This is a genomic window from Laspinema olomoucense D3b, assembly GCF_025370785.1.
Classification (GTDB): Bacteria; Cyanobacteriota; Cyanobacteriia; order Cyanobacteriales; family Laspinemataceae; genus Laspinema; species Laspinema olomoucense.
The window spans coordinates 1-57,671 of the sequence record NZ_JAMXFA010000016.1 but is presented as its reverse complement, the minus strand read 5'-3'; the positions used below and the strand labels follow the sequence as shown (position 1 = coordinate 57,671).

Genomic DNA, 57,671 nt, shown 5'->3' with positions numbered 1-57,671 from the left:
AGCAAAGATATCGAGAATGACTTCGGTGCGATCGACCACCCGAACGCCGATTTGGACTTCCAGATTGCGGACTTGTGCCGGAGACAGTTCGCGATCGAAGACAATTAGATTGCTGCCGAGGGTTTGTGCAGTGAGGGCGATTTCTTCTACCTTCCCCTTTCCCACGACGGTTTGGGGATGGAGACGGGGACGTTTCTGGCGCATGGTTTGCAGGACGGTTCCTCCGGCAGTATCGACTAGACGGGCGAGTTCGGTGAGTCCATCTTCAAATTGCTCATCTTTAAGATTATTGGTCATCACCCCGACTAATAGGGCGCGATCGTGGTCCGCATCCACATCCCGGGCGATAAATTCGCGCTGGAACTCGGCTTCTAGTCCTTCGACAAGTTCTAGGAAGTCCTGTAGGGAGAGAGCATCCAGACTCATCGGGGGGGAAACAGTCCAGGAGGCGATCGCTTCATTATTGCTCTGGCCCTCTTCCATTCCCGTTTGGGGAATCAAATGCGCTAAATAGGTCTGACTCACATAACCCGTGGCCCCACCTCCGCGCCGTTCAAACCCCTCCCCGGTTAAATTCAACACCACCAAAGCATCTAAGCGTTGGATCGCCATTGCCGTCAGAGAAGACTCACTGGGACCCTCCCCCTTCAACTGAGTAGTAATACAGCGAATCCCACTCAGACGGCCCTCACCGTACCGGGGTAATTCCATTGCTGGGATTTGGGTTTGACGCGGTGAACCCACTCCCACCCGGATCACCTGACCCCGACGATTGATGTAAACACAAACCGAATCCTTGATTTCGGTACTAATTGCCGCCAAACGCTGGGCAAATTCCGATGTAGTAATCGCATCCACCGGGAGTTTTTGGTGGTAGAGGCGGTCAAGTTGCTTAAGCTGACTGGATTTAAGTCCTTGTAGCTGTCCGTATATCGTTTCGATAGGCGTATTGACCAGGAAACTGGCCCTCCGAACTCTTTATCTCTTTATTTTATCGTGAGTCAAAGGGTTGTTAGGGACTCAGGGGGTTTGGCTGTTTTAAAGGAGACTGGATAATTCCAGGGGGGAATGGAGAGAAGGAGATGGGAGTACCACAGGTGAGGCGATGGTCAAATATCCTGGGGGGGTTACGCCCCATCCCAGAAAAGCCTATCTTTTAAAATTGATGATTCAGGATAAGTTGAGCTTTTTTAACCGTTCACTTCAATAATTAAACTGCTATAGCAGTCCTAAATCAGTTTGCTATAAAGATAGGGAGCAAGTTGCTCGCACTCCTAAACATTGGATTGATGTCTTTTCACAATTTATATGGGTAAGCAGCTTATCAACCCTCTTCGATCATTGGAATATGAGGGGGGCGATCGCCTTTCTAGTTTAACTCCCACTTTCAGCGATCGCCTCTTCAAATTCTGCCAATGCCTGAGAGGTTCCCACTTGCCAAGCGCGTTCGACTACCCTGGGAATAATTTCTGCGATCGCCTGTTCCGGAAAAATCGGACTCTTCTGAGCCGTGACATACTCTCCTTCTTGTAACAAATAGATGGTTAGTTTGGACTGATTATACACCCAAACTTCTGGGCATTCAACCGCTTTATAGGCTTCGATGGTGGTTTTAGAGGTGACATCGGTTTCTATTGCCAAATCCGGCGGTGGGTCATTCGGTTCCAGGCGGCGACGTCCAATCATCCGTTGACAGTTCTGGATATAAAAACTAGCATCCGGTTCAATTCCTGCCATTCCTTCTCGTTTAAAGGTGGTCGATCCAAAGGGTTCGTATCTAATGCCTTTTGCTTTTAGTAAATTTTTGACAATATCTGAAATGATGTCATTGGGCTTTTCATGTTCAGGTAAGGGAACCATAATTTGTAAAGTGTTATGACTGTAGGCAAGGCGGGAAGCTCTTTTCTCCCCCATTTCTTGTAATAGGGTTTCAAATTCCTGCCAACTGATGTTGGAAATGCTAACGGTACTGCCGGGTTCTAGCTTTATTTCACTAACGGGTTTAACAATGCCGGTGATCAGGGTCATAATAAAAAACATTAAATTGTTATCGGTTTCCAATCTATTCTAACAGCCAGCCAAATATATCAGCCACCGTTAGCCGTAACTCGCTGGCAAATGGAGGAACGGGAATTTGCTGTTCAGCTTCATCAAAAGCTTCGATTTGTTGCTGAGGATGATATACAAAAATAGTTTTATCTTGGGGGTCAATTAGCCAACCCATTTGACTTCGGTGTTTGAGGGAGTGCAGAATTTTTTTTGTAACTTTGGTTTGACTGGGCTCAGGTGATAAAATCTCTACCAGCCAGTCTGGTGCTGAGGGGAAAATATTAGCAATTTCGCCGTTCTCCTCCCGGGGAATTCTTTCCCAAACAAAGACTGATACATCAGGAACAATGGATTGTCCAGCAAAGCTGCATCTGAGTTCAGAAAAGGCTCGGGCAATTTTAGGACCTCTGAGAGTGGCATTAACTGTAGCTGCAAATTCAGTTTGAATTGAACTATGTTTTCCTTTCGGCATTGGCTTTTGAATGATTTCGCCTTCAATATATTCACTGGCAGGTTTGGTTTCGGGAAGTTTGAGGAATTCTTCCAAGCTTAACGATTTGGATGGGGTTTGGACCATGTTAGGGGACCTCCAAAATGAGTGGGTTAGGGTGGGCGATCGCCTCTCAACTTACCCCTATTATAGCGCCCAAGCCTATAAAACATTCCATTTTCCCATAAAAAAACGGGGTTTCTGCATCAAGTTAAGGGTTTCTCCCTCATCCTTATTCAGAAACCCTGTTTTAGATTGTTTAGAGGGCCGGGATAAGATTATTACCCAAGGAGAAAAAACCGGGTTTTTAGCAAAAACTTCTAGCTAATTTGCAGAAATTTTATTAACAAACCCAGTTTCTACCCTTGTAGTAAATCCGGACTAAAGTTTTAAATTTTCAGTAATCCGTTGCATCGCTTCTTCAACATTTTTCCGGCTATTAAAGGCAGAAATGCGGAAGTATCCTTCCCCAGCAGCGCCAAACCCTGAACCGGGAGTTCCGACTACATTCACCACTTGCAGCAATTTATCGAAGAAATCCCAACTGGATAATCCATTGGGGGTTTTCACCCAGACGTAAGGTGCATTCACACCACCGTAAACCGACAATCCGGCAGCAGTTAGTTTCTCGCGGATAATTTTGGCATTTTCTAAATAGAAACTGACCAATTCTTTGACTTGTGCTTGTCCTTCTTCGGAGTACACCGCTTCTGCACCGCGTTGGACGATGTAAGAAACACCATTAAATTTGGTGGATTGGCGGCGATTCCAGAGTTTCCAAACTTCGACATCAGACCCATCGGAGGCTTTTGCCATTAAGTTTTTGGGAAGCACTGTAAAGGCGCAGCGAGTGCCGGTAAATCCCGCATTTTTGGAGAAAGAACGAAACTCGATCGCACAATCTTTGGCGCCTTCTATTTCATAGATAGAGTGAGGCAAATTCGGGTCCGTGATGAAGGCTTCGTATGCTGCATCAAAGAAAATAATCGAACCATTCGCTTTGGCATAGTCTACCCACTTTTTCAGGTAGTCTTTAGTGGCAGTTGCACCCGTGGGATTATTGGGGAAACAGAGGTAAATTAAATCGACTTTCTCCGTAGGAAGTTCAGCGGTGAAATTATTTTCCGCACTAATGGGGAGATAGACTAATCCCTCATATTCTCCTTTATCATTGGCGGGTCCGGTATGTCCTGCCATGACGTTTGTATCAACATATACGGGATAAACCGGGTCGGTAACGGCGATTTTGTTGTTGTTACCGAAGATGTCGAGAATGTTGCCGTTATCGCACTTAGAACCATCGGAAATGAAGATTTCTGAGGCATCGATCGCGCATCCTCGGGACTGGAAGTCGTGGGTGGCAATTTTTTCCCGCAACCAGGCATACCCTTGTTCGGGTCCGTACCCTTTGAAGTTGCTGCGATCGCCCATGTCTTCCACCGCTTTTACCATTGCTTTGCGGCAAGCTTCGGGTAGGGGTTCTGTCACGTCGCCGATCCCCAGTTTGATGATTTGGGCGTCCGGATTCGCCTCAGCAAAGGCATTCACGCGACGAGCAATTTCGGGAAACAGGTAACCCGCTTTGAGTTTGAGGTAGTTGTCGTTAATCGTTGCCATCGTCAATCGTTAAAAACATCGTATTACAGTTTACTGCTAATTGTGGCATCGGGATAGAGGTTGGAGTTGCTATTCTGATTATTAACAATTTCCACTCTGCGGATACGCCGGTAAACCTAATTAAAAATGATGGGTTTGTGAAACTATTTTTTATCGGTCGATGGGTTTGTGGCCAACCATATAATATAAGGTTAAATCGTTCCAAATGCCTTGTTTCGTGACTAAGGTTTCTAAGTGGGAAAAATATTGTGCTTGGGCTGCGTTTAATTGTTCACAATTGAAATGTTGGACAAAATTTATATGAGTGAGAGGATTGTTTATAAACATCTCCCATAAGTTTTGAGCCGACTCTAAGCTCAAATAGTGCCCAAATTGCTCATCGGTGATTTGGATTTGTTCAAAACCGGCGGTTTGCAGGAGGTTTTTGCATTTTTTTTGTGTTCCCGTGACTTCGGACCAACTGGGCAATTCCAACCCGTAGTTTGTGGCAATTTTTATTAAGAGGTTACTAAAAATAGAAGCGGTTTCAGCGAGTCCAGTCAGGGCGATGATCCCACCGGGTTTTAGAAACCCATACCACCGGCGCAGGTTATGGGGAATATTGGAAATATAAGGAATGCCACAACAGCAGAAAATGCGGTCAAAGCTGTTGTCGGGAAGCTGGATGGTTTCTATATCGGCTTGCTTGAGTTCGATATTAGTTAAACCAGCAGCAGCGATTTTGGAATGCGATCGCCTTAACATTCCCTCGGACAAATCAACTCCCACCACTGACCCGCTATTTCCCACAATTTGGGCGGCTTCAATGGCGACTAAACCCGTTCCCGTTGCGATATCTAAGATGTGCTGTCCGGGTTGAATGTCAGCGCATTGGATGAGATGATGGGCAACAAGGGGATGAAAATCGCCTTCTTGGTCATAATTGGTGCGGCGATTAAAGTAATCGGCAATTTGTTGTTTATAGTCATTATGAATCTGAGAATTATTCATGATTTTTATTGTTTTATTACTAGGGTTTTTAGGGGAATCAACAAAAAATATTCTAGGAGAGATCCCCCCAACCCCCCTTAAAAAGGGGGGCTTTTGGGAGAATTAAATCTGATTTTTTTTAGGCAACGCCGTACTTTTCAAACCAAGTGAGAAGGCGATTCCAGGCATCTGCTGCGGCATCTGGGCGGTAGGTGGGGCGGTAGTCGGCATAGAATCCGTGGGGAGTGTCGGGATAGAGGATGATTTCAGAGTTGCTGTTGCCGGAGGTGAGGCGATCGCGCATTTGTTCCACAGTATCGTTAGGGATTAAATCATCCTCGCCCCCGTATAATCCGAGGATGGGGACGGTTAATTCCTCGGCGATATCGATGGGATGTTGGGGAGTCAGGGGGGTAGATTCACCGACTAATCGCCCATACCAGGCAACTCCTGCGGTGACTTGGGGGTTATGGGCGCTATACAACCACACAATTCGTCCTCCCCAGCAAAATCCCGTGATGCCTAGTTTTTCGGTATTGCCGTTACTACTGGTTTGCGCCCAAGCAACGGTAGCATCGAGGTCCGACATCACTTGTTCATCGGGTACTTTAGATACCACTTCGGAGATAATTTCCTGGATGTCTTCCATCTGGGATACATCTCCCTGTCTGGCAAACATTTCTGGGGCGATCGCCAGATAACCTTGTTTGGCAAATCTCCGGCAGACATCCTGGATATGTTCATGAACCCCGAAAATTTCCTGGATAACTAGGATTACGGGAAAGTTTTTCCCGGTGGCAGGCATGGCGCGATAGGCGGGGATTTCTCCATCGGCAACGGGGATGACAACTTCACCGGCGACTAATCCTTCGCTGTCGGTGGTGATGACTTGTTGGGCGAAAATTGGATGGGCAGCAAGGGCAAATCCAGCGGCGATCGCACTCACTTTTATGAATTGTCGGCGCGTTAAAGGTTTCATTGGCAATTGTTCCTCTTCTTCAAGCAAATGATTCGGTCTATTTTTAAGTTAAACCGATAATTTTTGTATTATAACTATCCGGTATTTTTTGAGCAATCTAAAACCAGAAAAACCCTAACACCAACATCCCGATCGCCACAATCCCTGCCACTAAAGTGGCGGTTTCATTGAACTTTTTTTCCGGTTGAAACGGTTCTCTAGAAGAACTGGGGGTGTCTTGTCTTTCCCGAACTGGCGTCCAATCTTCCTCGTCTAAACTTTTGGATAAACCTCGCCAAACTCCCGCCTGAATTAAAGCATCTTTGCTTTTAATTCCGGTAACGACAACCAGAGTACCTTCTCTTTGGGGTAACCCATATTGTTCCAGTTGGGTGGCGAGGGTTTGTTTAGTGCGATCGCAATTTTTGGCGAGTTTATCCGTGGAATGTTCTTCTCGTTCTCGGTCAGATGTTTCCGGGGAACTGCTGAGGGTGGCACTCGCCGATAATCCTTTTAATAGTTCCCAGTTGACGGTAAATCCGTCCGTTCCTCCCACGGGAATTGCTTGGTCAATTTCCGCATCTAATCCGTCTTGTTTTTCCTCTAAAAAGGTGCGTAAAGCGCGGACAGCGATGGCCCGGAACTGTTGTTCATGGGCGGCAGAATCTTCCGCAACCCAGGCGATGGAATTGCGAATGGTGCGATCGCGAAAATCGGTCCTTCCCCTCGCCTCTAACCCAGTAATCAGCAATAGCAACCGTCCGCTATATCGCCCTAAGACAACCGAGGGGGATTCGGTTTGAATGCAGTCAGCAACCCGATTTAAAGTGAGAATCGAAGGAGTTTCTGGTAACCAGCAGTAGCCCTCCTCCTGAGTAAATCCCCGACTTTTGACATAAATTTCCATGACATCCTCCTATCCAATATTTAACCAGTTTTGACCCTGCAATACCGCAAAGGCCCCCGTATTTTTACAGCCCTTGGCAAATTCCCGGACTGCATCTTTGAGGTGATTATCCAATCCTAACCAATCTCGGATAAAATTAAACACTCCTAAGTTGCGGCGGTCCAAATGTAGTCTCAGCAAAAACCGCAACAAATAGCGTAAAGGCTGTTCGCTATCCTGGGGATTATATTGGGCATCATGGCTAGTTTTTCGGAAGATAAATAACGGTTTGTCCTCCAGAATTTCAATGCGGGAAAATACCACAGTTCCTACGGTTTGAACCGGCGTCACAATCACCACCACTTTTGAAAGTAAGGATTCTGATCGCAATAAATCTAATAAACGCGCATATCCCGCTTGCACCTGCCTCACCAATTCCGCACTGCTTTTCTCATCTTGTAAGTATTTCTCGCAGCGTACCGGGGCAAAAATCACCAATCGAGGAGACTCTAATTCGCGATAGACTCTTTGAAATAAATTAGCAATTTGTTGGGGTTTATTTACCGCATCATGCCATTGGCCATTTTTTTCCATTAAGGCAGGGGTATCAATGGCGATCGCCACTGCTGCCGATTCCCGCACAAATGTCTCCACTCGTTCCTTTTCTTCCCGGGAACTTTTAGCGGCGAGATATTCTCCCGGATAATCTTGAAAGTGCAGGGTTAATGACGGAATTGCCCCTTTTCTACCCAAATCAAAGATAAAAGATTTATGATCTTCCGTACTCTGCATCCATCCTTTCGTTTCAAAACTGTCCGGCAGGGTTTTTAGTTCCGCTAATCGTTCTTGTAGCAATGCTGCACTTTCTAAATCGGGGGTCAGTTGCAAATTGGTTTGTCCAATACTGCGTTCAAATTGCTCATACATGGCAGTCAAAAGGCTGGTTTTACCCACGCCACTGGGTCCCAGCATGGTGACTTTTAATTCCTGCATTACTTTCTCGGTTTTAGGGTGGATTTGCTTGTTTTTTTTAGTTACTTCTATTCCAGCAGAATTAAAGGTTATTGTCCTTTAAATTCTCCCGACTCTCTCATAGTCCGGCGATAAACTCGCTATCAGCTTCCTTCATCGGCAATGCTTCATCAATTTTAATTCGCTATCCGGTGGCAACCACTTCTTGCCCTCTAATCGGATTATACCCGATTTGGGAGTAATTTTCCCAATATAACCCCGTCCCGTGACGCTGTTATAAGGATAATTCATTAAAGTTTATCCCATAACCAGTGGCATCTGCTTGTCGCCACCGAAAGCAATCTACCACCTGGGATGGATTCTGGAAATATTTCAATTGCCGCATTTTACGGTCAAATTGATTCGGATCCAAGGTTTTCCTCCCGGGTCCAAGGATGAACTTCAAAGGTTCCTGGATTCGGGGCTATTTTGACCTGAAATAACTGATGAAATCCTTCGGAGTAGTTCGGGGGGACTAATTTATGGCGAGTCATATAGAGGGCGTAATCCGGGACTCGGGCTTTTCCCTCTCGTTGTCGATTGCGGGTGAGGCAATCGGCAATTTTGGATTCAAAATAATAGCCGATAATCTTTGCTTGATAGTCTTGGGCAATTTCAATGATAGCGTGGCGATCGCCTAGAGTGGGATTGGTATTATCTACCACTAAGGACGTTCCGGATTTTAAGTGTTCTGCGATTAAAAAAGCTTGTCTGCGGGCGGGTTTTTTATTATTTCGCATCAAATCTTTACTCACCAAAGCATGAGTTTCGGCGAAATGGGTTCGGTAAAAGGTGCTTTTCCCCGACCCTGGTAATCCAATAAATATCACTATTTCTATCATAAATTCTTGATTAATAGGCAAAATTTTTTGAATAAAATTAGAAAAATAGAGGTTAAGCCACAATTTTTAACAAAATTTTTGACAAGAGTTAATGATACCAAATCAGGGTATTAAAAGTGGTCTTTATAGATTAGCCTGCGTAGGCAGGCTTCGTCCGTATAGCCCCACCCTTTAGGGTGCGGGCTAAAGCGTTTTCAACCGCTATTTCCAGGCAAAAATTGCATCAATTCCAATTGATTGCCCGCTTCTACCGTATCCACAGCAGCAACCCATTCTCGACGTAGGCGATCGCGACTGCCTAAACGGTCAAATTCATCTTGCCATACCTCGGACCGAACTTCTTCTAAAAAGATTTGCCATTCGGTTTTTACCCCTTCCACGCGCAACACGCGATCCACAAATTCCTCCACGATCGCAAATGCCGCCTGATTCGGTTCAATTAACAAATCTTCCAAGACAGTTTCACAATTATAAACTGCTTCGGCATGAAGGGTTTTCAGATTGCTTAAAACTTCCGAAGCCGAAATCCCTTGACTCGATAATTTCAAGCCTGTTTTATCCGGATTTAATCCATCTAACTGCTGGCGAATGCGATGTTGAATCAGTCCGCGATAGGATAAATTAAATTCCGATAAAATTCTAAACCCCAGTTTGAGTTTCTGTAAATCTTCCGGTAACTGTTCCGCCATTACCCCTAAAAATTCACTGCCCCGAACTGGGGTGAGGTTTCCTAACCGTCCCTGTTCTATCAGCACATCGGCCACTCGGGACTTGACTCGTTCGATCGCCTGCTTCAATCCATCATCTAAAGTCAAAAAATGTTGGGATAAATGGGCGCGAATTTCGTTTAAATATTGATAGTACGCATTAGGATATCCTCCCACGCGATCGCGCCTGGATTCTATCTCCTCCAGGGTCGGAATACCCGGATCCTGCCGACAATTGGCAATCGCCATCTGGACTTGCTTCTTAAACTCCAAATCTTCCGCCTCTCGCTGCTGAGACAGCCCCCGCAAAAATCCCTCTAACCCACTGGTTAAGTTATTCCAGAGGGCATCGAATAACCGCAAAAATAGGGGAAATTCGCTCTCGCGTTGGGCGGCTTGGCCCAGGGCTTGCCTTGCCTTGACCAATTCCGCAGCTTGGCGATCGCGCAGGTGCAATAATCGGTCTTGACAGGCTGCTGCATACTGGCGATCCAGGTCAGTGATTTTAGCCATTAAATACTCCAAAACCCCCTCTAAAATCTGCTGATTCACCGCAACAGAATCAGCACAATTCACCGTTAGAGTTTTGACCACTTCCAAATGTTTTTCTGCCATTGTTTCCGCTAAATCTTGGCAGTTTTTGGCATTATCCCCATTCCCAGAACCGTTGTGGGTTTGGTTAAGAATCATCATCGACCACAGGGCGATCGGCAGTTCAGTTAACGCCGCCGCCGCAGTGTCGTACAGCTTCACATCCACATCAGCCCAATAATCCCCCGAGGATTTAGGCATTCTGACAAACAACACAAAATCCACCTCCTGACCCAAGGTTTCAATCAGTCTCACTTCATCCCCAATTCCTGTATCCCCCAATCCCGGCATATCCACTAAAGCAATAGTTCCCACATCCCCATTAGGAAACGTGCAGACAATTTTAACTTGGCGCACGGCGAGATAGTTGAAAAAGACCCGCTGACCATCGGCGGTATCTTGTGCCACATATTCGCGAATTTCCCCTTGAGTAATCCGGCGTGGGGAGGGCTGTTGCAGGAGAGTCCGATACTCGTCTAGGTGCTTGTGATATCGGCGCAGATGTTCGTATTTCGCCCCGGTTTGTGCGCCGTAGAGGTCGCGAGGTAGAGGCGGCAGAGACTGTTTGGCAAAGTCATCGAGGGACTGGGGGGCGAGGCCTAGCTGGAGTTGGTCGTAATACGGGGCGATCGCCTCCTCTAAAAACGATCGCTCACTATGAAAAAACACTTCCCCGTGAGTTTCCAGGGTAGGATTGTGGTAGATGGTACTGAGGACGCCGGTACAATGTTGGCGATCGCCGTCGGGAATTTCCGAAGCCGTCAGTCCGGTTAAACTTTGTAATAGGCGACTTTTCCCTTGTCTGGCACGTCCGACAACGCCGATATTCAGGGTATCCCGGGAAAACCGTGCCTTCAGTTTCGCCGTCGCCTCTAATTCCGTGGCAATCTGCACCTGAATTTTCCAAAAATCCACATCCTGAAGATGTCCGACGATTGCCTGATCCTCCACGGAATCCACGAGGCGATCGCGGTGGTCCTGTAAAGTCCGAAGTGCCGCCGCAAGGGACCTCAAATTGTCCTCAACCCGACTAATTTTTTCGGCTAAGGGCCGACGTTTTTCGACAATCTGAGCAATTTGTGCGGTTCGCTGGTTATTCATAATGAGCAATATAATTCTCGGTTTCGGTCCCCTCTCTTGATGCTGTCGGCGAAGGATTCAACGAGGCTGAATCCACCTTTGGCCCTCTCCCCTGTGTCTTGGGGAGGCGATCGCCCGTCAAGAACTGAAAAGACTGCTTGGAGGGGTCCCAGAAAAAAATAAGACCCTTTCATCTTACTAGATGGGGGTCTTATCTAACCATTCTAAATCGTCTTAATTTCAGGGAAACAGGTAAAAACAATCAAAGTGTTGAAACTTCTAACCCTTACAAATTCACCGATTTTAGTTAATTGGCGGGGATACGTTTAGCCCGGGCAGTAGCAATTTCTTCCCGGAGGACTTCCATCGCTTTCGTGTATTGAGGGTCTTGGGCGGAACCAATTAAGGTGCGATCGCCCCGTAAGAGTTTTTGTTGGTCCTCAGTGAGTTCGATCGCCACATCGGGAGTAATCCCTTCATGGTTGATATCCGTACCATTGGGGGTGAGATACTTGGCAATCGTCACCGCCAGTCCGGATCCATCACCCAACCCACGGACCGATTGCACTAACCCCTTGCCAAAAGTTTTAGTTCCCACAAGCACCGCCCGTTCATTGTCTCGCAAAGCCCCAGAGAGAATTTCACTGGCACTGGCGGAACCCCCATCCACTAACACCACTAACGGTTTATTCGTCAGGGCGCGTCCATTGGCAGACTGAAGGTCCATCTCTCCGACGCGGTTCACAGTGGAGACAATGCTGCCAGAATTGAGCCACATCCGAGCAATTTCAATACTAGAATGGAGTAAACCCCCGGGGTTAGACCGCAGATCCAGAATATAGCCCGAGACATTTTGGCCTTCCAGGTCCTGGATGGCGTCGCGCATTTCTTCAGCAGCGATCGCGTTAAAATTCGTCAGACGGATGTAACCGACCCCACCCATCGGGCTTTCCTGATAGCTGTAGCGGACCGGATGGAGCTCGATGAGTACGCGCTGAATCGTATAATCTTTCGTCTCTTTCGTCCCGCGTTCTTCGTCAATCACCCGTTCAATCGTCAGGGTCACCTCCGTACCCACGGGACCCCGAATCAGCGACACCGCCTCATTGATATCCATCCCTTCGGTACTTTGTCCGTCAATCTTGAGGATGGCATCTCTAGCTTGAATTCCCATCGAGAAAGCCGGGGTATCCTCAATCGGCGAAATCACGATCAGTTGCTTCGTTTCTTCATCCTGGGAGAGTTGAATCCCCACCCCTGTCAGTTCTCCAGAAGTATCAATCTGCATACTCTTGAACTCCTCTGGATTCATAAACCGGGTGTAGGGGTCCCCCAGTTGTTCCAGCATTTCTTGAATCGCGGTGTAAGCTTCCTCCTTATTGCTATAAGGTCTGTTCAGATACTCTTGACGAACCGTCTCCCAATCAACTTGATTAAACGTGGCATCCACATAATTGCGGTTAATAATTTGCCAAACTTCGTCTACCAGTTCTTTGGGGCTTTCTTGAAAAAATGCTTGACTTTGGGACAGATGAAGTCCCGCCCCCGTGACCGTAACAGCAGTTAAGGCGACTGCTGTTGCACCTACTATAAGTCCGCGTTTTGTAATCACCATAAATATTCAATCAGGAAGGAAAAACTACGATTAAGGACGACCCCCTTGACTCTTTTATCTTTCGACAAAAAAGGTAGTACGATGAAAGCAATCCAGAGGGAAGGGATGGGGCTGATGAAGGGAAAGCACAGGGTGGATATTTAGCTATAGATGACGAACCCGAGGAGAAAGCGCCTGCCCTGATTCTATCTCCTTTAATAAGCCGGAAACAGCTCGAATAAGGAATGGACGATTCTCAGGAGTTTATAGGTTTTGTCCCTAGTCTTACGATAACACAGGGTTTGCACAGGTACGAGACCGCCCAGATTCTCCTTCAGCCCGGGTCGAGGGGCGATCGCGGGCCGGATTTGTCCTCGGGTATCGCTACTGCCGTGGAGAAACCCGGTTTTTTGTTTAATGCCGATCCCCCAGGTCCTAAATCTAAACTAGAAACCCAGTTTCTGGTCTCGTTCAATTCCCGCCTTTCCACCCCTAGGGATCAACCCATCGCCCATCAGCTTGAATCAACTTAATTAACTCATCAACCCCTTGAGATTCCGGGACCTTTTTAATCTCATCCCGACCCCGATAGAGGGAAATATATCCCGGTTGCTTACCCACATAACCATAATCGGCATCGGCCATTTCTCCGGGTCCATTGACAATGCAACCCATTACAGCAATATCCAGTCCCGTCAGGTGTTTAGTTGCTTCTCGGACCTGATGGAGGACCTCTTCTAAATTAAAGAGGGTGCGACCACAAGAGGGACAGGCGACATATTCCACCATCGTCTTTCGCAGACCCAAGGCTTGTAGAATGCTGTAACAGACGGGAATTTCTTTTTCTGGGGCTTCGGTGAGGGAAACGCGAATGGTATCGCCAATCCCTTCCGCGAGTAAGGTGGCGATCCCTGCGGTGGATTTAATGCGTCCATATTCTCCATCCCCTGCTTCCGTGACCCCGAGGTGCAGGGGATAGTCCATGCCTAAGTGATCCATCCGTTGTGCCATCAGGCGATAGGCTGCCAGCATCACCGGGACGCGGGATGCTTTCATGGAAATGACCAGGTTGCGGAAGTCTAACGATTCACAAATTCTGATAAATTCGAGGGCGGATTCCACCATCCCTTCGGGCGTATCCCCATAACTAAACAGCATCCGTTCAGCTAGGGACCCGTGATTGACCCCAATTCGCATAGATTTACCTTGGTCTCGTAGAGAAATGACCAAAGGTTCTAGGGTTTCCCGGATTTTTTCCCCAATTTCTGCAAATTCGGTCGGGGTGTATTCGGTGCGGTTGGGGTTGGGTTTTTCAAAGACGTACAGCCCGGGATTGATTCTGACCTTATCCACGTGCTTGGCGACTTCTAGGGCAATTTTCATGCCGTTGTGATGGACATCGGCCACCAAGGGGACGAGTTGATAGGTCCGCGCCAGCCGTTGCTTAATTTCCGCCAAGGCTTTGGCATGGGCCATACTGGGGACGGTGACTCGGACAATTTCGCAGCCGATTTCATGGAGGCGACGAATTCCGGCGACGGACCCGTCGATATCTAAGGTGTCTTCGTTAATCATGGACTGGACCACCACGGGATTACCGCCCCCGATGGTGATGTTGCCCACAGGAACGGGGCGGGTTTTGCGACGGTGGATGGTGGTGTCCGTCAGGGCGGTATTGGCAGTGGGTTGGGCGGTGGTTAGGTTCGGGAGTGTTTGCATACTGGCGATCGCAATCCGATAGTTGCTGTGCAGGGTGGTTGATTGGGTCCTGGGGCGATCGCATTGAGGCTTCTAAGTTTGGGGCTCGTTCCCCTTCTTGAGCAGCCAATGGACGCGCCAGGGTGTTCTAGTCTGGGTTCTGTTTTTCAGGTTGCCATAAATTGAGTCAATTTGGCGGAAAATCCTCACAGAAAACTTCCTTTTGTTCCCTCAATCTCCCCTCACCCAGAGACTGAGGCATTCTCGCCTAGGGTCACGCGCCCGGGTTTTACCTAACCTCCGAGAGATTTTTGGATTTCATCGATGACAGGGGACGAGAAACCGATAAGATAAGAAGATATTTTCGCCGATGGCAAGTCCGATCGCTTGCGATCTCGCCATGCTAATTCCCAAAGGGTGCGATTCTTGCTGTAAAAACCTTTGTTGTTCAACGGATTGCTTGCATGGAAATCAATCGATGTGTTGTTAGAGCCAGAGCTGTTTATCCTGAATGCAAGTGCTTCAAAATGCCAGGAGCGCTCGAACGAAGGCCCCTATTCAACCCATTGCAGGGGTCGTAACCCCCCTTGGCGATCGCATCGGTGATTTGATTTTACCTGGACCTTATCCAATTTTCTCAACCCGCGAATGGGTGCCACCCATCTAAATCATCATCTCCACCTCGCGATCTCACCCCCACGACTCCCGAACGAAGTGGCCCTCTGGCCCCCGAAAACCATTCACTCAACCGCCGCCGCAGATCTAAGCTATGCAACTGATGAACGCCATGACCGGACAGCTCATCCAAGGGCGCTATCAACTCATTAAAGACCTCAAGCGAGGTGCTTTTGGTAAACTCTATCTGGCTGAAGACCGACAACAGCCGGACCAACCGCGCCCCTGTGTGATTAAACAACTCCAGCCGAATCTCTCCAATCCCACCCTGCTGGCCGAAGCCCGTAGGCGCTGGCAACGGGAAATCGAAGTGATGCAAAAATTAAGCACTCATCCCCTGATTGCGGGAATTTTGGATGGGTTTGAGGAGGAGCAAAAATTTTATATTGTTGAAGAATTTATCCCCGGTCAAGACCTCAGTCAAGAAATCATCCGAGGCAACCGCTGGAGTGAAGGCTTGGTGATGGCGCTGTTGCATCAAGTTCTGGAAGTGTTAGCGTTCATTCATCAGCACTCAGTAATTCATCGCAATATTAAACCCTCTAATTTAATCCGGCGGTCCGGCGATCGCAAAATTATTCCCGTTGATTTTGGGTCTTTTAAAGAAATCGAAACTCTAGCCATCAATCCCCAAGGTCAAGTGGGTACAGCGGCGATCGGCACTCCAGGTTATGTCCCCATCGAACAACTCGGGGGCAAACCTCGCTTTAATAGCGATATCTATGCCCTCGGCATGACCGCGATTCAAGCCTTAACGGGCGTCCCCCCCCGCGAGTTAGAACGGGATCCCAAAACAGGTCAAACGATCTGGCATCATTTGGCCCCAGTCAACCCCAAGTTGGCCCAGATTCTGGATAAAATGGTGCGCTCAGACTATCAAGACCGCTACCAACAGGCGACGGAAGTGATCGCTGATTTACGGTCTTTACATGAAATTGGCAATCTTCTCGATGGTCGCTATCAACTGGTAAGTTTGTTAGCCGAACGCCGATTTAGTAAAACCTTTTTAGGGGAGGATTTACAACGCCAGGAAATGCCCTGGTGTACGGTGGAGCAAATTAAACCCGTTCAACAACAGACCTTTCCCTGGTGGGAAGCTAAAAGCTTTTTTGATGCGGAAGCCCAACTTTTACACCGTTTAGGCACTCATGACCGCATTCCCACGTTGCTGGCAGATTTTGAGCAAAATGGGGCATTTTATTTGGTCCAGGAGCAGATTGAGGGACAGTCCCTTTCTCATGAATTAATCCAGGGCAAAAAGTACGAGGAAAAGGAGGCAATTGCCTTATTACAAGAGGTCCTAGAAACTCTCGCCTTTGTTCATGACCATCATGCCCTTCATTTGGATTTAACCCCCTGGAGCATCTTCCGGCGTCAGTCTGACGGCAAGCTGATGTTGACCAATTTTGGGGCGGTGAAGCAAATTGGCACCTTGACGATTGACCAGGGCCAGTTAACCACTTCGACGGCGATCGGGACTCCGGGATATATGCCAAAGGAGCAAATGGTGGGCAATCCCCGCCCGAATAGCGATATCTACGCCCTCGGTGCAGTGGCCCTACAAGCGTTAACCGGGGTGCGTCCGGATTATCTGGGGACGGAACCCCATACGGGCGAACTCAGTTGGCGCAAGCACGTTCAGGTGAGCGAGCGCTTTGGGGCGATTCTGGATAAAATGGTGCGCTCTTATTTCCGCGAGCGCTATGAATCAGCTCAGGAGGTGTTGGCCGATCTGCGTGCCCTCCAAGAACCCGTTCTTGTCCCCTTTCCGGAGTCGGCGCCGATGCCGATTGGGGGGGATGGTCCGGTGTCTCCCCAGGTCCCCCCAGAGCAGCCCCAGGCGGACCTGGGGACGAGTCCCCCAGGTCAAGCCAAGACTTCTATTGGGGCCTCGGTGGTAGCGGGGGTGACCCAACTTTCCCAAAAGTTACCTTTTGGCAAACCCTGGCCGATTCTGGCGGTGGTGGCCCTGATGGGAACGGCAGGGGTGGCGATCGCTCTGAACAATTCACAGCAAGCTCGTCAAGAGCGTAAGGACTCGGAGAGATTTATCGAAAATGCCAGCTTGCTTTTGGAGTCCCAGGATGCCCTGAAAGCCCTGGATGAGTGTGATCAGGCGATCGGGATTAAGGCCGATTATGCCTTAGCTTGGAAATGTCGCGGGGATGCGCTCTATCTGCTCGATCGCTATGAATCGGCTCTCGTGGCTTATGACAATGCCAGCCGTTTAGAACCGAAAAATGCCCGCTATTGGAACAATCGCGGGGAAACTTTGTATCAATTACAGCGCTACGAGGAGGCGATCGCAGCTCACGATCGCGCTTTAGAACTTCGCGGGAATGATGTGAATGCCCTCAAGGGTCGGGGCCTTGCTTTACTCAGTTTGCAGCGCTACGATGAGGCACTGGCCAACCTGGAGCAAGCGCTAGAAGAGGAGCCGAATGACCCTCAAGGCTGGGAACGCAAGGCGTTGGTTTTAGAGTATTTGCAACGTCCCCAAGAGGCGGATCAGGCTTTTGAACGCGCTCTGGCTGCTTACGATCGCCAGCTTGAAAGTAAGCCGGATGATTTGAATGCCTGGTTAGAACGGGGTCGATTACTCACTGAGTTACAACGGCTGGATGAAGCGATCGCTTCGTATGATCGCGCGTTGGAAATTAATCCAGAATATTATCTAGCCTGGAATGCTAAGGGAACGACGCTGTATAGTGCTTCTCAATTTGCTGCTGGCTTAGCGGCTTACGATCAGGCTCTGGCGATTGAACCGGATTTTTATAAAGGCTGGCATAATCGCGGGGTCTTGCTGAGTCTGGGGTTGGGTCGCCATTTTGAGGCGATTGAGTCTTTTGATCGCGCCTTGGCAATTGAGGAGAGTTTTCATCTGGCTTGGCGCGATCGCGGTTTGGCACAAATGGAACTGCGCCGTTATGAAGAGGCAGTTACCTCGTTTGATCAAGCGGTGAAATTTGAGCCCAAGGATGGCAGATCTTGGGCGAATCGGGGGATCGCACTTAATGAAATGCGGCGTTATACCGATGCGATCGAATCGTTTGATCAGGCGATCGCCGCTCAAACTCAAGATCCCTTAGTCTGGACTCAACGGGGAATCGCCCTGGAGTCCCTGGAACGGTACGAGGAGGCTCTGGCTTCCTACGAAAAAGCCCTGGAAATTCAACCCAATTTCTATCTGGCGTCGGAGTCCCGGGACTGGGTTTTACTCAAGATGGGCCGCTAGTCACCTCTGCAGGGGAATCAATCGGTGCATCGTTACTGTATGACACCGATGGGTTCTTCTCCAGTCAGGGTTATAAGGGTTGGCACTTTCCGGCGCGAATCAGGCCCACACGACGGGCGATCGCCTCCTCCCGAGATTCAAAAGGTCCCCAGTTCTCCCCGAGTTCCGGCTGTTCCGGCCCTTCCAGGTGACTGCTGGGGAGGATTTCACAAGTTCCGTTTTTGCCCTTGACAATATAGTATTTGGAGGGTTCAGCCATCGGTTTAGATTAAGAAAAAGGGGGTTACAGCAGGTGGGGCGATCGCCTAGGGTTGCAGAATCACCGGAGTCGTGGCATTATTGCCGGACCCGCCCATAATTACTACTTTACTGTTATTAGAATTGGCAAGGCGATCGGTTGCTTCAATATTGCGCCATTGCAAGAATTGCGACGTTAAACCCGGGGAAATAATTTGTTGATACTCCGCAATTCCCAAGGCTTCAATCCGCTTGCGTTCGGCTTCTTGCCGCTCTTTCTGTAGCACCAATTCCATGCGCTGATTATCCTGTTCTACCTCCATTTTTTGCTCAATGGCAGCTTGTAATTTCTCCGGTAGCGCCACATCCTTGAGAAAGGCTTCTTCAACGACAAAACCCAGAGGTGTTAAAGACTCCCGCATGGATAACCGCAGTCGCCGGGTGACTTCCTCCCGTTTAGCGGTATAAATGTCTCTAGCCGGATAACTGGATGTAATTTCTCGCATAATCGCTTGAAACCGCGATCGCACGATTTCTCCATCATTAACACCCACATTTTGATACACATCCGCCGCACTATTCGCGTCTAAGCGATACTGGATCGTCCCCTCTACAACCAGGTTTAACCCTTCTTGGGAGGTGGCTGAAATTTTCTCCGGCATATCCCGCAGGCCTGTGGAAAACTTCAAAACATTTCCAAATGGGTTCACCCAATGCACCCCGGGATTCAAGGGTTGGGGGTCTACCTTCCCAAACACCTCAATCACTCCAACTTTGCCCGATGGGATAATTGTAAAGGTTTTCAACAGGGAAGCTGTCGCTGCTAAAATACCGATTAAAAGGGCAACAGCGCGCACGGTATTACGATGTTTCTCATCGGAAAACTTGGGTCCGACGAGAACCACCAAAATTGAGAGGAGACTGGTGAGGATTGTGGCAATGAAGGTCATGGGATTACCTCAAACTGCTGTAAGTAACAAGGCATTGATCTGGAAATACAATTCAGTTTAAATCACGCAACGCCAAGAGAATTTTTCAAGTTTTCCCTGGGGAAATCCGACTGCGGCCCCGCCAATTTTGCTAGGATACCACACCGGATACCCCAGCGATCGCTGGACGACAATTTGGCATAAATTTTTTCGATTGATTGCGGACTTGATCGAGCCAATCAATCGATTTATGAGCACAGCAAAACACCTAAACACAGCCTTGGTGGGCTTGTTTCAGCCACAAACCACCAAAGTCCGGAAACTGCCGGGAAGTTTCTGTGAGGGATGGGGAGGATGGGGGAGATGGGGAGGATGGGGAGGATGGGGGAGATGGGGGAGATGGGGAGGATGGGGGAGATGGGGGAGATGGGGGAGATGGGGAGGATGGGGGAGATGGGGGAGATTCAACGTCCTGACTTGCTGTCGTTTCTTCCATTTAATCCTATTGGGAATACAAAGTGACTTCCAACGGGACTATATTATTCTTATAACTTTGTTTTTCGTACTTTATAACTCTCACAAATAGTATTTACCCCATTCCCTAACACCGATCGCTTTGCTACTCAAAGCAGATTTAGGGCCTAATTTCTGTTAATTTTCCTAAAGGTATATTAAGGATGCGCTCAAATCTGCGTTACAATTAAATGCGTCTTTTCGATTAGATCTGACTCCCCTCCCAAATTCATGCTAGAAATCAACGCTCCTAACTTATATTTATTTAGTTACCATATCAAAGAAGGGTTAGGCATCAGCCTAGAAAGCAGTCAACGGAATTATCACTCAGTTTTAGAAAAAATAGTGGGTGATATTTCCCGATTAATCCCCGGTGCGATCGCTCGGGATTGTCAGGAAACTTTCCTCGATCTTCAGTCCGAACCCACCGCCGATTTAAAATTTAAAGGAACCCTCCATAACCACGCTATCCTCGGACGCTATCTGCGCCGAAGTCTCCATCAGACTTATGCCTTAATTTTTGATGGTTCAGTTCAAGAAAGATATAATGCTCATGAGGTTCAGAGTCTGCTGAGTACGCTGAAAGCGCTCACGCCGGACCCGCATTCCCCGGATAATTTAGGACAAACTTGGATGATTTCGGGAGTCTGGGAACATGGCAATTCCACTCAAATTGAAAAGCTGGCAGAAGAGAGCTATAAAACCTTAATCTCTTCGGAAGGATGGCATCATCGAGCAACGGGGGACTATGTAGGGGTGAAACTGTATGAGTTTTGGCGAACATCGGGGGGAAAGACTGGGGAGACGATTGAAGCTAATAGTTATTTACTCCTGGTTCTGTATCCCGATCGCGAAACGTTTCAAGCGGGATGGGGATTTTATGAACAATGGCAACAAGTTTTATTATGTCGGCATCAAATAGTCTGGGCAAAGGCCCATAGCCAACGGCTCAACGAACAGCTAATCACCCACTATCAACAGATTGAGGCGATCGCTGATTATTCTACTCTGAGTCTCTATCACCTCAAAACCACGAAGGATGCTCTATCAGGATTGCTCACTGGATTTACCACTTTAGAGAAGCATCTCAATTTGATGGAACTCCAGATAGACCAGTATGATAAATATTGCCATCAGTTAGAACAAGATGCCGATGGATTAGGATTAACGGAACTCACTTTTTTAAACATATTCAGCACCTCAGTCAAACAAACTTACCTCCCCAGGCTTCAAGGGGATATCACTGCATTCCGCCTAAATTTGGAAGGGATACAAAATCTAACTCACAGGATTCAGGGGCTGGTGGAAATTCGTCAGGCCCAGCGCGATCGCACGGTTAAAACCGCAGTGGGCATCGTGGGGGTCGGAGTAGGGACAGCTTGTATAGTAGCCGTCGCTTCCTCGACTCCTCCTGCCGTTCCCTCGGTGAATACGGGCCCAAATTCAGGTTTGCCCGAGGTCTTATTGGTAAGTGTGATCTGCGGGGGTGTTGCGAGTTTAGTCACCTTTGTGTCTGTCGTCCTGTGGCAAAAACTTCGCAAGTGATGCGGTGAAGCATCGGGCGATCGCACGTTTCTCCTGCTAAAATTAAGTCTACCCAGTCGGTTCAGGATTCAATCCAATTTAATCAATCGGACAAGAAACCCGGTTTCTGACCAGAGCAAAAGTTGCCAAACCCACAAAACTTTTGTGAAGAAACCCGGTTGTCTTCCCTTAACTGTACCGGCGTCCTAGCACAACCCTATGGAGAAATGGCTATGGTTACAGAAGTGCGATCGCCTGAACCCCAGGCAACCCTGATCTACCCCGATAGTGATGGTCAACCAATGGCAGACAATACCCAACAATTTGCGCTCATCGTCTGGATTAAAGAAAATTTAGAACGGGTCTATGCTCAGGATCCGAATGTCTTCGTCGCCGGAGATTTACTCTGGTATCCCGTGGAAGGCAATAACAAGCTCAGGCAAGCGCCGGATGTGATGGTAGCATTTGGACGACCCAAAGGCTATCGGGGGTCTTACCAACAGTGGAAGGAAGACAATATTCCCCCACAAGTGGTTTTTGAAATTTGGTCTCCCGGGAACCGTCCCTCGGAAATGGCGAAGAAATTGGCGTTTTATCAGAACTACGGTGTTGAAGAATACTATCTCTATCATCCCGATTTGCTCGATTTAGCTGGATGGTGCAAGTCTGAGGGGAGTTTACAACCGATCGAACAAATGGACGGATGGGTGAGTCCCCGCCTCGCAGTCCGCTTTCAAATGGCGGAGAGTGGATTGCAACTGTACCGTCCCGATGGCGAACCGTTTCTCACCACGTTGGAATTAGAGGAACGGGCACTACAGGCCGAAGAACGGGCGCGACAAGCTGAATCAGAACTGCAACGAGAACGCCAGAAATCCCAGATACTCGCCGATCGCCTGCGGGAAATGGGAATTGATCCCGATGCGTTGTAGGGATATCTAATCAGTCATCGGGACGCTGATGCGATCGCGTTTATTCCCGGGGCGATCGCACCACTTCTGGCAAAATTTCTCGCGATAAACCCTTCCAATCCATCTTGGATTCCTCCAAAATGTCCTGAAAGATTTCTACCCGGATTACCCTCTCAAACGAGTCCATATCATGCCAATCAATTTAGAATCATCAACTTTTGCGATCGCTCCTGGCAGTTTGCGACAAGTTCACCATATCGCATTTAACGTCAGGGATTTGGCAGCATCCCGCCATTTTTATGGTCGGATCCTGGGTTTACGGGAACTGACTGGGGAGTCCGTTCCCACCACGTTGCGGGAATTAGTCGCAACGGGGAAAGTTGCCAATTTTGTTACCCCAGATGGGACGGTTATCGATTTATTTTACGAACCGGATTTATTACCTCCGGACCCAGACCCGAAACGTGCCTTTACCCGTGCCAATCATCTCGCCTTCGATATTGATCCGCAATTATTTGACGGCGCAGTTGAGGCACTTAAAGCGCATCAGGTTGCGATCGATAGCGGTCCCGTCACCCGTCCCACTGGACGCGGCATCTACTTTTACGATCCGGATGGGTTTATTATCGAGATCCGTTGCAATCCTCTCGACAGTTGACTGATAAAAGTCTGCTCCAAGTCCGGGTAAAGTGGGGTTAGAGACTGTGGAAACCCCAGAATATCTCTTGCCTCCTCGGTAGGGATTAACTCTAGCTGCCATTGAGATAAAAATCCCTGAAGATTTATCTGTAAAACGGGATACAAAATCCTGATTTTACGCAGTCGCCTTTGACCTGTTTTCCTTAGAAGGGTAAGGTTTGATGTTGCCACCAAGGGTCAATCCTTCCGGGAATCATCCACCCGATTCCGGGTTTAGGATACCTGGGCGATCGCCTCGGATATCCCCCCATCAACTGCCTCTTTAAATAAAGAAGCCTTTCGCGATCGCGAAAGGCTTTTCCATTACATCCACCGCCACGATGGCATCCCATCGGTTAGGGTCTTTCCTCGCAAACCCATTTCAGAATATTTAAGCGAAAATTCATCACTTTCGCCACTTCCTGGCGTATTTGCCGCCGGAAAAATTTATCCCTAATCCATGCTAAAAACAAGTTTTTCCCGGGATTTTACTGAAGAGCACAGCGGGCCAGAAGCTCCTGTCCTGGCGCTGTTACAAGGTTTATTCTCTCTCTACAGGTTATCTTGAGAGAGAGAAACCCTGTTGATTTTCTTAAGTAGAAACTCCCAAAAAGGACTCTATATTAATGATCGCTCCCCCCGATGCTCTGAATTAAGCCGCTTCGGTTTCCCCGTCTTTTTCTGACTCGTCCACTTGAATTAAATGGATATGCTTGTAACCCAGCTTAATTTCAAACTCGTCACCGGGCTTCAACCCCATTGCTTGGGTGTAAGTTGAACCAATCACGAGTTGCCCATTTTGGTGGACGGAAACCCGATAGCTTGCTTCTCTGCCACGAGTGCTTTTTTTGGCTTCCGGATCCAAAGCGATGCCTCTGGCATCGAGGAGTGCATCATAAAAGTCAGTCAGATTGACCCGAGTTTCCCCGCCTTTTGTGGTGGTAGAGTAACCACAAGCCTTTGCTAACTCTCGCCGAGGTAAGTTGGCGAGTTCTTTTGCCTTCTTGAGCAGTGCTTTTCCTCTTAGGGCAGTTGCAGTTTCAGCCATTATTAATTCCTTACTAACTCTTCTTACAAGAATTATTATAAACGAACTCCTAAAAAATACAACACCTATTTTTAAAATTTAATTACTCAGACACTACGTTGCCGATCCGGCGATCGAAGGAATTTATCAAGTCGTGGCCCTTGGCATTGAACCGCTATTTTTTCAGTGACAGTCCGCTGACTCCTCTATATAGCAGAGGCTTCCTCCTTGTCACTCCATCTCATAAAGATTTTTCACTACCTCCTCTCCCTTAAAAGCTTTGTCTTTCAGAAAAAAGAAAACTTGATAAAATTGCCCGGATTTATGATAAGGCCGGAAATAGGCGAGGACTCAGAAGGTTATGCTCAATCTATCCAGTCGCCACTTCCCTCATTCTCGTCAATTCCACCCAACTCTCCCCTCACCAGAATCCCTAACCCATTTTGGTGTTAATAGCCTTGATTCGTTTTCCACAGAGGAAATCCACTGAAAAATTCCCCCCAATGGGACGGAAGGGATATTTCTCTAATTAATCATCTGAACACAGGACAATCTTCTATTTTTAGGTTTATCTAAAATTCTGTCCCGGGAAAGTTGCCAGAGGTAGGGTGGGTGGGTATCTCACATCAGGGGGAGGGGTTATTGGTCATTTGTCCTTTGTCATTTGTCACTGGTCCTTTGTCCTTGGTCCTTTGTTGATGGGGGGATGGGGGATGCTGACGACCAATGACCAATGACCAGTGACCAGTGACCAGTGACCAGTGACCAATGACCAATGACCAATGACCAATGACCAATGACCAATGACCAATGACAAACTCATTTATTGTAATTTTTAGTCTAGGTTAGACGATGAAACCCATCAAAACTTTGTGGGGAAAGAGTTTTCACCTCAAGAATGACCAAATTTCGCCCGGGGTCTGAGGGGAAACTGGAAACTGATTACTCAGGGGGATAGCCAGACGATCCCAAATCGATGTACCATGATCCCGGTGTTGATATCCAAACCGATTCAATCAAGAGGTCTCATGGTGTTGTCTCTTAATGAAAGGTCCTTTAAACAAGAAGTTTTAGAAGCTACCACTCCTGTTCTCGTGAATTTTTGGGCACCGTGGTGCGGTATTTGTTTGCTGATTAACCCGATTTTGAAGGGATTCGAGGCTGAATGGGGCGAAACGGTTAAGATTGCCGGAATTAATGCCGATCAAACCTTAAAGCTTGCGAGTACCTATCGGATCGCGACTTTGCCTACCCTGATTTTGTTTGATGGAGGATCCATTATCCATCGGATTGAAGGGTTCCAAGGACGGGATGACTTAACCCGGGAATTAAGGTCCCTGCTCCTGAGCACTCAAAAAGCGCATTCTTATTCCAAGTTACAACCGGCCATCAATTCCTGATGAGAGTCTCTCGTCAGGAATTTTTTACAGCCAGCCGCTTTTTTCTGGGTTAATCAGGTGACCTGTACTGCGGGTGAACCCGTGGCGGGTTCTGGAAAATTGGAACAGCTAAACCCCATCTAGTCTAATCTGGGTGGGGTTTTTCCTTTGGGGTTGAGGGGTGGGAAAAATGGCTGGTGCAAGGCTGTTTGTTCAAGCGATCGCAGATTATATCAGAAAACCAAAAAAATTCAAATGAGTGAATATCGCTATGATATCCCTAGTCTCCCGTTTCTATGACGGGTCTATGTCAAAATGTTAACCAATGAGTTAACTCAGTAAAGAAGTATTTAAGTGGGCCTCAGCGATGGAACCAATTTATCAGTATGCTTGGCTGATTCCAGTTCTGCCTTTATTAGGGGCAATGCTGGTCGGCTTGGGCCTGATTTCTTATAACAAGACGACCAATAATCTGCGGCAAGCGACTGCCGTATTCTTGGTCTCTTCCGTAGGTGCAGCAATGGTCTTGTCCTTTGCCTTACTCTGGAGTCAAATCCAAGGACATGAACCCTACACGTACAGCCTGGAATGGGCGGCGGCGGGGAATTTTCACCTAACAATGGGTTACACCATTGACCACCTCTCGGCGCTGATGCTGGCGATCGTGACGACTGTGGCCCTGTTGGTGATGATTTACACCGATGGCTACATGGCTCATGATCCCGGATATGTGCGCTTTTACACCTATCTGAGCCTGTTTAGCTCCTCAATGTTGGGTCTGGTGATCAGTCCGAACCTGGTTCAGGTTTATATCTTCTGGGAACTGGTGGGGATGTGTTCCTATTTGCTGATCGGATTTTGGTTCGATCGCAAACCGGCAGCAGATGCTTGTCAAAAAGCCTTTGTCACCAACCGCGTGGGCGACTTTGGTCTGCTGTTGGGGATGTTGGGCTTATATTGGGCAACGGATAGTTTTGATTTTCAAATCATGGGCGATCGCCTGCAAGATCTCGTCCAATCTGGGGCGATCGGTGCAGGGGTCGCGGCCCTCTTAGCCGTGTTAGTCTTTCTCGGACCCGTTGCCAAATCCGCTCAATTCCCCTTGCACGTCTGGCTACCGGACGCGATGGAAGGCCCCACCCCCATCTCGGCTTTAATCCACGCCGCCACGATGGTGGCTGCCGGAGTCTTCTTAATCGCCCGGATGTATCCCGTCTTTGAACATATCCCCAGCGCAATGACCGTCATTGCCTGGACCGGATGTTTCACCGCCTTCCTGGGGGCAACCATCGCCCTCACCCAAACCGACATCAAAAAAGGGTTAGCCTACTCCACCATGTCCCAACTCGGTTACATGGTCATGGCAATGGGCATCGGGGCCTACAGCGCCGGACTCTTTCACCTGATGACCCATGCTTACTTCAAAGCTATGCTCTTTCTCGGGTCTGGATCCGTGATTCATGGCATGGAAGAAGTGGTCGGTCATGACCCCACCCTGGCCCAAGATATGCGGCTAATGGGTGGACTGCGGAAATTTATGCCGATTACCGCTGCTACTTTCGCGATCGGCACCCTCGCCATTTGTGGAATCCCGCCCTTTGCTGGATTCTGGTCCAAAGACGAAATCCTCGGGGCCGCCTTTGAAGCCAATCCCGCCCTCTGGGGGGTCGGCTGGCTGACTGCCGGGATGACCGCCTTCTATATGTTCCGGATGTACTTCCTGACCTTTGAAGGACCCTTCCGAGGCAATGACACCGAAATTCGTCACCAACTCAAAAGCGAAGCCGAAGCTGGGGAACCCATTCTCGCCTTTGGTCCCGGTGCAATGGACCCTCGGGAACTAGAAGCCAGCCACGATGACCACTCTCATGATCATCACAGCGAATATCCCCATGAGTCCCCCTTAGCCATGACCTTCCCCTTGATGGCCCTGGCCGTGCCTTCGGTCCTGATTGGGTTGGTAGGGACTCCCTTTGCCAATTACTTTGAAGCATTTATTCATCCTCCCAGTGAATCCATGCTGGAAATTGCCGAACACGCCGAAGAATTCAACCTCACGGAATTCTTAGTCATGGGCGGTAGTTCCGTGGGAATTGCGTTGCTGGGGATTACCTTGGCATCCCTGATGTACTTGAGTCGGAAAATCGACCCAGGGGCGATCGCCTCCCAAATCAAACCCCTCTACTTGCTCTCCCGCAAGAAATGGTACTTTGACGAAATCTACAACTCCCTGTTTGTCGTCGGTTCACGCCGGTTAGCCAGACAGGTGATGGAAGTCGATTATCGCGTCGTTGATGGGGCCGTCAACCTCACCGGGTTGATTACCGTCATCAGTGGCGAAGGACTCAAATACTTTGAAAACGGTCGCGCCCAATTCTATGCCTTGATCGTCTTTGTGGCGGTTCTCGGCTTAGTCATTCTCTCTGGTGTGACTTAATCCAATTCCTCTGTCGCCCAAGCAGAAGCCAGAATTCCAGCATCATTGCCTTGGAGTTAATTCTGGCTTCTGTAGTGTGACGGGTGAGTTTTCTATACTCAATCCGGTTGAATAAAAACCCGCACCCTGAAGGGTGGGGCTATACGGACGAAGCCCGCCTGCGCGGGCTAATACGGAATCCCGTTGAAAAAGACCCGCACCCTGAAGGGTGGGGCTATACGGACGAAGCCCGCCTGCGCGGGCTAAGAGCAAAAGCCTTTTAAGTAACGACCGGATTTAGTATCTTGATGAATTTTGGTAGCGATCTATGAACATGGCTGAATTTCCTTGGCTGACTACAATTATCCTGTTTCCGATCGCGGCATCCCTACTCATCCCTGTTATCCCCGATAAAGATGGGCGCACGGTGCGTTGGTATGCCCTAATCGTCGGACTCATTGACTTTGCCCTCATTGTCTATACCTTCTGTAATCATTACGACCTCAGTAACCCCAACATCCAGCTTTTTGAAAGCTATTCTTGGGTTCCTGCCTTAGACCTCAACTGGTCAGTCGGGGCCGATGGCTTATCCATGCCCCTGATTATCCTCACCGGATTTATCACCACCCTGGCAATTTTGGCCTCCTGGCCCGTCACTTTAAAGCCAAAACTCTTTTTCTTCTTGATTTTGGCCATGTATGGCGGACAGATTGCCGTCTTTGCCGTCCAGGATATGCTGTTGTTCTTCCTGGTGTGGGAATTGGAACTCATTCCGGTGTACCTGTTGCTGTCCATCTGGGGCGGTAAAAAACGCCTCTATGCGGCCACCAAGTTTATCCTCTACACCGCAGGCGGTTCCCTGTTTATTCTGCTGGCGGGCCTCGCAATGGCCTTCTACGGGGATACCGTCACCTTTGATATGCAGTCCCTGGCGGCGAAGGATTATGCCATTAATTTAGAACTGTTGCTCTATGCAGCATTTTTAATTGCCTACGGCGTCAAACTGCCCATCTTCCCCCTGCATACTTGGTTACCTGATGCCCACGGGGAAGCAACGGCCCCAGTGCATATGTTACTCGCCGGGATTCTGCTGAAGATGGGGGGATACGCCATCATCCGCATGAATGCCCAAATGTTACCCGACGCTCACGCGGTGTTCGCACCGATTTTAGTCATCCTCGGGGTTGTCAACATCATTTATGCGGCTCTCACTTCCTTTGCGCAGCGCAACCTCAAACGGAAGATTGCCTATTCCTCCATTTCTCACATGGGATTTGTGCTAATTGGGATTGGGTCATTCACCGACTTAGGGTTAAGCGGGGCTGTCTTACAAATGGTCTCTCACGGACTAATTGGGGCGAGTTTGTTCTTCATGGTGGGAGCAACCTACGATCGCACCCATACCCTGATGTTAGATGAAATGGGCGGCATCGGCAAAAAGATGAAAAAGTCCTTTGCCATGTGGACTACCTGTTCCCTAGCTTCCTTAGCGTTGCCGGGAATGAGTGGATTTGTGGCTGAATTAATGGTCTTTGTCGGCTTTGCCACCAGCGATGCCTATAGCCTAACCTTCCGCGTCGTCATCGTCTTCTTAGCGGCAGTTGGGGTCATTCTCACCCCGATTTACCTCCTATCCATGTTGCGAGAAATGTTATACGGACCGGAGAATAAGGAATTAGTGGAACATGAAGCTCTGATTGATTCCGAACCTCGGGAAGTGTTTATCATTGCTTGCCTACTGGTGCCGATTATTGGGATTGGGTTATATCCCAAGATTCTCACCCAAGTCTATGATGCAACAACGGTACAGTTAACCGCGAGATTGCGAAACTCAGTGCCGACGTTGGCGGAAGGCGCATCGGTTGCCCTAGGAGAACCGATGGAAGCTCCGGCAATTGGTAGCAGTCGGTAGGTTATCCATCATTTTAGTCTGTTACAGTCAAGGCAGTTTTAATTAACTGCCTTTTTTTGTATCACTATACAATTACCCGCAGCGTCAAGCCCGGAGGCTATACGGACGAAGCCCGCCTGCGCGGGCTAAGAGTACCCGCAGCGTATCCTCGTGACTGGGCTGAAGCCGAGTCACGCACAATTGGAGGCTCTGCCTCCTGTACCCCCCTCCCGTCCTCGTGACTTGCCTCCAGTAACAGGCGGCAGAGCCGCAAGATGCCCGTGTCACGGCAGAGCCATGACACGAGAGTTATTAACTATATATACAAACCATGACATCCCAACCGATAATCCTCTGGTATCGCAACGATTTGCGCGTACATGATCACGAACCGCTGTATCGCGCCATCCAAAATCATGCGCCGATTGTGCCTATCTATTGTTTCGACCCTCGACAATTTTCTAAAACTACTTATGGGTTTCCAAAAACTGGCCCATTCCGCGCCCAGTTTTTACTCGAAAGTGTTGCCAATCTGCGTCAATCCCTGCAAAACCTTGGCAGCAACTTAATTATTAAAATTGGAAAACCTGAATCAATTTTACCTCAAATTGCCCAACAAGTCAATGCCTCGGCGATTTATTTCTATCAGGAAGTCACAGCGGAAGAAATTGGGGTAGAAACAGCACTGTCTCAAGCTGTAAACCCGTTGGATATTTCCCTCAAATCCTTCTGGGGACATACGCTTTATCATTGCGATCGCCTCCCATTTGATATCCCCAAGATTCCCGAATTGTTCACCCACTTTCGCAAACAAGTGGAGAAAACAGCCACACCGGATTCCTGCTTTCCCACCCCTACCGAGTTGCCGCCATTACCGGAAATAGTGACAGGGAACTTACCCAGCTTAACCGAATTAGGCGTCGAGGTAAAGGCGATCGCCTCCCAAGGTGTGATCCCCTTTACCGGAGGAGAAAGCGCCGGAATTGCCCGATTGGAGGACTATATTTGGACAGGCGATCGCCTGCGAACCTACAAAGAAACCCGTAACGGAATGCTGGGTTCTGATTATTCCTCCAAATTTTCCCCCTGGTTATCCTTGGGTTGCCTCTCCCCCCGCTACATTTATCAACAAGTCCAAAATTATGAAAACCAACGCATCAAAAATGATTCCACTTACTGGCTAATTTTCGAGTTACTCTGGCGAGATTACTTCCGGTTCATTTGTGCCAAACATGGTAATGCCATCTTCCGTAAATCCGGATTACAAGGCATACCCATTCCCTGGCAAGAAGATTGGCAAAATTTTACCCTTTGGCAACAAGGAAAAACAGGATTCCCTCTCGTTGATGCCAATATGCGCGAACTGGCAGCGACTGGATTTATGTCCAATCGAGGTAGACAAAATGTCGCCAGTTTCTTGACTAAAAACCTCGGTATCAATTGGCAAATGGGAGCAGAATGGTTTGAGTCCCTGCTGATTGATTATGATGTTTGTAGCAATTGGGGGAATTGGAATTACACTGCTGGGGTGGGGAATGATGCCCGGGGGTTTCGCTTTTTTAATATTATAAAGCAATCTAAAGATTATGACCCCGAGGGGGAGTATGTGAAGCATTGGTTACCCGAGTTGGCAAAGGTTCCAGCAGCTAAAGTGCATGAACCTTGGAAGTTATTGCTGGTAGAACAACAGCGATTTGGGGTGGAAATTGGCAAGGATTATCCGCATCCTATAGTTGATTTGTTTGAGTCGGCAACAGTGAATGAGCAGGTGTATAAATCCGCTTTAAAACGTTCCTAGGTGAGGGATGAAGGGGATATAGAGCGAGTATCTAGCTCGCTCTATTGGGGTCAAGCTCTCCGCCGGAGTGATGAGCCTAATTCTTTTCACCAAAATAGGCCAATGGATAGAAACCTGCTATAAAATGGATATAGCCTAACGTCTCATTGTACGCCCATGACTACTATTTCTGTGCGGAATACTCCCCCTTTAGAAAGTGGCGATCGCCTGACTCGGGATGAGTTTGAGCATCGCTATCATGCTGCACCGGATATTACCAAAGCTGAATTAGTTGAAGGAGTTGTGTTTGTGGCATCCCCCGTTCGTTCAAATCGGCATGGCAGACCCCATGCGCTGATTATGGCTTGGTTGAGTGCTTATTGGACAGGAACGCCCGGTGTAGACCCCCAAATTGAGCCGACGGTTCGCTTAGATGAGGAGAATGAGCCGCAACCGGATGCTTTATTACGCCTGGAACCGGCAGTTGGAGGCAATTCTTGGATTAGTGAAGATGACTATATTGAAGGGTCGCCAGAATTGATTGTGGAAATTGCGGCGTCTAGTGCCAGTTATGACTTGAATGATAAGCTGAATGCCTATCAACGGAATGGGGTTCAAGAATATATTGTCTGGCAAATTTATGAGAATAAACTGGATTGGTTTATATTAGAAGAAGGTCGATATGTTTCCCTAGTTCCGGATGAACAAGGGATTTTGCGATCGCAAGTGTTTCCCGGTTTATGGTTGTCGGTGGAAGCCTTACGTCAGCGGAATGTGGTGGAGGTGGTAGCGGTTGTTCAGCAAGGGTTACAGACAACAGAACATCAAGAATTTGTGCAGCGTTTGGCGCAGTTTTCAGCGGAGTGAAGAACCGGCGGGGCTTTAAACCCCGCCTAATAGCTTGCATTCGGTTAAAACCGACTCAAGACTTTATGAGGAACCCGGTTTTTGAACCTGTTATCCGAGTTGAATTAGCCGACGGCGATCGCTTGGCCAAATTTTGTCAAGTAGCGGAATGCTTTGACGATGAAACTAGCGCAAACATAGGGGGATGTATTGTAAAATGATGGCCATGCTAATGCTTTATCTTCATCATAGAAATCGCTTCGTTCCGGATGATTTTCAATCCAGGCTAATCGCACGGCATGACCAATTAAGACATCCAAGACTATATATTCCTGAATCTGCAAATCGGGGTTGCGATCGCAAATTTCTGCAAGTTCCATCAAGGTTTCAATATTAACCTGTCGGTATTCCGGTGCCGGAATTTTATTCAGCAGATGTTCCACGCGCAGGGCAAAATTCTTTTCCCCAGGAGTCATTTCTGCTAAAATCAACTCGCTATCTAAGCGGTTGCGCCGCTCTAATTTATCCCCTATGACTAATCCTTTACAATGTTGCATGACTTGCCAAACCCGAGGATAAAACTCGGTGGGAACTCGTCCTGCCGCCCCTTCTAACTGTCGGCTGCGCTGCCAATTTACCGAGCTTTCTTCGGTTTCATTGGGGGAAGGAAGCACCACCCATTCAATCTCCTGTTCCTGCTGTTGGACGTGCAGGGATTCTTGTTTTTTCAGGAGTTTATTCATCCCCGCATATCCTTTTAAGACTTCCCGCAACCGGGTATTAATTTCAAAGGGACTTAATTCCATCACCCGTTCATAAGCTTCATCTTGGGTGAGGTTCAATTCCTTGGCAAGTTCACTGGTAATCAGCAAGATTAAGTAACTCACGCGCAGGGTGAGCAATCCATCAAATAAGTCCGGTTCGGCTTTGATTAATAACCCCAGATAGAGTAAAATCTCTTGAGTCAAGACGCGATCGCGAATGTCTTCTCCGCAAAACAGCCGAATTTTGTCCACAATTTCTGTATAGGACATCGGGCGAGAAATCAGGGATGCCTCAGTATAAGCTTTCCCGACAGTAATCTGCTTTTGCCGGACGAGGATATCTGTCACCGCATCGGATAACCCAATATCTACTTTGTTCAACAACCCCGCTGCACGACGGACGACGGACCAATGAATCTGCTTTTCGGTGTCATTCTCTGTGCTATTCGCCTCGGTTCTGAGAGTCTTTCTTTTGGTACTTCCGGCGATCGCACAATCCCCGATCGCCTTCCCTGTTCCCGCCTTAAAATAGACTTCATTCAGCAAATCCGCCACCGTCACTCGGCGTCCGGGTCCTGCCAGTCCCGTCTCAAACTCTAATCCACGCAATCGATACAGGCTATGCAACAGTTCGATTTGCTCATACAAATTACAAGAGGCGCGCAAACTATCCAGCAACAACGCCGGATCGGTTTCACTCTCTAGCATGAACTCCTGGGTGTGATTCAAAGGCCCATTTTTTTCGGCATCGTAAGCCAAAAAATAACAAGCGGGGGCCGCATTTTGTACCGGATTCTCACTAAACTGAAATTCATGGAGAACATCAATCCGCTCAATGCTGCCGGTGAGCATCAATTGATTGAGTCGTCCCAACTTCACCGGCGTCCCTTCACAGTCCCCGTCCCGCAATTCTTTCATCAGTTCCAGCAATGCCGGGAGAAATCCCTTACTACTGCCGTCGGTTTCTAACATCGCATGAGTCAGCAGCAAAGTTACCGTCGGACGTCCTACCCCATGACCCCCAATTTGAGGATACCGCCACCAATGGCGATGGATATAGGCCAGTTCACCCTTGATATTTGACACTAAAAAGTGATAATCCAATGTGAGATAAAACTCTTGCTGGTTTAAAAAGGACGGCAAAAAGACAATTGTTTCGCCACGAATCCGAAAAATATTAGAAGTTGTGAGACTTCGCAAGCGGCGCATGGGGCGTCCCGTTAGCCCTAATTTATCGTTGCGGCCAATTTGCCGATACACCCCGGAGAGGTCTCGCGCTTGTCGCACTTGGATCGGTTCGACTTCTGCCGGGGTTTGGGTGGCGATACCATGATAGGCGAGTTCGGTTTGCAGGTCTTCATCTTCTGCAAGCAGGGCGATTTGCACCACAGGTTTGCGGCGTCCGGCAAGGGTGCGGCGACGTCCTAATGGGTCGATATCCCCTCGGTCTAGCAATCCTTCATCGAGCATCAGGCCCAGGAAATAGAGGCTTTGCGCCCAGACTAAGGGGAGATTTTCATTGGGGAGACGCGGTTGAGTCTGGGGATTAGCACGTTCGGCTTCTACCTTGTCGGCGGGAACGTAATATAATTCAGGAAGGAGTTTTAATCCGTAGGATTCCACAACTAGGGAGTTGAGGCGTTCTTTATACTCTTGCGTTTGGGTGCGATCGCCTCGAAAGATGCCATCTAGGAACAGGTAAGTAAAAAATAGCGGCCACTCACATTCAATATGTTCAAACTGTTTCAGTTCCCAGGGTTCGTAATGCAAGCGCCCAGGGTCTTCCAAAACCGTTTGATGTCCATCGCGCAAAAACCGCTTGCAGCCGTATTTCCCTTGTAATTTATTGATAACTTTCTGTTTAGTGCGATCGCATAATGGACCATCCTCGATCGCAAAAGCCGGAAACGTGATAATACTCAACAACGCCGCATCCACTTCCTTAGAACTCGATTCCCGAGGTAGAATCGATTCTAACGTCTGTCTTGCACGGGCAATTTCATCCGCCAGGACATGAATCACCGAACTTTGGGACCCTTTGACCCCAAACAGATTCACTCCATTAATCGCTTCTAACGCCGCGAGGGCCATGCCAATGGAAGAGGCATTTAACTCCGGATTGCCTTTATTAATTTTATTCCCCCGTTCCCAGATTCCGTAATCAGGAGTGCGATAAGCTCGTCCTATATAATAGACCAAGTTCTGAATAAAATTAACTTCATCCACCGTATAAATGATGGATAACCCGGAAACAGACATTTGAGCTAACATCAACAAAAAGATTGAAGTTGCATCAAGTTGGAGATGTCCCCACTCATTATCGCCAACTACTGTATCTCCCGTATGGGTATCGAATTTGGCGTGCAGACAATCCAGCAGAGATTGGGTTTCTTTGAACCGTTCTACCTTGTCTGCTTGTCGCATCATACAAAACAGCAATCCCCGCATCAACTTCACCACACTATGTTCTAACTCATAAGTGCGTCCTTGGGAATCATCCATTTTGCGATAGGCGAGGGCCAACCCCCAGACGGCGAGAATGCTATAAACATTGTCTCGCACCCAGGCATCGGTATAGTCCCCGTGGGCGTTAATGGCGGTAGAAGCGGGTAACAGTCCTGTAATCGGATTTTGGCGAACGAGAATGAGGGACTGGATCTGGTGATAGTAATAGTCTAATCGGGTTTGACGTTCGTTCGAGGTCAGGCTCATGAGGTAGTTTGGAGTTGACGAAACGGTAAGATTTGGCTCAGTGGGGGGTTATCCCCGGTGGCCCGAGGGGCTTTTACCCCGCCTAGAGAATATCCGGGCGCTTTGAGGCCAATTTTTATAAATAAGCGCGCACCTTATTATCCGTAATTTTTATAAAAGCGACCTCTTCCCCCCGACACCCCTTCCCCTTGTAGGTAAGGGGATTGGGGGGAAGAGGTCTCATTTTGACTTTAATTCTGTGCAGTTACTTAATAAAATTAAAATATAATTAAAATCAAATTTCGTCAAGAATAAGCTGAGGCGTTAGCAAGCTGGAAGTAAGGTTCTAAAAACAAAAGGGTTATGTTACAGGTGTTGCAAAAATTTTCTGTATTGGGACTGCCGGTTCATATTACCGCTCACTATCGAGACTGGTTACAGTCACGGTTGCAGCAACGCCAGGGTACTCATGTGGTGACGCTGAATGCGGAAATGGCCATGCAAGCGCTAGAAAATCTGGACCTTGCTGCGGTGATTCATCAGGCGGATTTGGTGATTCCCGATGGTGCCGGAGTGGTGTTTTACTTTCTGGTCAGAGGTCGCAAAATCCAGCGCTGTCCGGGAATTGAACTGGCGGAGTCCTTGGTGCAATTAGCGGGGGATTTGGGGGAGGAGTGTTCCACCTTTTTCTTTGGGGGAAAACCGGGAATTGCTGAGATAGCGGCGAAGCGATGGCAAGGGGAGTTACCGGGATTGGCGATCGCCGGAACTCAGGACGGATACCTGTCTCCAGAGGATGAACCAGCATTCAAAGCACGACTTCAACAACTGCAACCCCGATTGATTTTAGTCGGATTAGGGGTTCCCCGACAAGAGTTTTGGATTCGAGAAAATCGCCATTTATGTCCCGAAGCGATTTGGGTAGGAGTTGGCGGTAGTTTCGATATTTGGTCAGGTCAAAAAGAGCGAGCACCCGTCTGGTTACAACGCCTCCAGATGGAGTGGGCCTACCGTCTCTATCAAGAACCCTGGCGCTGGCGACGGATGTTAGCATTACCCCACTTCGCCTGGATTTCTATGAAAACTGCCCTCCGCCAGTAAGGATGTTTCCCCTGTTTGTAGTAACCCCTTCAGGCGTTACTACAAACAGTGATAACGCCTGAAGGCGTTACTACGAAAGAGAAGACCCCCATCTTCCTCATCCCCTCCATCAACCCAGGACCCCTGACAAATGACCAATGACCAATGACAAATGACAAATGACCCATGACCCCCAAACTACGCCGACACCTGCCGCTGTGCTTGTTGTTCTTGGATGCGATCGAGGGTGCCGGTGGGGATAGAGGCGATGAGCGATCGCGTGTAGTCTTGTTGGGGGTTGGTGTAGATGCTTTCAGCGGGACCGACTTCTTCTACTTGGCCTTTATTCATGACCAGAATGCGATCGCTCATAAACTTGACCACACTCAAATCATGGGAGATGAAAATATAGGTGAGTTTAAACTCGTCCTGTAATTCTTTTAACAAATTCAGCACCTGCGCCTGTACCGATACATCTAAGGCGGAAACCGATTCATCGCAAATAATAAACTTTGGATTCAGCGCTAATGCTCTAGCAATACAAATCCGTTGGCGTTGACCTCCGGAAAACTCATGGGGATAGCGATTCATTAATTCCGCATTTAATCCCACTCGTTCTAATAAATAGGCCGATCGCTCTCGTTGCTGGCGTGAGTTCTCTCCCACTCCATGAATTTTTAACGGTTCCATGACTAAGTTCCCAATGCTCATTCGAGGGTTGAGGGAACTAAAGGGATTTTGAAAGACAATTTGCATTTCTCGGCGCACTTGTCTCAACCTTCTTCCTTCAAGTTTGCCGACATCTTGCCCTTCAAATAACACGTTCCCGGCAGTGGGTTCAATTAATCTTAATAAGGTGCGAGCGAGGGTGGTTTTACCACAACCGGATTCTCCCACCAATCCCAAGGTTTCTCCCGGATACACTTCAAAAGAAACCCCATTCACCGCCATCATATACCGTTGGGTTTCTCCAAAGATACCGCGCACGGGAAAAGCGACTTCTAGGTTCCGAACTTCTAGCAGAGGGGACTTTTGCTGTAAGTCAGTTAACCGTTTTTCCATGTCCGCCTCACTGACTTCTTGGATGTTTGTTATCCCATCCGGTGAATCGTTAGTTTCCCTGTATTTTTCCCGAATCTCGCGATCGCCACTGGCATTGGTGACCACTTCCATAAAATCCGAGACTGTCGGCAGATAAATTAACCGGCGATCGGGACGGGGACGACAAGCGAGTAAACCTTTTGTATATGGATGTTGGGGATTAGAAAAAATTTGTAGAACCGAACCCTGTTCGACAATTTTACCTTGGTACATCACCGCCACTTGATCGGCGATTTCCGCAATCACCCCAAGGTCATGGGTAATAAACATCATGGACATTCCCCGGCGATCGCGCAAATCCCGCATTAATTCCAGGATTCTCGCCTGGACTGTCACATCCAAGGCCGTTGTCGGTTCATCCGCAATCAGCAACGTGGGGTCACAAGAAATCGCCATTGCAATCATTACCCGCTGAATTTGACCCCCAGACAATTCATGGGGATAGCGCTTCAAAATCGCCAATTTTTGCTGATTCACCTGTTGCATAATTTCCCGTTCCGTTGCCGTTTCAGGTAAGTTCACCTGTGCGCGCAACTCTGGATCACTCGGCAACAACTTCACCTCTTGTAAAGCAGCGATCGCCCGTCTTCTGGCCTCAGATTCTGATACTTGATGATGCAACAAAATCGCTTCAGTAAGCTGAAATCCGATGTTATAAACCGGGTTCAGAGAACTCATAGGTTCCTGAAAAATCATCGAAATTTTACCGCCGCGATACTGCTGTTTCACTCGGCGAGGTAGGGCCAATAAATCGATGGGTTCTTCGTCCTGAGTTCCTCGAAACCAAATTTCGCCCCCGGAAATCCGTCCCGGAGTCGGTACTAATCCCATTACCGCCAGGGAGGTGACGGATTTCCCGGAACCCGACTCCCCAACGATACCCACAGTTTGGCCGCGTTGGACTTTAAAGGAAATTTGGTCAACCGCTTTAATGGGTCTTCCTTCGGTGAAAAATTGGACTTGCAGATTGCGAACATCAAGAACGGTGTCTGTCATGGAGAATTAGGGGGAAAAGGTAGGAAGATTGTAACAGGGTCAGTTCGATAGATATTGTAGTGTAAGCGGTAATGTTAGAAGAAAAACTCCCTCAGTATGCTCTCAATAGTAACCCACTCCGGAGCGGGGCAGATCCCCAGGTACGCTCTCCATCGGGGACCCGGACACTAAGAACCCAGTCAAAGCCTGGAAAAGCCCCCCACCGTCACAGACTAAGGTTGCTGAACCCTTATTTCCCTCGGAGAGAATATTAGTATCCAATAAAAATCGTCAACTCATAAAATCACTTCTTGACCCGAGGATGAATCCCTCACCCCGTCAAAAACATCGGGTTCGATCCATATTCCTTCAGCATTCAGTTCTTGGCGAAAGGACTTAAGACGTTGCCAAAATTCTCCCCCGGTCTCAATGGATAAGCTAATTTCTTGGCCATCGGGAATATCTATGTTATCAAAAAGTTCGATATTTCGGCCTTTTTTAATTCCTTTAATTTGCATAAAATATTATGTTTTCTCTCTCATGAATAACTGCCAAAAATTAGAGCATTCCAACATAAAAAATTCATCAATCAGACAGAATGGGAAGAGTTTAGCGTCAATCTAGCCCGGTCCCGCAGGGGTGAAGGGTTGAAAAGCAGAAAGAGGCGATCGCTCGCCTCTGTATCAACAAAATCTTTTAATACTCTGACTCACCCAGGGGATGAACTCGACGGATTCACCTTTCCCCTAGAGGGCGATCGCTTTTTTGGGTTACTCAGCGGTCTGGTTTTCATGGTTTTGATGGGTGGAGCCATCTTCTCCACCGCCCATCATGCCACCATTCATTTTGGCTTGGCAGCGTTCTTTCATTTCTTGCATTCCCTGCATTTGCCCCCTCATTTCCTCCATTTGTAGCCTCATTTCCTCATGCTGTTGCTGCATCTGTTCAAGAGTCATGGGGGGAACCTGTCCTTCGGGTCTTTGTGCGAATAAAGGACTTGCACTGACGACTAAGAGTGTCACACCTGCGGCGGCGGTTCCTAGGACGGTTTTGGTGAATAAACTTGCGTTCATTTCGACTTCTCCAGGGCTGAAATTTTTCCTGTTAAACATAGGATAAACTCTCCCCCTAAGCGGAGAGTCTAGGGGTTTTTACAATTCTTTACAACCGGGTAAAATGATCCGGGGGCGATCGCTTCCCGGGTCCTGTCAGGTCCCCAAACAGAACTCGACACCGTAACAGAGAAATCGGGTTTCTGCGTCACAGTATCGAGTTCAGGGGAAAAATCAAGCAACGGAGATTAACTAATTGCTGCTGCCTCTTGAAGTTCAGGGTCTTGGAACAGGGGAGTGCTCAGGTAACGTTCCCCAAAACTCGGCTGAATCATGACAATCAGTTTGCCTTGATTTTCTGGGCGTTGACCGAGGCGGATAGCGGCGCATAAGGCAGCACCAGCAGAAATACCCGACAGGAGACCTTCTTCCCGGGCCAAACGACGACTGTAGGCCATTGATTCATCATCGCTGACCACAATCACCTCATCAATAAGTTTAACGTTCAAGACATCGGGAATAAATCCCGCCCCGATGCCTTGGATTTTGTGGGGACCGGCAGATCCACCGGAGAGGATGGGACTATTGGTGGGTTCAACGGCGATCGCCTTAAAACTCGGTTTGCGCGCCTTGAGCACTTCTGCCACTCCGGTTAAAGTCCCGCCAGTCCCAACCCCAGCAACCACAAAGTCTACTGCACCATTCGTATCTTCCCAAATTTCTTCGGCAGTCGTCTCCCGATGAATCTGCGGGTTAGCGGGGTTGCTAAACTGTTGCAACATATAGGCTTCCGGGGTACTGTCCACAATTTCTTGGGCGCGAGCGATCGCCCCTTTCATGCCCATATTGCCCGGAGTCAATTCTACCTTAGCCCCATAAGCGCCTAACATCAATCGGCGCTCTTGACTCATGGTTTCTGGCATCGTTAGAATCAGTTGATAGCCCTTCGCCGCAGCGGCCATTGCTAGAGCAATTCCGGTATTTCCCGACGTCGGTTCAACTAAAATGGTTTTTCCCGGAATAATTCTCCCTTGCTCTTCCGCGACATTAATCATATTGACGCCGATGCGATCCTTAACGGAAGAGGCGGGGTTCATTCCTTCTAATTTCACCACAATTCTAGCCACACAACCTTCGGCTTGAGGAATGCGGTTTAAATCTACTAAAGGAGTGCGACCGACGAGTTCGGTAATATTTCGAGCTATTTTCATAAGTTCACTGAATGGATAGGTTTAGTGGGATGATTGACTGTTGAAAACGGTGCAGCGCCAGGTTGGACTGACTGATTGCCGTAGGCTTCCCTGGGGGAATTTTTGGGGTTAACCCGACTCCAGTAAACGCTTGAGAATGGGGGCTGGTCAAGGTTGATGTAATAAAACTTTACTCATCAAACGTCCCAGGATGTGAGAGGCGGCTGCCAAGTTTTGATAACTGAATCAATCCAAACCCTGTTTCTCTAAGATGCATTGGAGTCGTCGTGAACCTGTAAAAATGGCAAGACATTATTATAGCGCGATTTGGAATGATTTTAGTTTGGGATTAGGGCGATCAGCACCAATCAACTCGCTCAACATCCAGTCAGTCAACAATTACCAGAGAAGACATTCCGGCTGTCATTCGGAAAGTTGTCACCTCATCTATATTTTTGGATTAGATTGAATGACTGAGCAGATTTTTTGTTCAAATCAGAACCAATCTTTAAATGAAATTTAATTCTTAATCCATCTCAAATAAAATGCCTCTGCTCAACCCCTTAGCGCTGAATTAATTCGGTTATATAATGTCACTCCATTCCCTTACGGAGTAAAATATTTTACGATGAATCCCCAAGATACCCACCCCCGAGCTCATGAGGAAATGATATAATGCGGCTCTACCTCGATACCAGTGCTTACAATCGCCCCTTTGATGATCAGTCTCAAGTTAAAATATTCCTTGAAACCCAGGCGGTCCTCCTGATTTTACAACTGATTCAAGATCATCAGCTAGAATTAGTGAGTTCCAACGTTTTAGAATATGAGAATAGCCGAAACTCTGATTCTGAGCGGGCAAAATCCGTTGATGTTTACCTGAGTCTTGCCACTTTCCGGCAAATCGCCACCGAGTCGATTCGACAACGCGCCCAAGCGTTAGAAAAAACTGGGGTCAAAGCGATTGATGCCTTGCACGTTGCCTGTGCTGAAGCGACCCAGAGCGATTATTTGATAACCTGCGATCAACGATTAATTAATCGTTGTAAAACTCTTAACCTGCGAGTCATTAATCCCGCTGATTTTATTTTGGAGATGGATGATGAAAATTAATAGACCCAGCGAAAAACAGGTAATTCACCAAGCCTTAGACATCTTATCAAGCAATCTTGACCCCTCTAGTTTCGCTCGCTTTGTAGCGGTTTGTCAACTGGGAGAAGGGGATTATTTAAAAACAAAAGAGCAACTTTTTAACCCCGAAACTGTTGATAGCCTTTATGAAAAAATTCAAGCTTTCGAGAAGGCTAAAAATGAACTTAATCCCTGATATTTACGACGGTTGCCTTTACCGGGTTAAAGTAGGGATAATTCATCAAATTACCCCTACTCAACTCCTGAAAGAGTTATCCTCTTTCCAGGCAGTGTTACACCCTAGGACTGGGTATCAAACCCGGTCTAAATATCCCAATGCTTAGGCTTCATCTAAGGCGGCAACTCCGGGGAGTTCTTTGCCTTCAAGTAATTCTAAGCTGGCACCGCCGCCGGTGGAAATGTGGCTCATTTTATCGGCCAATCCGACTTTTTCCACGGCTGCCACGGAGTCGCCACCGCCGATAATCGTGGTGGTACCTTTGGGGGTCAGTTCGGATAAAGTATGGGCGATCGCCTCAGTTCCTTTGGCGAATTTGTCGATTTCAAATACACCCATAGGTCCATTCCAAATCACCGTCTTGCAATCGCCAAGAGCTTCTTGGAAAGTTTTCACGGAGTCCGGACCAATATCCAATCCCATCCAACCATCAGGGATATTTTCCACGCTGACGATTTGCGTATTGGCATCTGCACCAAATTTGTCCGCAATCACCACATCGGTCGGCAATAACATCGCCACGCCGCGTTCTTTTGCCTTCGCTTCCAATGACTTAGCTAACTCTAGTTTGTCATCTTCCACCAAGGAATTCCCCACGCTGATTCCCCGCGCTTTTAAGAAGGTGAAAATCATCCCACCACCGAGGAGCAGTTTATCGCACTTCTCTAAAAGAGTTTCGATGACACCAATTTTGCTAGAAACCTTGGAACCGCCAATAATTGCCGCCAAAGGACGCTGAGGTTCTTCGATCGCCCCTTTCAGGTATTGCAGTTCTTTCTCCATCAAAGACCCAGCAACCGAGGGACTCAGGTAATGGGTCACCCCTTCGGTAGAAGCATGGGCACGGTGGGCCGTACCAAAGGCATCATTCACATACAAATCGGCCACAGAAGCCAGCTTTTTGGCAAATTCTGGGTCATTTTTCTCTTCTTCAGCATAGAAGCGGACATTTTCCAGTAAGGCAACTTGGCCGTTTTCCATGCCTTGGACCTTGCTTGCCACCTCATCGCCAATGCAGTCATCGCATTTGATGACTTCTTGACCCAATAATTCCGAGAGGCGCTTGGCAACCGGGGTTAGGCGCATTTTTTCATTCACCTGACCCTTGGGACGTCCAAAGTGGCTAGATAGAATTACTTTGGCCCCTTTACCCGTTAAATCCTGAATCGTCGGCAATGCTGCCCGAATCCGGGTATCATCGGTGATGTTACCAGCATCGTCGAGGGGTACATTAAAGTCGGCACGGACTAACACCCGTTTACCGGATAGGTCTGAGGCTGACAAATTTGCTACAGTTTTCTTGGGCATGAAGATCCCTCCTAATTGCGTTTTTTGGTCTATTTTCTAGAAAATCGGCTTATAGCGCGTGGGATTTAACTCCTGCGCCGAGGCATACCCCAAAACTGACCTCATTGATGGGGTCAAGATAGATGAGTCTCTCTCTGTCTGGAAGGTTTGCCGTAAACATTTTATCGTTGAGTGCGTCCTAAACACGGCTGCTATGTTTAAAACTGTTCTTTTTCCGATCGATGAAAGTCGCGAGTCCCGTGAAGCGGCGGATACCGTGGCCCAAATGGTCAAAACCTTCAACTCGCGCTTAATTTTGTTGTCTGTGAATGAGGTTTCGGTGGAGGGAGAGGAACCCCCACCCCCAGAACGGGTGATGACCCCGGAGGCGATCGCAGAATTACTCAAAAATGCTCAGTCCATGTTTTCTAAGCTAGGTATCGAAGCGGAAACCCTCGAACGGGAAGGAAAACCCGCCTTTATCATTTGCGACGTGGCGGACGAAGTTAATGCGGATCTCGTGATTATGGGCTGTCGCGGGATCGGGTTGACGGAAGAGGGTCTCGCCGATAGCGTCACCAATCGCGTGATTAATCTGGCCCCTTGTCCCGTGTTGATTGTCCCGTAGGGGAAGTGGGGGAGATGGGGAGGATGGGGGAGGTGGGGAGGATAGGGGAGATGGGGAAGCAGGGGAAGCAGGGGGAGATAGGGGAGATTGGTCCTCGTGACTTGGCTTAAGCGAGTCACGCATAATAGGAGGCTCTGCCTCCAGTCTTGTAGCAGGCGGCAGAGCCGCAAGAAGTGCGTCTCACGGCTGAAGCCCTGATACGAGATGTACTATCTCCCTATCCTCCCTATCCTCCCTATCCTCCCCATCCTCCCTATCCTCCCCATCCCCCTTATCTCCCCATCCTCCCCCATCCCCACATCTTGCATTTATCAAGTATTTAACAATGACAACTCCTGATATTCAATGGTATCCCGGCCATATTTCTAAGGCAGAAAAACAACTGGCGGAACAATTGAAGCTGGTGGATGTGGTGTTGGAGGTCCGGGATGCGCGGATTCCTTTGTCTACCCATCATCCCCAGGTGCCGCAGTGGGTGGGGAGTAAAAGCCGAGTTTTGATTATTAATCGGGTGGATACGATTTTGCCACCCCTGCGCGATCGCTGGCATTTGTGGTTTCAACGTCAGGGAGAAACGCCTTACTTTACTAATGCGCAAGATGGGACGGGGGTGAAGGCGATTTTCAAGGCGGCGAAGGAGGCGGGGATTGCCCTGAATCAACGTCGTCTCGATCGCGGGATGCGCCCTCGCGCTGTTCGTGCGGTGGTGATTGGGTTTCCCAATGTGGGTAAATCGGCGTTAATTAATCGCTTATTAGGGCGTCGCGTGGTGGAAAGCGCCCGACGTGCGGGGGTGACGCGCCAACTGCGTTGGGTGCGGATTTCCGATGAACTGGAGTTGTTAGATGCGCCCGGGGTGATTCCCAGTCGGTTAGAGGACCAAAATGCTGCCTTAAAGTTGGCCATTTGTGACGATATTGGGGAGGCAGCTTATGATAATCAACGGGTGGCGTCGGCATTTGTGGAGATGGTGAAAGAGATTGAGGAAATCGGGACCGGACTGGTGCCACGGGAGGCGTTGCGATCGCGCTATAAACTTGACCCCCTCCCCATTACGGGGGAAGATTATCTGCATAATTTTGCCGACTCCCGATATGAAGGAGATGTGGAACGGGCGGCGCGGCAAATTTTGAATGATTTCCGCAAGGGATTGTTAGGTCAAATTCCCCTAGAATTGCCCCCGCAGTAATGCTGAGGACCAGGACGATCGCCTGGGCAAGTTACCCCAGGGCTATAATCTCGGGCGGCACTGGGGTGATCGCCCTTCGCAGTTCGCTGTCGGTGGCATTCAGCACAAAAGCTAACACTCTTCCTGTAGATTCCTGTTGAATTAATGTCCCTTCCATATCTCCATTATTATTCGGATCCAGTTGACCGGGGGACAATTCACTTAACACTAAAACATCATCGGTTGTATAGGTTTGCAAAATAGCGAGTTCGGCTGGTAACTCCCGAGTAAAGGGTTGAAAGACCAAATCATTGGCCGCTACGCCTTCGGTGAGTCCAATGCGATCGTTATTAAAATCCAAAATAATATCGGTTTGTTCGGGATTGGTGGAGGCGGCATCGGTGCGAAGGACAAATAAATCCGTACCACTTCCCCCCACCATGCGATCAAGTCCAAAATCACCGATTAGGGTATCATTTCCTTCCCCACCTATCAGCAAATCGTTGTCTTGACCCCCGCGAACCAGATCGTTTCCTCGACTTCCGGTGACTAAATCATCCCCGCGATTGCCATTGAGAATATCATCGCCTTCTTCTCCGTAAACGGCGTCATTATCCTGTCCACCGCGCAAGGTTTCGTTACCCCCTCGCCCAAATAATACATCGTTGCCCAAATTGCCGTTGATCAGTTCATTGGATGTGGAACCGATGACTGTATCATCGCCCGCCAAAGCTCTGACTCCCCCTGGGCGTTCAGCGAGTTGTCCCGAAGTCAGCCTAAAATCATCGGGACGCAGGGGGTCATCCTGGAGGTTGAGAAAGTCTTGGGGGTTTAAGGCATCACCGGCAGGAGGTCCCGGTGTCGGTCCCGGAACCGACACCGGGTCGGGTTCTTCTGGGATCAGTGTACTCAGGCAACCACAGGCTAAATCTCCGGGTAAAACTCCCTCTACCATCTGTTTTCCTCGCTGTTGAAACTCACGTTATTGATTCTTTTTATTGTATGGCCTTATCCCCCTTCATCACCCCCACGGATGAACCCGAAGAACCGCTGGACAATAGGTTTCACTGGATTTAAGTGTGGTCCTCAGATTTTAAATCCCATATCTTTTAAACTTTGGCGCAAGGCTGGACCGTGCGGGGATTTCCGTTGTTCATAGAGGGAAACTGCTCGGCGAAATGCTTCTAATCCGTCTAAAATATTGCCGCCTTTGAGTAAGGCAACGCCCAGATTTTGGTAGGCTTCGGCATAGTTAGGATTGAGTTGAATGGCTTTTTGATAGGCGGCGATCGCCCGGGGAATTTGCTTTTTCTCTTTCAGGGCAATTCCCAGGTTAAAATAGGCGGAACTCAGGGAGGGGTCAATTTGTAAGACTTTTTGATAGGTGGCGATCGCTCCGGTAAGATTTCCGGTTTCTAGCAGGAGATTCCCCAAATTATTATACGAACCTAATTTGAGGGGTTCTAAAATGGGCAGGGCAATCGCTTTTTCATACTGCGCTTTCGCTTTACTCAGTTTCTGTTTGCGCGTATAGGCAATTCCCAAATGATAATGCAGTTCATACAGAACCAGAGGTTCTAACCTTGTACTGGCGGCTAATCCGAGTTTTAATAACTCCATCCCTCGTTTAATCTCTCCCGTCTGCACATACAATGCTCCCAGCTTACTGCAAGTATAAGCATCGTTCGGATGGGCAGCGAGATAGGATTCCATTGCTTCTCTAGCCCGGGTCCATTTATCTCGGGAGGCGATCGCTTCGGCTTGATACCCTTCATGTAAAATGGCTACCTCCATCAACGAACCCACCTGCCATTGATTGGATGGCTGCTGTAAAATCCGTTGTACACTATCATCAATCATGGCATGATAGGGCCGCTCAAACTGGATTCCCGGTTGATTTCTAAACAACCGGGAAACCAGGGAATAAGGGGATTGTTGCGCCCCAACTTCTTGGCGAATTAAGTTCATTAAAAGATAGGGTTTCGGTTGAAAGTTGCCACGTCCGTTGATTAATTCTTTGATTTGGGGGACAACTTCGGGGGTTAACACTTCATCCGCATCTAATACAAGAATCCAGTCCCCTTGGGCGTACTTGAGGGATTCATTTCGCGCCGCAGCGAAATCATTGCACCAGTCGAAGTGATGAACATAAGCCCCAAACTCCTGGGCGATTTCTACGGTGCGATCGGTGGATCCGGTATCAAGAACGACGATTTCATCCACCAGATCCTTGACGCTGGCAAGACATTTGGGAAGGGTAGCTTCTTCGTTTTTGACAATTGTGCAAAGACTCAGCTTCATCGGAAACCCGTTAACGGTAATGGATCAATTTTATTGTACTGGTAGAGACCCCGTAATGGTAGCTTAAGTTGAGGCCAGTGGCGATCGCTGCCTTTGGGAAACCCTAGGTTAGAGGAGTCGCCTCAGGGAGGAGCTCTTGGTTTATACTGGAACAGCAGAGCATGAAGAGGTAAGAATGTGGCAGAAATTATTCTTAAAACGGATAATCCAGACCGAGTGATGGATTTAATAAAAAGAGCGATCGCCTCTGAACTAGAGCGTCTTGAAAAAAGTCTAAAATTTACTAAAAAAAGACTGGATTATTTTGAAGATAAATATAACCAACCCTCTCATCAGTTGAAAAATAAACTGAGGGCCGAAGATATGGAAGGGGGAGATTTAGAATATTTAGAATGGGCAGGAGAATATCAACTCTTTTTAGAGTTGGAGGAACAAGTTAAAGTCCTTAAAAGCTTAGAATATGTCAATCCATAACTCTAGTTTTTACCTCAGAGTCAGATTGAGTTACACTCGCCCCCCTCAAGGGCGATCGGTACTCCCGTCATACAGTGAGAACCCTGTTAGGAGATTATCCCCATGACTCTACCCCTATATCCTGACTTGCCAACCCTGGAAAGCGATCGCCTCATTCTTAGAAAAATGCGCCTAGAGGATGCACCGGATCTGTTTGAGTATGCCTCCGACCCTCAAGTCGCCCAATACACAACTTGGACTCCGCATCAATCCCTAGAAGACAGCCATATTTTTTTAAATTCTATCGTGGAAAAATATCAAACTCAAGAAAATTGGGATTGGGGTATTATCCATAAAAGCGACTGCAAATTAATTGGTACTTGTGGTTTGGTCAATAGGGTTCAAGCTCATCATCACGCTGAAATAGGGTATGCCTTAGCTAGACCCTATTGGGGTCAAGGATATATGCCCGAAGCCGTAAAAGCTGTAGTTGCCTTTGGCTTTCAGGAAACCGACTTAAACCGAATTGAAGGGCGATGTAAACTCCCTAACCACGCCTCCGCAAGGGTTATGGAAAAAATTGGCATGAAATTTGAGGGAATCCTCCGTCAACAGATGTTTATTAAAGGCAGCTTTCATGATATGAAACTTTATGCCATTTTGCGGGAAGATTGGGAAAATTTATCAAAGTAAACGGTCCCCTTTCATGGCAAAAAGGGAGTTTAGAGTTATCATCTCCCAGCTAAACTCCCAACCAAACTGACTCAATCCTTGGGTGGTAATTCAGTAGATTGTTGCTACCTTTATGGCAACTCTTCCTACATTTGAGGCGGTAGAATTACTTGGTCAATGACGTGGATAACGCCGTTACTGGCTTCGATATCGGCTTGAACCACATTAGCACTATTGACCATCACACTACCCTCATCCACTGTCACATTGATGGACCGCCCTTCAATGCTGGGAACTTCCGTGGTGCTCAAATCCCCAGACATGACTGAACCCTCTACGACATGGTAGGTTAAAACTTGAACCAAAAGCTGGCGGTTTTCCGGCTGCAATAACTGCTCTAAAGCGCCTTCGGGTAAAGCGGCAAAAGCCTCATCGGTGGGTGCAAAAACGGTGAAGGGACCTTCACCCGAGAGAGTTTCCGTTAAACCGGCTGCTTCTAAAGCGCTGGTGAGGGTGGTGAAGGATTCGCTACCAGCAGCAATTTCAGCAATGGTCTGTTGACTCATTTCCGTTGTGCTTGCGGGAGTTTCCGTCATAGATTCTGCATTCGCATCCCTAGAAAGAGGGGCATTATCTGATACGTTGCTAACCCCGGCTACCACCGGCAGCCCCACCAGTAAGCTCGTTCCTGCTACACCCAAAAACATAGCAACCTTTTTGTTGAAACCGTTCCAAATTTTAGAGGTCATCAGGTTTTTCCTTATATGTGAACAATCGAAATTTCGAGATATGAAGTAATGTTACACGATGGTTTCGGATTTGACCACTCCACCCAATAAATTTATCCAAGTTGTTGAAATAGCGGGGCATAGCCCCTATCTGCGAGGGTTCTACTCGGGGGATTGATAGGTTGGGAATTGACCTCATCAAGGGGGCGATCGGTCAAACTATCCTCACTCTGGAAACCTTGAAATCTTTACCTAGTAATAAGTTTCCAGATAAAGCCGAAAAGATTTCCTCGGGAGTCCCTCCCAAAAAACTGGGGGATGGAAAACCCCCTTTTTTCAAGGTTGAATCTATGAACTGACAGGAGATGAGTCTTACTTAAATGTAAAAATACCCTGACCCTTGAGAGATTAATTTAGCCCTCAAAGTCAGTCTATCTGCACTTTTTTAACGCAACTTTAAGGGAAAACACCAAATTTTCACTTAAGTCCTCCTTTAAGTGAACACAAGAATTAATCAAATATCTATCCGAGGATAGAGAGTAATTAGGCCAAGACATCCTATTTGCTTCGGAGGATGTTTAGCGATCGCATCGCCTGGACTGGCTCCCTTTCATTTCAAGTCATATCAGGGGCGATCAATTGCTCTCTCACTTGAGAAGTAAAGTATATAAAAACAGGAATCGGCTGACTTTGAAACAGGTGACGATTAACCGAGCGTTGTAGCAGACTGATCTATAACCCAAGGGAACTCCTGCCGGGAAACAGGGAAAGCATCGGGTTTTGGAACTAAAGCGTATCAAGTCTAAGCCAAGAAACCAGGTTTCTGATGTGAACAAACGGTGTTCCCTGATATAATCAGAAACAATCATCCTGCCCCCCCTTGGCTTAAGGACTGATACCGAGCCTAAACAGGAGGGTAATCACGGGGACATATCCCAAAGGAGTAAGCGTGGCACAAGACGAGCATAAAACAGAACAATTCCCAGATTTCGACTTAGAGATTGAGGAGGAAGAGGAAACAAGTAATGAACCCTTTGATTCCACGAAAATCAGGGTTGATATGAGACCCATGACAATCGATCTGGTCCTCTCCCCCATTAATCATGATGAACTCGACTTAGCACCGGATTTTCAGCGCAAAGAATGTTAATCTCTCAACCTGATTTCCTATTCCAAAGACTCCCATGAATCAACAAGAATTGCTCGATCGCCTCAAACAAACAGTCCGCGAAGTCGAACCGGAAGCCGAAATCATCTTATTTGGTTCCCGTGCGCGTGGGGATGCCGCATCAGACTCGGATTGGGATTTTCTGATTCTGCTGAATGGTGAGGTTAACCCCGATCGCTCCTTAGCAGTCCGCGATCGCTTATATCATCTGGAATGGGACTGTGGCGAAGTCCTCACCTCTATTGTCCGCAGTCGTCAAGACTGGCAAACTCCACTTTACCAGTCCACTTCATTTTATAAATCGATTCAAAAAGAAGGAATACTGCTTTGACAGACTCGGTTAACGCCCAGATTAGCTATTGGATGGCCAGATCAGAAGAAACATTACAAGAAGCTCGCATTCTCGCTGAATCCGCTTATTGAAATGCTTGTGTGAATCGCCTCTATTACAGTTGCTTTTATGCAATCTGTGCTTTGCTGGTTCGAGATGGTTTGTCCACGTCGAAGCATTCAGGTGTCCGAGGCTTTTTTAATCGGTATTATGTCAAAACGGGCATCGTCCCAACCCATTTGGCCCGAGTTTATAATCTCTTGTTCGATCTTCGTCAAGAAGCTGATTATATGGAATTTGTCCGATTTGATGAAAATCAGGTGAGTCCTTGGATTCCGCGCACTGAGGAATTTATAGAACATCTAGCCTCTGTTTTAGCAGCTAATCCAGATAACCCTTAGCCATCGCCTCCCCAAGAAAAAAGCCCGCACAGGCGGGCTTTTTTCGGGCCGGTTCAAGTGATATTATGAGTTACTTTCCACCATCATCGGCTGGATGAGAGAAGTTACAGCATCAGCACCATTGCCTTGTAACACCTCTTCCTGGGATTCTTGATGATACAAAGCGGAATCGATGCGGCAACCTCGGTAGGCGAGGACATACAACTCCTTGAGGTCACGAATCAGGGGATAGCGAGGATTTGCACCCGTACATTGGTCGTCAAATGCCTGATCCGCCATTTCTTCGACTTCTTCGTAGAAGGCTTTGTCATCCCCAGACAGGGCTTCTTTCAAGGTCAGAGGGATGTCCAACTCTTTCTTGAGGTTCTCGATCGCCTCTACCAATTTCTCGATTTTCTCTTGTTCGGTATCCCCACCGAGTCCGAGATAATCGGCAATCCGCGCATACCGCCATTTAGCATTAGGATACTTGTATTGCGGGAAGATGGCTTGCTTAAATGGCGTGTCCGTAGCATTATACCGGATGACGTGAGAAATCATCAAGGCGTTGGCTAATCCGTGGGGGACATGGAAGGTCGAACCCAGTTTATGTGCCATTGAGTGACAGACCCCGAGGAAGGCGTTAGCAAATGCCATCCCAGCGATCGTCGCAGCATAATGCACTTTCTCCCGCGCTTTCGGGTCTTTGGCCCCGTTTTTGTAGGCGGAAGGCAGATACTTAAACAGCAGGCGAATTGCTTCTAAGGCCAATCCGTTGGTAAACTCGGAAGCACAGACGGAAACGTAGGCTTCTAAAGCATGGGTGAGGGCGTCGATGCCACCGTAGGCGGTGAGTTTTTTGGGCATATTTAGCACCAATTCCGGATCAACGATCGCCATGTTCGGAGTGAGAGCATAATCCGCCAGGGGATACTTGATTCCCGTGCGATCGTCGGTGACGACGGCGAAGGGGGTGACTTCAGAACCCGTTCCCGAGGTTGTCGGAATGGCAACCATGATCGCTTTGATGCCTAATGGCGGCAGTTCGTACACCCGTTTGCGGATGTCCATAAACCGGGTGGCGAGTCCTTCAAATTCAATTTCTGGATGTTCATACATCAACCACATGACTTTCGCCGCATCCATCGGGGAACCTCCCCCGAGGGCGATAATCACATCGGGTTTGAAGGAGTTCATCCGCGCCAGTCCCTTGTTCACCGTAGTGAGAGAGGGGTCGGGTTCGACATCAAAGAAGACGTCATATTTGAGCCCAATTTCTTCCAGGACATCTTCCACGGACTTGGTAATACCGAGGTCATATAACGGTTTATCGGTGACGATAAAAGCCCGTTGTTTTCCGGCGAGTTCCCGCAGGGCGATCGGGAGGGAACCATATTTAAAGTACACTTTGGGCGGTATCCGGAACCAAAGCATATTTTCCCGGCGTTCCGAGACGGTTTTGATGTTGAGCAAATGTTGGGGACCAACGTTTTCGCTGATGGAGTTGCCTCCCCAAGTACCGCAACCGAGGGTGAGGGAGGGGTCGAGGCGGAAGTTATACAGATCACCGATCGCCCCTTGAGAGGAGGGGGTATTAATCAGCACCCGCGCCGTTTGCATTTGCCCTTCAAATTCGTGGATATTCTGGGTATTCGCCGGAGATGTATAGAGTACCGCAGTATGTCCCCGCCCGCCAAATTGCACTAAGTCATGGGCTTTATGGACGGCATCATGAAAATCTGTCGCCCGATACATGGCTAAAATAGCGGAGAGTTTCTCGTAAGCAAAGGGTTCAGCTTCGGAAATCTCTTCCACTTCCCCAATCAGGACCCGCGTCTCTTCGGGCACGGAAATTCCAGCAATTTCAGCCAGTTTTTGGATGGATTGTCCGACAATATCCGGATTTAAGCGTCCGTTGACAATGATTTTGTTGCCAAGTTTTTGCCGTTCTTCGGGATTGAGGAAGTATGCGCCGCGATCGCTAAACTCCTGTTTGACTTCTTCATACACCTCATCCACCACAATCACCGATTGTTCTGAGGCACAAATCATCCCATTGTCAAAGGTTTTGCTCAAAATGATGGAGGAAACAGCCATTTTAATATGGGCAGTTTCATCAATCACCGCAGGAGTATTCCCCGCACCTACGCCTAAAGACGGATGTCCCGAGGAATAGGCCGCTTTCACCATACCCGGACCGCCGGTTGCTAGGATTAATTTAATCTCCGGATGCTGCATCAACTGCTGAGATAACGGCACTGTAGGCTCGTCAATCCAGCCGATCAGGTCTTCGGGCGCTCCCGCTTCTACCGCCGCTTGCAGGATGATTTTTGCCGCATCTCGGGTGCATTCTTTAGCCCGGGGGTGGGGAGAGAAAATAATCCCGTTCCGCGTCTTTAGGGCCAGCAGGGCTTTGAAAATTGCTGTAGAAGTGGGGTTCGTTGTGGGGACGATCCCCGCCAGAATTCCCACGGGTTCGGCAATTTTTTGGAAGCCAAAGGATTTGTCTTCTTCAATAATGCCGCAGGTTTTTTCGTGCTTATATTTGTTGTAGATAATTTCTGAGGCAAAGTGGTTTTTAATCACCTTGTCTTCCACGACTCCCATCCCAGTTTCGGCCACGGCTTTCTTAGCCAGGGGAATTCGGGCGGCGTTAGCGGCTAGAGCGGCTTTTTTGAAAATTTCATCCACCTGTTGCTGACTGTAGGTGGCATATTTTTCTTGGGCCGCTTTGACGCGCTGAATCAATTGTTCGAGTTCTTGAGTGTTGGTGACTTTGCTGTTCATGTTAATTCTTTTCCTATCTCTCTAGTACCACAACATTAACATTTAGATAGGCTCGTTATGGATTCAATTACCGGGTTTTGATGAGTGGTCTGGGATGACGATTCCTGCTCGGGTTTGAGCGGGTTAATTGTAATCTAGGCTACCCATTTTCAAAGTTTGACGGGGGGGTAATTCATGGCTGAGATCATGCGGTTGGTGCTGATCAGGGGGTGGGATTTCAGGATCTTACCTCGTTTCGCCATTTTTACCGCGTTCCTTCAACTTCTATACCTCTATCATAAACAATTTTTTGGATTTTAGGACAGCAGGGGTTAAAATATTTTTAAAATTTTTCATCTGGGAATCTCTCTACTGTAACACTTTTTTGCCGCTTTTGTCGAGCTGGAAATCTTAAATCTTTCTAGGGTTTTTCAGGAATCACCGGATCGCTGCTAGAGACTCACGTGGAGAGAGTTGAAGGGTTAGGGAAGCGAATGCAAGGAGCTAAGGGAAACATTGCCACAAGATATCAGCCCGGATTTTATTATATCTTAAGCGTGCTATTGAGCTTGATGCTGTTGATATTAGGGATAATGAGTGCGGGATTGCCTAGGGTCGCACAATCCTCTGCGGCAGCAGTCGGGGAACGTTGGCTGCGATCGCCCCGTTGCCGCAGCCGAAAATGACAGGCAATTCTGACCAACTTTATAGACTCCACAGAAAAAATTATACAAAGTTACTTAATACCTTATTTGATTTTAAATGAATCCTAGCGGTTACTGGACTCAGGAAATACAGATATTTAGTGCCTTATTGAAGTAAGTAACGAGCATAGTATAGTTCCGCTTACCCCACTCCTCATAGCATCTGTATCCCATAAGTTCGGCAACCGCTATATCCTAACATCATACAACCCAGCTTTGTGTCAACCTTAAAGACTCAAGTTTCTGACATAGTGCTGCATCACTGTGTCTAGGGTTAAAGTCGAACATTTGTGCAGTAAATTTCGTTTTTTCAGGGATTGAATCGCCTTGAAAAAGTCTGAATTTGATAAAAATTCGGGAGGGTTCTGGCTAATCTCTACGGGTTGTTCTTGGTTGGCTAACCACCGAATCAGGACTTGCTCAGACTCACTGAGCCGTTGATAATGTTGTTTGAGGAGCGGTTCTATATTACCTAAATATAGGAGAGGATAGGAGAGGAATTTTTCCACACTCCCGTCAAATAGCTCCAGGATAGCTGTAGCGATGATATTTAACCATAAAGGGTTGCCATTATAAAGTTCAATCAGCCGTGACCATTGAGGTTTGTCCTGGAGTTTTCTGGCGGTGAGGAGTTGGCTGGCTGATTTCCCTAAGCCGGCCAATTGTAGACTTTTACAGGAGCAGTCTTCCGCTTCTAGGGTGGCAATTTCTAGAGGTTGTTCCCAACTGAGGAGCAACAAACAACTTTGATGAGAAAATCGGCCCATTTCTTCGAGGAAGCGACCATAGTTTTGGTATCCGGGGCAGTAATTTCCGACTAACTCCCCAGGGGTCAAAGTGTCTTGAAAATCGTCAAGAATGATTAAGCAGCGATGGGTTCTGAGATAGTCTAAAAAAGAGTTACGAGAGTTTAAATAGTTGATGAGTGAGGGGTTTTGGATGGGGGAAGTTGGGGCGATAAATTCGATGATATGGCTTTGCAGAGCGTTGAGGGTGGGGAATTTGCGATGACTGCGCCACAGGATGCGATCGAAGTTATCTTTAATCTCTTCCACCAGTTGTCTAGCCAGGGCAGTTTTACCGATACCAGAAAGTCCAGTGAGAGTAACAATCCGGCTTTGTTCGGTCAGTATCCATTGTTTAAGAGTCGCCAGTTCGTTTGTGCGATCGTAGAAGCGGAGATTTTCAGGGGCTTGGCTAAGGTCGTGGCGAGGTTCTGATTGGTTTTTGGGGGTAGAGGGCGATCGGTTTTTCTTTCTTTTAGAATTATTGTATAAATCGCTACATAAATTTATATTATTTCCAATATGCACGGCATCATCGGAATAAGAAAAAAACTGATTTTCAACGAGCGATCGTAGATTCTTCTTTTTAACATCCTCTCCCAACAGTTCGGACAGGAGTTTCCATAATTCCGAGGCTGACTTCCGGACATGATCGTTGCTGCAATGGTATTCCTCTGCAATATCCTGATATCCCTTGTGTTCCCATACACCCTCTAAGATAGCCCGTTGCAGAGAGTCCAGATGCTTTCCAGTTTTGGCAAAAATCAACTCATCCGTCCACTGCAAGGCTTCATGAATCTCCATAGCTCCTCTATTGGCTCTTAGTCTTGGGTACTTTAATCCCCCATTATCCCACCTTTTCCCCTTTCTGGCAACAAAATCCTACATTCTCCCCCTTTTTTTACTTTAGACCTCTTGCAAAAAAAATCTATGTTATAATGAAAAATTTTGAATTTTAGACCCCAGAGCCAACTCATAATTGTAAAGTGCTGCCAACAAATTACAACGGAGACCATAACGACGGCGACGATTTCGATAACGACTTGACAAAATTTTGAAAATTTTTAGACTCCTATTAATATGTTCAATCACTATTCTGTCTTTAGCTAAAGCCCGATTGTAGTCTTTTTGTAAAGCCGACAAACTCCCATTTTTAGGTTTCTTTTTAGGAGTGTAGCTATTAAAATGATAATCTTTTATTCCTTGATATCCACTATCTTGTAAACTCTCGGTTTCTGGATTAAAATGGACCTGGCTTTTTTTAAACAAGTTGAAATCATGGCAATGTCCCGGTCCAAAATTTAGGCAAATAATCTCTTTAGTTTCTTGATTGATGACCACTTGCATTTTTAGGCTGTGGCATTTTTTCTTTCCTGAGTAGTATTTTTTCTGCTTTTTTTTGGGACGCTCTATAGCTGTCTCTGTGACATCCATTACCACCACTTCGGGATGCCCAAACCCGTTGAGCAAAGCTTTCTTTCCAGGAATATTAAATTTCCCAGTTTTCATTAAGGTTGATTCAATATTATGGACAATTCGCCAAGTTGT

Annotated in this window: 51 protein-coding genes (1 of these 51 running past the window's edge); 20 read left to right on the top strand and 31 right to left on the bottom strand. The window is 47.9% G+C overall.

The genetic code is table 11. The features are described 5' to 3' along the window. The 13 genes from hflX to ispG form a co-directional block, all read right to left on the bottom strand. Positions 1-858 carry the 5' portion of a GTPase HflX gene (gene hflX / locus NG792_RS13740; protein WP_494337209.1) on the bottom strand. The gene continues 777 nt to the left of window position 1, outside the view, so only the first 858 of its 1,635 coding nucleotides appear in the window; its start codon is at positions 856-858; its stop codon lies beyond the left edge, outside the window. Positions 859-1,374: 516 nt separating this feature from the next. Next, positions 1,375-2,028 carry a Uma2 family endonuclease gene (locus tag NG792_RS13735; protein WP_261235804.1) on the bottom strand — a complete coding sequence of 218 codons (654 nt, stop codon included), beginning with the start codon at positions 2,026-2,028 and terminating at the stop codon, positions 1,375-1,377. A gap of 34 nt (positions 2,029-2,062) precedes the next feature. Next, positions 2,063-2,626, bottom strand: coding sequence for a Uma2 family endonuclease (locus NG792_RS13730; RefSeq protein ID WP_261235754.1), 564 nt, complete (start codon positions 2,624-2,626; stop codon positions 2,063-2,065). Positions 2,627-2,920: 294 nt separating this feature from the next. Beyond that, positions 2,921-4,156 carry an LL-diaminopimelate aminotransferase gene (locus NG792_RS13725; protein ID WP_261235753.1) on the bottom strand — a complete coding sequence of 412 codons (1,236 nt, stop codon included), beginning with the start codon at positions 4,154-4,156 and terminating at the stop codon, positions 2,921-2,923. A 150-nt stretch (positions 4,157-4,306) separates the two neighbouring features. Beyond that, positions 4,307-5,146 (bottom strand): class I SAM-dependent methyltransferase, encoded by an 840-nt coding sequence (locus NG792_RS13720; RefSeq protein WP_261235752.1) that lies wholly within the window; start codon positions 5,144-5,146, stop codon positions 4,307-4,309. 118 nt (positions 5,147-5,264) lie between these two features. Continuing rightward, positions 5,265-6,104 (bottom strand): dienelactone hydrolase family protein, encoded by an 840-nt coding sequence (locus NG792_RS13715; RefSeq protein ID WP_261199351.1) that lies wholly within the window; start codon positions 6,102-6,104, stop codon positions 5,265-5,267. 97 nt (positions 6,105-6,201) lie between these two features. Next, positions 6,202-6,990, bottom strand: a complete 789-nt coding sequence (locus tag NG792_RS13710) for a hypothetical protein (RefSeq protein ID WP_261235751.1) — start codon at positions 6,988-6,990, stop codon at positions 6,202-6,204. Positions 6,991-6,999: 9 nt separating this feature from the next. Further along, entirely contained in the window at positions 7,000-7,962 is a 963-nt protein-coding gene (locus tag NG792_RS13705; RefSeq protein WP_261199349.1) for a TRAFAC clade GTPase domain-containing protein, read from the bottom strand. Between the two features lie 132 nt (positions 7,963-8,094). Beyond that, the gene (locus tag NG792_RS13700; protein WP_261235750.1) at positions 8,095-8,232 is read right to left on the bottom strand and encodes a hypothetical protein; all 138 of its coding nucleotides are present in this window, start codon (positions 8,230-8,232) and stop codon (positions 8,095-8,097) included. Between the two features lie 101 nt (positions 8,233-8,333). Then, positions 8,334-8,843: an ATP-binding protein gene (locus NG792_RS13695; protein ID WP_261235749.1), complete on the bottom strand. Its 510-nt coding sequence runs from the start codon at positions 8,841-8,843 to the stop codon at positions 8,334-8,336. Between the two features lie 173 nt (positions 8,844-9,016). Further along, a complete protein-coding gene (locus NG792_RS13690; RefSeq protein ID WP_261235748.1) occupies positions 9,017-11,221 on the bottom strand; it encodes a hypothetical protein in 2,205 nt (734 codons plus the stop codon). A gap of 286 nt (positions 11,222-11,507) precedes the next feature. Beyond that, positions 11,508-12,815: a carboxyl-terminal processing protease CtpC gene (gene ctpC / locus NG792_RS13685; protein ID WP_261199346.1), complete on the bottom strand. Its 1,308-nt coding sequence runs from the start codon at positions 12,813-12,815 to the stop codon at positions 11,508-11,510. 471 nt (positions 12,816-13,286) lie between these two features. Further along, positions 13,287-14,513 (bottom strand): (E)-4-hydroxy-3-methylbut-2-enyl-diphosphate synthase, encoded by a 1,227-nt coding sequence (gene ispG / locus NG792_RS13680; RefSeq protein ID WP_261235747.1) that lies wholly within the window; start codon positions 14,511-14,513, stop codon positions 13,287-13,289. Positions 14,514-15,261: 748 nt separating this feature from the next. Here ispG and NG792_RS13675 point away from each other — a divergent pair. Continuing rightward, a complete protein-coding gene (locus tag NG792_RS13675; protein WP_261235746.1) occupies positions 15,262-18,402 on the top strand; it encodes a serine/threonine-protein kinase in 3,141 nt (1,046 codons plus the stop codon). 70 nt (positions 18,403-18,472) lie between these two features. Here the strand turns inward: NG792_RS13675 and NG792_RS13670 are convergent, their stop codons facing one another. The 3 genes from NG792_RS13670 to NG792_RS13660 are packed head-to-tail and all read right to left on the bottom strand — an operon-like array spanning position 18,473 to position 19,826. Further along, positions 18,473-18,661, bottom strand: a complete 189-nt coding sequence (locus NG792_RS13670) for a DDE transposase family protein (RefSeq protein ID WP_261199343.1) — start codon at positions 18,659-18,661, stop codon at positions 18,473-18,475. Positions 18,662-18,707: 46 nt separating this feature from the next. After that, complete coding sequence (locus tag NG792_RS13665; protein ID WP_261235745.1) at positions 18,708-19,589, bottom strand: prohibitin family protein; 882 nt, start codon at positions 19,587-19,589, stop codon at positions 18,708-18,710. A 57-nt stretch (positions 19,590-19,646) separates the two neighbouring features. After that, entirely contained in the window at positions 19,647-19,826 is a 180-nt protein-coding gene (locus NG792_RS13660) for a hypothetical protein (protein ID WP_261235744.1), read from the bottom strand. Between the two features lie 80 nt (positions 19,827-19,906). On the opposite strand from NG792_RS13660, the gene NG792_RS13655 reads away from it, so the two are divergent. From NG792_RS13655 to NG792_RS13640, 4 genes are all read left to right on the top strand, one after another. Beyond that, positions 19,907-20,044 carry a hypothetical protein gene (locus NG792_RS13655; RefSeq protein ID WP_261235742.1) on the top strand — a complete coding sequence of 46 codons (138 nt, stop codon included), beginning with the start codon at positions 19,907-19,909 and terminating at the stop codon, positions 20,042-20,044. Positions 20,045-20,312: 268 nt separating this feature from the next. Further along, positions 20,313-21,626: a hypothetical protein gene (locus NG792_RS13650; protein ID WP_261235741.1), complete on the top strand. Its 1,314-nt coding sequence runs from the start codon at positions 20,313-20,315 to the stop codon at positions 21,624-21,626. Positions 21,627-21,838: 212 nt separating this feature from the next. Beyond that, the gene (locus NG792_RS13645) at positions 21,839-22,537 is read left to right on the top strand and encodes a Uma2 family endonuclease (protein ID WP_261200833.1); all 699 of its coding nucleotides are present in this window, start codon (positions 21,839-21,841) and stop codon (positions 22,535-22,537) included. Between the two features lie 169 nt (positions 22,538-22,706). Then, positions 22,707-23,174: a VOC family protein gene (locus NG792_RS13640; protein ID WP_261200779.1), complete on the top strand. Its 468-nt coding sequence runs from the start codon at positions 22,707-22,709 to the stop codon at positions 23,172-23,174. Positions 23,175-23,358: 184 nt separating this feature from the next. Here NG792_RS13640 and NG792_RS13635 read toward each other — a convergent pair whose 3' ends face one another. Both NG792_RS13635 and NG792_RS13630 read right to left on the bottom strand, forming a co-directional pair. Next, the gene (locus NG792_RS13635; protein WP_261200780.1) at positions 23,359-23,547 is read right to left on the bottom strand and encodes a hypothetical protein; all 189 of its coding nucleotides are present in this window, start codon (positions 23,545-23,547) and stop codon (positions 23,359-23,361) included. Between the two features lie 299 nt (positions 23,548-23,846). Beyond that, positions 23,847-24,242 (bottom strand): AbrB family transcriptional regulator, encoded by a 396-nt coding sequence (locus NG792_RS13630; protein ID WP_261200781.1) that lies wholly within the window; start codon positions 24,240-24,242, stop codon positions 23,847-23,849. A gap of 1,007 nt (positions 24,243-25,249) precedes the next feature. Between NG792_RS13630 and NG792_RS13625 the strand changes: the two genes are divergently transcribed. From NG792_RS13625 to NG792_RS13605, 5 genes are all read left to right on the top strand, one after another. Continuing rightward, complete coding sequence (locus NG792_RS13625) at positions 25,250-25,621, top strand: thioredoxin family protein (protein WP_261200782.1); 372 nt, start codon at positions 25,250-25,252, stop codon at positions 25,619-25,621. A 346-nt stretch (positions 25,622-25,967) separates the two neighbouring features. Next, the gene (locus NG792_RS13620; protein WP_261200783.1) at positions 25,968-28,037 is read left to right on the top strand and encodes an NAD(P)H-quinone oxidoreductase subunit 5; all 2,070 of its coding nucleotides are present in this window, start codon (positions 25,968-25,970) and stop codon (positions 28,035-28,037) included. Between the two features lie 313 nt (positions 28,038-28,350). Next, positions 28,351-29,928, top strand: coding sequence for a photosynthetic/respiratory NAD(P)H-quinone oxidoreductase subunit D1 (ndhD1, locus tag NG792_RS13615; RefSeq protein ID WP_261200784.1), 1,578 nt, complete (start codon positions 28,351-28,353; stop codon positions 29,926-29,928). Between the two features lie 310 nt (positions 29,929-30,238). After that, a complete protein-coding gene (locus tag NG792_RS13610) occupies positions 30,239-31,705 on the top strand; it encodes a DASH family cryptochrome (RefSeq protein WP_261235740.1) in 1,467 nt (488 codons plus the stop codon). Between the two features lie 156 nt (positions 31,706-31,861). Continuing rightward, positions 31,862-32,551 (top strand): Uma2 family endonuclease, encoded by a 690-nt coding sequence (locus NG792_RS13605; protein ID WP_261235739.1) that lies wholly within the window; start codon positions 31,862-31,864, stop codon positions 32,549-32,551. 104 nt (positions 32,552-32,655) lie between these two features. Here NG792_RS13605 and NG792_RS13600 read toward each other — a convergent pair whose 3' ends face one another. Further along, positions 32,656-36,006: a glycoside hydrolase family 15 protein gene (locus NG792_RS13600; RefSeq protein WP_261235738.1), complete on the bottom strand. Its 3,351-nt coding sequence runs from the start codon at positions 36,004-36,006 to the stop codon at positions 32,656-32,658. Between the two features lie 342 nt (positions 36,007-36,348). On the opposite strand from NG792_RS13600, the gene NG792_RS13595 reads away from it, so the two are divergent. After that, positions 36,349-37,086 carry a WecB/TagA/CpsF family glycosyltransferase gene (locus NG792_RS13595; protein ID WP_261200788.1) on the top strand — a complete coding sequence of 246 codons (738 nt, stop codon included), beginning with the start codon at positions 36,349-36,351 and terminating at the stop codon, positions 37,084-37,086. Between the two features lie 177 nt (positions 37,087-37,263). Here the strand turns inward: NG792_RS13595 and NG792_RS13590 are convergent, their stop codons facing one another. From NG792_RS13590 to cysK, 4 genes are all read right to left on the bottom strand, one after another. Further along, entirely contained in the window at positions 37,264-39,162 is a 1,899-nt protein-coding gene (locus tag NG792_RS13590) for an ABC transporter ATP-binding protein (protein ID WP_261235737.1), read from the bottom strand. A gap of 275 nt (positions 39,163-39,437) precedes the next feature. After that, positions 39,438-39,659 carry a hypothetical protein gene (locus NG792_RS13585; RefSeq protein ID WP_261235736.1) on the bottom strand — a complete coding sequence of 74 codons (222 nt, stop codon included), beginning with the start codon at positions 39,657-39,659 and terminating at the stop codon, positions 39,438-39,440. Between the two features lie 252 nt (positions 39,660-39,911). Continuing rightward, complete coding sequence (locus NG792_RS13580) at positions 39,912-40,214, bottom strand: hypothetical protein (RefSeq protein ID WP_261235735.1); 303 nt, start codon at positions 40,212-40,214, stop codon at positions 39,912-39,914. Positions 40,215-40,441: 227 nt separating this feature from the next. Further along, a complete protein-coding gene (cysK, locus tag NG792_RS13575; RefSeq protein WP_261235734.1) occupies positions 40,442-41,404 on the bottom strand; it encodes a cysteine synthase A in 963 nt (320 codons plus the stop codon). Between the two features lie 654 nt (positions 41,405-42,058). Here cysK and NG792_RS13570 point away from each other — a divergent pair. Further along, positions 42,059-42,496, top strand: a complete 438-nt coding sequence (locus NG792_RS13570; RefSeq protein WP_261200794.1) for a PIN domain-containing protein — start codon at positions 42,059-42,061, stop codon at positions 42,494-42,496. Next, a complete protein-coding gene (locus NG792_RS13565; protein ID WP_261200795.1) occupies positions 42,483-42,710 on the top strand; it encodes a hypothetical protein in 228 nt (75 codons plus the stop codon). The genes NG792_RS13570 and NG792_RS13565 overlap by 14 nt, the downstream gene beginning before the upstream one ends. A 144-nt stretch (positions 42,711-42,854) precedes the next feature. Here the strand turns inward: NG792_RS13565 and NG792_RS13560 are convergent, their stop codons facing one another. Next, positions 42,855-44,060, bottom strand: coding sequence for a phosphoglycerate kinase (locus NG792_RS13560; RefSeq protein ID WP_261200796.1), 1,206 nt, complete (start codon positions 44,058-44,060; stop codon positions 42,855-42,857). Between the two features lie 193 nt (positions 44,061-44,253). Here NG792_RS13560 and NG792_RS13555 point away from each other — a divergent pair, with 193 nt between their 5' ends. Both NG792_RS13555 and ylqF read left to right on the top strand, forming a co-directional pair. Next, positions 44,254-44,667, top strand: a complete 414-nt coding sequence (locus tag NG792_RS13555; RefSeq protein WP_261200797.1) for a universal stress protein — start codon at positions 44,254-44,256, stop codon at positions 44,665-44,667. A 325-nt stretch (positions 44,668-44,992) separates the two neighbouring features. Next, the gene (gene ylqF / locus NG792_RS13550) at positions 44,993-45,856 is read left to right on the top strand and encodes a ribosome biogenesis GTPase YlqF (protein WP_261200798.1); all 864 of its coding nucleotides are present in this window, start codon (positions 44,993-44,995) and stop codon (positions 45,854-45,856) included. Between the two features lie 31 nt (positions 45,857-45,887). On the opposite strand, the gene NG792_RS13545 is transcribed toward ylqF, so the two are convergent. Both NG792_RS13545 and NG792_RS13540 read right to left on the bottom strand, forming a co-directional pair. Next, the gene (locus NG792_RS13545) at positions 45,888-46,790 is read right to left on the bottom strand and encodes a calcium-binding protein (RefSeq protein WP_261200799.1); all 903 of its coding nucleotides are present in this window, start codon (positions 46,788-46,790) and stop codon (positions 45,888-45,890) included. 131 nt (positions 46,791-46,921) lie between these two features. After that, positions 46,922-48,136: a glycosyltransferase gene (locus tag NG792_RS13540; protein ID WP_261200800.1), complete on the bottom strand. Its 1,215-nt coding sequence runs from the start codon at positions 48,134-48,136 to the stop codon at positions 46,922-46,924. 177 nt (positions 48,137-48,313) lie between these two features. Here NG792_RS13540 and NG792_RS13535 point away from each other — a divergent pair, with 177 nt between their 5' ends. Continuing rightward, the gene (locus NG792_RS13535; protein WP_261235733.1) at positions 48,314-48,610 is read left to right on the top strand and encodes a hypothetical protein; all 297 of its coding nucleotides are present in this window, start codon (positions 48,314-48,316) and stop codon (positions 48,608-48,610) included. A gap of 102 nt (positions 48,611-48,712) precedes the next feature. Further along, entirely contained in the window at positions 48,713-49,282 is a 570-nt protein-coding gene (locus NG792_RS13530) for a GNAT family N-acetyltransferase (RefSeq protein ID WP_261235732.1), read from the top strand. A gap of 125 nt (positions 49,283-49,407) precedes the next feature. On the opposite strand, the gene NG792_RS13525 is transcribed toward NG792_RS13530, so the two are convergent. Next, a complete protein-coding gene (locus NG792_RS13525) occupies positions 49,408-50,010 on the bottom strand; it encodes a fasciclin domain-containing protein (RefSeq protein ID WP_261235731.1) in 603 nt (200 codons plus the stop codon). A 928-nt stretch (positions 50,011-50,938) separates the two neighbouring features. On the opposite strand from NG792_RS13525, the gene NG792_RS13520 reads away from it, so the two are divergent. From NG792_RS13520 to NG792_RS13510, 3 genes are all read left to right on the top strand, one after another. Next, positions 50,939-51,139 carry a hypothetical protein gene (locus NG792_RS13520; RefSeq protein WP_261235730.1) on the top strand — a complete coding sequence of 67 codons (201 nt, stop codon included), beginning with the start codon at positions 50,939-50,941 and terminating at the stop codon, positions 51,137-51,139. Between the two features lie 34 nt (positions 51,140-51,173). Continuing rightward, positions 51,174-51,488, top strand: coding sequence for a nucleotidyltransferase domain-containing protein (locus tag NG792_RS13515; RefSeq protein WP_261235729.1), 315 nt, complete (start codon positions 51,174-51,176; stop codon positions 51,486-51,488). Positions 51,489-51,589: 101 nt separating this feature from the next. After that, on the top strand, positions 51,590-51,889 hold the full coding sequence (locus NG792_RS13510; RefSeq protein WP_261235728.1) for a HEPN domain-containing protein: 300 nt from the start codon (positions 51,590-51,592) through the stop codon (positions 51,887-51,889). A 63-nt stretch (positions 51,890-51,952) separates the two neighbouring features. Here the strand turns inward: NG792_RS13510 and adhE are convergent, their stop codons facing one another. The 4 genes from adhE to NG792_RS13490 form a co-directional block, all read right to left on the bottom strand. Continuing rightward, a complete protein-coding gene (adhE, locus tag NG792_RS13505) occupies positions 51,953-54,655 on the bottom strand; it encodes a bifunctional acetaldehyde-CoA/alcohol dehydrogenase (protein ID WP_261235727.1) in 2,703 nt (900 codons plus the stop codon). Positions 54,656-55,178: 523 nt separating this feature from the next. After that, positions 55,179-55,352, bottom strand: coding sequence for a hypothetical protein (locus NG792_RS13500; protein ID WP_261235726.1), 174 nt, complete (start codon positions 55,350-55,352; stop codon positions 55,179-55,181). 213 nt (positions 55,353-55,565) lie between these two features. Further along, positions 55,566-56,927 (bottom strand): helix-turn-helix domain-containing protein, encoded by a 1,362-nt coding sequence (locus tag NG792_RS13495; protein WP_261235725.1) that lies wholly within the window; start codon positions 56,925-56,927, stop codon positions 55,566-55,568. A gap of 129 nt (positions 56,928-57,056) precedes the next feature. Beyond that, positions 57,057-57,671, bottom strand: a 615-nt coding sequence (locus NG792_RS13490; protein WP_261235724.1) for an IS5 family transposase, incomplete at its 5' end; no start/stop codon positions are given.

What these genes read in the sequence shown, in the direction of transcription:
- NG792_RS13715 (WP_261199351.1), bottom strand. Translation starts at nt 6,104, where the DNA reads ATGAAACCTTTAACGCGCCGACAATTCATAAAAGTGAGTGCGATCGCC.
- NG792_RS13710 (WP_261235751.1), bottom strand. Translation starts at nt 6,990, where the DNA reads ATGGAAATTTATGTCAAAAGTCGGGGATTTACTCAGGAGGAGGGCTAC.
- NG792_RS13555 (WP_261200797.1), top strand. Translation starts at nt 44,254, where the DNA reads ATGTTTAAAACTGTTCTTTTTCCGATCGATGAAAGTCGCGAGTCCCGT.
- NG792_RS13530 (WP_261235732.1), top strand. Translation starts at nt 48,713, where the DNA reads ATGACTCTACCCCTATATCCTGACTTGCCAACCCTGGAAAGCGATCGC.
- NG792_RS13620 (WP_261200783.1), top strand. Translation starts at nt 25,968, where the DNA reads ATGGAACCAATTTATCAGTATGCTTGGCTGATTCCAGTTCTGCCTTTA.
- NG792_RS13670 (WP_261199343.1), bottom strand. Translation starts at nt 18,661, where the DNA reads ATGGCTGAACCCTCCAAATACTATATTGTCAAGGGCAAAAACGGAACT.
- NG792_RS13720 (WP_261235752.1), bottom strand. Translation starts at nt 5,146, where the DNA reads ATGAATAATTCTCAGATTCATAATGACTATAAACAACAAATTGCCGAT.
- NG792_RS13595 (WP_261200788.1), top strand. Translation starts at nt 36,349, where the DNA reads ATGTTACAGGTGTTGCAAAAATTTTCTGTATTGGGACTGCCGGTTCAT.
- NG792_RS13630 (WP_261200781.1), bottom strand. Translation starts at nt 24,242, where the DNA reads ATGGCTGAAACTGCAACTGCCCTAAGAGGAAAAGCACTGCTCAAGAAG.
- NG792_RS13590 (WP_261235737.1), bottom strand. Translation starts at nt 39,162, where the DNA reads ATGACAGACACCGTTCTTGATGTTCGCAATCTGCAAGTCCAATTTTTC.
- NG792_RS13725 (WP_261235753.1), bottom strand. Translation starts at nt 4,156, where the DNA reads ATGGCAACGATTAACGACAACTACCTCAAACTCAAAGCGGGTTACCTG.
- NG792_RS13625 (WP_261200782.1), top strand. Translation starts at nt 25,250, where the DNA reads ATGGTGTTGTCTCTTAATGAAAGGTCCTTTAAACAAGAAGTTTTAGAA.
- NG792_RS13600 (WP_261235738.1), bottom strand. Translation starts at nt 36,006, where the DNA reads ATGAGCCTGACCTCGAACGAACGTCAAACCCGATTAGACTATTACTAT.
- NG792_RS13540 (WP_261200800.1), bottom strand. Translation starts at nt 48,136, where the DNA reads ATGAAGCTGAGTCTTTGCACAATTGTCAAAAACGAAGAAGCTACCCTT.
- NG792_RS13545 (WP_261200799.1), bottom strand. Translation starts at nt 46,790, where the DNA reads ATGGTAGAGGGAGTTTTACCCGGAGATTTAGCCTGTGGTTGCCTGAGT.
- NG792_RS13635 (WP_261200780.1), bottom strand. Translation starts at nt 23,547, where the DNA reads ATGGGATGCCATCGTGGCGGTGGATGTAATGGAAAAGCCTTTCGCGAT.
- NG792_RS13565 (WP_261200795.1), top strand. Translation starts at nt 42,483, where the DNA reads ATGATGAAAATTAATAGACCCAGCGAAAAACAGGTAATTCACCAAGCC.
- NG792_RS13735 (WP_261235804.1), bottom strand. Translation starts at nt 2,028, where the DNA reads ATGACCCTGATCACCGGCATTGTTAAACCCGTTAGTGAAATAAAGCTA.
- NG792_RS13495 (WP_261235725.1), bottom strand. Translation starts at nt 56,927, where the DNA reads ATGGAGATTCATGAAGCCTTGCAGTGGACGGATGAGTTGATTTTTGCC.
- NG792_RS13705 (WP_261199349.1), bottom strand. Translation starts at nt 7,962, where the DNA reads ATGCAGGAATTAAAAGTCACCATGCTGGGACCCAGTGGCGTGGGTAAA.
- NG792_RS13610 (WP_261235740.1), top strand. Translation starts at nt 30,239, where the DNA reads ATGACATCCCAACCGATAATCCTCTGGTATCGCAACGATTTGCGCGTA.
- ndhD1 (WP_261200784.1), top strand. Translation starts at nt 28,351, where the DNA reads ATGGCTGAATTTCCTTGGCTGACTACAATTATCCTGTTTCCGATCGCG.
- adhE (WP_261235727.1), bottom strand. Translation starts at nt 54,655, where the DNA reads ATGAACAGCAAAGTCACCAACACTCAAGAACTCGAACAATTGATTCAG.
- ctpC (WP_261199346.1), bottom strand. Translation starts at nt 12,815, where the DNA reads ATGGTGATTACAAAACGCGGACTTATAGTAGGTGCAACAGCAGTCGCC.
- NG792_RS13605 (WP_261235739.1), top strand. Translation starts at nt 31,862, where the DNA reads ATGACTACTATTTCTGTGCGGAATACTCCCCCTTTAGAAAGTGGCGAT.
- NG792_RS13690 (WP_261235748.1), bottom strand. Translation starts at nt 11,221, where the DNA reads ATGAATAACCAGCGAACCGCACAAATTGCTCAGATTGTCGAAAAACGT.
- NG792_RS13640 (WP_261200779.1), top strand. Translation starts at nt 22,707, where the DNA reads ATGCCAATCAATTTAGAATCATCAACTTTTGCGATCGCTCCTGGCAGT.
- NG792_RS13700 (WP_261235750.1), bottom strand. Translation starts at nt 8,232, where the DNA reads ATGAATTATCCTTATAACAGCGTCACGGGACGGGGTTATATTGGGAAA.
- NG792_RS13650 (WP_261235741.1), top strand. Translation starts at nt 20,313, where the DNA reads ATGCTAGAAATCAACGCTCCTAACTTATATTTATTTAGTTACCATATC.
- NG792_RS13560 (WP_261200796.1), bottom strand. Translation starts at nt 44,060, where the DNA reads ATGCCCAAGAAAACTGTAGCAAATTTGTCAGCCTCAGACCTATCCGGT.
- ylqF (WP_261200798.1), top strand. Translation starts at nt 44,993, where the DNA reads ATGACAACTCCTGATATTCAATGGTATCCCGGCCATATTTCTAAGGCA.
- NG792_RS13665 (WP_261235745.1), bottom strand. Translation starts at nt 19,589, where the DNA reads ATGACCTTCATTGCCACAATCCTCACCAGTCTCCTCTCAATTTTGGTG.
- NG792_RS13645 (WP_261200833.1), top strand. Translation starts at nt 21,839, where the DNA reads ATGGTTACAGAAGTGCGATCGCCTGAACCCCAGGCAACCCTGATCTAC.
- NG792_RS13525 (WP_261235731.1), bottom strand. Translation starts at nt 50,010, where the DNA reads ATGACCTCTAAAATTTGGAACGGTTTCAACAAAAAGGTTGCTATGTTT.
- NG792_RS13585 (WP_261235736.1), bottom strand. Translation starts at nt 39,659, where the DNA reads ATGCAAATTAAAGGAATTAAAAAAGGCCGAAATATCGAACTTTTTGAT.
- NG792_RS13515 (WP_261235729.1), top strand. Translation starts at nt 51,174, where the DNA reads ATGAATCAACAAGAATTGCTCGATCGCCTCAAACAAACAGTCCGCGAA.
- NG792_RS13570 (WP_261200794.1), top strand. Translation starts at nt 42,059, where the DNA reads ATGCGGCTCTACCTCGATACCAGTGCTTACAATCGCCCCTTTGATGAT.
- ispG (WP_261235747.1), bottom strand. Translation starts at nt 14,513, where the DNA reads ATGCAAACACTCCCGAACCTAACCACCGCCCAACCCACTGCCAATACC.
- NG792_RS13580 (WP_261235735.1), bottom strand. Translation starts at nt 40,214, where the DNA reads ATGAACGCAAGTTTATTCACCAAAACCGTCCTAGGAACCGCCGCCGCA.
- NG792_RS13675 (WP_261235746.1), top strand. Translation starts at nt 15,262, where the DNA reads ATGCAACTGATGAACGCCATGACCGGACAGCTCATCCAAGGGCGCTAT.
- cysK (WP_261235734.1), bottom strand. Translation starts at nt 41,404, where the DNA reads ATGAAAATAGCTCGAAATATTACCGAACTCGTCGGTCGCACTCCTTTA.
- NG792_RS13730 (WP_261235754.1), bottom strand. Translation starts at nt 2,626, where the DNA reads ATGGTCCAAACCCCATCCAAATCGTTAAGCTTGGAAGAATTCCTCAAA.